The organism is Planotetraspora silvatica, assembly GCF_016863315.1.
In the GTDB taxonomy this organism is placed as follows: Bacteria; Actinomycetota; Actinomycetes; order Streptosporangiales; family Streptosporangiaceae; genus Planotetraspora; species Planotetraspora silvatica.
Map to the genome: position 1 here is coordinate 57,672 of NZ_BOOQ01000047.1, position 53,728 is coordinate 111,399.

Here is a 53,728-nt window from a genome sequence, read left to right on the forward strand (position 1 = left end):
GGCCATCCTGCTCGACGCCACTCACCAGGGCCTGTCCGCCAGGTCCGAGACCTTGCTGTACGCCGCCGACCGGGCCGAGCACGTCGAGAAGGTCATCCGGCCCGCCCTGAAGCGCGGGTCCACGGTCGTCACAGACCGGTACGTCGACTCGTCGCTGGCCTACCAGGGTGCGGGCCGGGCTCTCGAGCCTGAGGAAGTGGCCCAGATCAATTCATGGGCGACGGGCGGGCTGCTGCCCGACCTGACCGTCCTGATCGATGTGCCGCCGTCGGTCGGGCTGCGCCGGATGGCCTCCCCCGCGGACCGGATCGAGGCCGAGCCGCTGGAGTTCCACGAGCGGGTCAGGCGCGAGTTCCGGACGCTGGCCGCCGCGGCTCCGGAGCGGTATCTCGTGGTCGACGGCACACTGCAGCAGGCCGAGGTGTCCCGCCTCATCCAGGACCGGGTTCGAGAGGTCCTTCCCGACCCCGTCCCCTACGAGGCCGAAGCCGCCACCGGCACCATCCCCGCCATCCGCGACTAACCCTCCCCCGCGACACCCCTCCCGCTTTCGCCGTGATCATGCACAGGTTCATGGATGTGTCTTGTGACCTGCGCAAACGCCGGGCGTGATCATGCACAGGTTCGTGGATGGCCGCCTGACCAGCAACGATGCCCTGCGTGATCATACACACTTTCGGTGATCTGCCTGTTGACCTGGCCACACCCAAGTCGTGATCATGCACGGTTTCTTGAGTGTGCTGCTTGACGTGCGACTTCTTGCTTCGTGATCTGGCAATGAGCCGTAGCGTGTGGCGCATGATCGCGGAGGCCGTCCATGCAGGTGAGCCCACTGTTCGGCGAAGATGTGCATGATCACGAATTGTGTTCGTCCAGCTCGGAGGCGCTTTCCCCGAACCTGCGCATGATCACGTGCGGCGTTTCCGCAGGTCACAAGACACATCCACGAACCTGTGCATGATCACGCCGGGCGTGGGGGCAGGTCATGTGGCACATCAACGAGCCTGTGCATGATCACGCGGGGGAAGGGTGGGGGCTGGGCAAGATCAGGGGGGTAGGTTGATGGGGTGAGTGTCTTCGGCGATCTGGTGGGGCAGGAGCGGGCCGTCGCCGTGCTCCAGAAGGCCGCCGCAGCCGCGGCCGACGCCGTCGCCGGGGGACGTGGTACCGGCATGACCCATGCCTGGTTGTTTACCGGCCCTCCGGGATCCGGGCGTTCCAACGCCGCTCGGGCCTTCGCCGCCGCTCTTCTCTGCCCCGACCAGGGCTGTGGACACTGTGACGCCTGTCACCAGGTCGATGTCGGTTCCCATCCCGACGTGACCTGGGTCCGCCCTGAGGGGCTCTCCTACAGTGCGAAGCAGACGCGCGATCTCGTGCTCAAGGGAGCCGGGGCCCCGACGCTCGGCCGCTGGCGGATCGTGCTCTTCGAGGACGCCGACCGTGCGACGGAGGCCGCGGCCAACGCTCTGCTGAAGGCCATCGAGGAGCCGCCGCCGAGGACGGTCTGGCTGCTGTGCGCCCCGTCACCCGACGACATGATCATCACGATCCGGTCCCGCTGCCGCGTCGTGACCCTGCGTACCCCATCGACCGAGGCCGTCGTCAACGTGCTGATGACCAGGGACGACGTCCCGCCCGACACGGCGCTGTTCGCCGCACGCGCGGCGCAGGGGCACATCGGCCGGGCTCGGCGGCTGGCGCTCGACGAGGAGGTACGGCGGCGCAGGGAGGACGTCCTCTCGATTCCCAAGTCGTTGTCCGGAGTGGGTGACTGCATCACCGCCGCGGAGCGGTTGGTGAAGACGTCGACCGCGGACGCGGACGCGGCGACGACGGCTCTGAACGAGGTCGAGACGACCGAGTTGCGCCAGGTGTACGGCGAGGGCTCGTCCGGCAAGGGGCTCAACAAGGGCCTGGTCCGCGGAGGGGCCGGGGCGTTGAAAGAGCTCGAGACCATGCAGAAGTCACGGGCTACCAGGATCAAGCGCGACTCCCTGGATCTCGCCCTGCTCGACCTCGTGGCGTTCTATCGCGACGTGCTGGCCGTCCAGTTCGGTGCGCAGGTCGAACTGGCCAACGAGGACCGGCGGCACGAGGTGGAGACCCTGGCACGCAACTCGTCGCCCGTCGACACGCTTCGCCGTACGGACGCGATCATGTTGTGCCGCGAGCGACTGGCGGCCAATGTGAATCCGCAGATCGCCGTGGAGGCCATGGCCCTGGCGCTCCGCGATCCCAATCTTGTGTGATCGCAGGGGTGATCGCTGCATTCGCGATATCCGGCCTGTCCGGAATCCCGGCTGATCGCATGGCCTGAGTTCGGGGGATACGGGAGCTTTCGGCATGATGATCCCGGCGGAAGTCGACCGGAGGCCCTGACCAGTTGTGGTGTGAGCCACGTATGGTGGGGGCACGGCGGAAGCCGTACGAGATCGAGGAGGGCCGGCTCTTGGGCATGATCATGGCCGTGAGCTTCACTCGTTACGGTCGGCTCTACTATCTCGACCCCGGTGGCCACAGCCCCAAGGTGGGAGACAAGGTTCTGGTGCCCACGGACACCGGTCCCGAGGTGGCCGAGTGCGTGTGGGCGCCGCAGTACGTGAGCGAGGACATCGACGGCCTTCCGGTCTGTCAGGGTGTCGCCGGAGACGAGCATCTGAGCCGCGACGAGGGCAACCGCCGCCGCAGGGCCGAGGCCCGGAGTGTGTCCAAGCGCCTGATCAAGCGGCACGAGTTGCCGATGAAGGTCGTCGGCGTCGACTATCTGGACGCCGACAACGTCTACACGGTCTACTTCTCCGCGCCGCACCGGGTCGACTTCCGGGCGCTCGTCCGGGATCTCGCCCGGAACCTGCGTGCGCGGGTGGAGTTACGCCAGATCGGCCCCCGAGACGAGGCCAGGCTTCAGGGCGGCATCGGCCCGTGCGGCCGCGATCTGTGCTGTGCGACGTTCCTGAAGGACTTCGAGCCCGTATCGGTCCGCATGGCCAAGGATCAGGATCTCCCGGTCAATCCGCTCAGGATCGCGGGGGCGTGCGGCCGTCTGATGTGTTGTCTGAAGTACGAGCACCCGCTCTACCAGGAATTCAGGGCATCTGCCCCACGTACCGGGCTCGCTGTGGACACGCCGGAAGGCCCGGGAACCGTCGTCGGCCACAACGTTCCGTCAGACTCGGTGATCGTACGGCTGAACGACGGAGGTCGGCGCTGTGCCTGTTCCAAGGCCAGCGTCTGCGCCCCGCGCAAAGCGTATGACTCGGCCTACGGGACGGAAGAGGCGTGACCAACCGAATCATGGCCGCTTGCACAGCGGCCCTGCTGACTGCTCCGCTCATGGGCGCGTGCTCGACGAGCGAAGAACCCGCGGCGAGGGCCGGGAACGACGCCAGGACGGCGCCGACCCCGGCACTGCAGCCGTTCTACAGCCAGACGCCCGACTGGGCGGACTGCGGCGAGGGCTTCGAGTGTGCGAAGGTCAAGGTTCCGCTCGACTACGCGAAGCCGTCCGGAGAACAGATCGAGATCAGCGCGATCCGCCTGCCCGCGACGGGTAAGCGCATGGGCTCCCTGCTCATCAACCCCGGCGGGCCGGGTGCGTCGGGGATCCAGTACACGCGGGCGGCCCCGTTCCTGTTCACCGACGACCTGCGTGCCCGGTTCGACATCGTCGGCTTCGACCCGCGCGGGGTGGGGGAGTCGGCTCCGGTCAGGTGCATGTCGAGCAAGGAACTGGACGCCTACGTGGGCCTGGACGGCAGTCCGGACACGCCGACGGAGATCGCCGCCCAGGAGAAGGGCTCGAAGGCCTTCGCAGCCGCCTGCGAGGCGAAATCGGGGAACCTGCTCCCGTACGTCGGTACGGCCAACGCGGCCAGGGACATGGATGTGCTGCGCGGAGTCGTCGGTGATTCTGGGCTGACATATCTCGGCAAGTCCTACGGCACGTACCTCGGCGCGCTGTATGCGGATCTGTTTCCGAAGAGGGTGCGAGCCCTCGTCCTGGACGGCGCCGTCGACCCGGCGGTCTCCTCCTTCTCGGCCAACAAGGTGCAGGCCGAGGGGTTCGAGGTGGCGCTCAAGGCCTTCACCGAGGACTGTTTGCGTGTCAGCGCATGCCCCTTCACCAGCCGTACGGTCGACGGCGCGATGGCGGAGGTCGCGGACCTGTTGCAGAAGGCCGACGCGCACCCCTTGCGGAACGATCTCGGGGACGGACGCGTGATCAACGAGGCCTGGACGGTCCTCGGCATCGTCACCCCGCTGTACGACCACCAGCAGTGGCCGAGACTGCGGACGGCCCTCGGCCAGGCCTTCAAGGGGAACGGGACTGATCTCCTCCGCATGGCGGACGTCCTGGTGGACCGGCAGGCGGGCGGTGCCTACTCCAACCAGACCGAGTCGAACATGGCGATCAACTGCGTGGACCATCCGTACCCGAAGGGCACGGCCACCTATGAGAAGGCAGCCGCCGACGCCGCCAAGGCGGCCCCGCATTTCGGGTCCTTCGTGATGTGGGGGTCGTTCCCCTGCTCGTTCTGGCCGGTGAAGGCCGCAGGTGACGACGCGGCGGACAGTGTCAAGCCGCTGAAGGCCGAGGGGGCCCCACCCATCCTCGTCGTGGGCACGACGCGTGACCCCGCCACGCCGTACGAGTGGGCGAAGGGGCTGGCCTCGGAGCTGTCCTCGGGCGTCCTCCTGGGCTACGACGGCGATGGGCACACCGCCTACCGGACAGGCTCAGCCTGCGTCGACTCGGCGGTCGACGACTACCTCATCTCGCTGCGAGTGCCCAAGAAGGGCATGCTCTGCCCAGAGGCCGGATAGCTCGGAAACCTTCGGCCGGCGGGGGTGATCAGGATGCACGAGAACCCCCGCTGAACCTGTAGACTTTCTCCTGCCGTTCTACGGCGTGCCGCCTTAGCTCAGTCGGCCAGAGCACTTCACTCGTAATGAAGGGGTCAAGGGTTCGATTCCCTTAGGCGGCTCCAGCTCAGAGGCCCTCCCGGATCATCCGGGAGGGCCTTCTGCGTGGGTATACAGCAACTGGTACAGCAACGGTACAGACGCGTAGATCTGCTGTAGAGCGACAAGCCGACCTTCGATCAAGACGCTCTGGGTCGAAGTGCCTCAGGAGCGGACCAGCGTTGGGGATAGGCGGATCACAAGCATGCCTGCCGACAACACGACGGCAAGCCTCTCCCCGTCCCACTCAATAGCTAGCCCTTCGTGGTGGACCGGTATCACGCAAAGGCAGTCAAGCGTCGCAGGATCCCAAATGCGAACGGTCCGGTCGCTGCTGGTTGTCGCTAGGAAAGGCCGCCCGTCAAGGATCAAGGCGCATATGGCGTTCGCATCGCCTGCGTGGGCATTGAGGAGGCTCCTATGTTGACCGGTGGCAGGATCCCAGATACGCAGGGTTCGGTCGTTGCTAACGCTGGCGAGGAAGGCGCGATCACCAAGAGTGAAGGTGCAAACGTCGTTTACGTTCCCCGTGTGGCCAGTGAGAGCATTCTTGCGCCGACTGGTGGTTACATCCAAGATCCGGATGGTTCGATCGTGGCCGGTGGCGGCTAAAAGAATCTCACCGTTGAGGGCGAAAGCACACATTGCTCGCACCCTGTCATTGGCGAATCGGGCCAGCCGGCCGGTGCGGTTAGGGCGCGTGAACCGACGGTTGTTGTAGATGCGAGCAAAATGGTGATCGAGGAAGAGATCCCCGTGCGTGGGATCGTGGTAGATCCTCCAAGACGTCTCGCGTACGGTACGAGCCCACGGGAGATGGTCGGTCTCGTCAGATGGGTGACCAAACTCATGCTTGCTCACGGCAATAGGCCACGTGCGTACGGTTAGGTCGTTGGTGGCGATGGCCAGTAACAAATGACCTTCGATCATAGATGTGCAAATGGCGTTTATTTTGCCCGTATGGGAGGAGATAGTGGTCTGGCGCTGGCCCGTAGCCGCATCCCAGAGATCCACATCTCCATCCTTGCTGCCGGTAACTAGGAACGTTCGATCATAAAGGGAGAAGGCGTGTATGTCGGTGACGTTACTCGTACGGCCGGCAAGGGCGCGCTGCTCGTGGCCCGTCTCTGCGTCCAAAATGCGAATGGGCGAATAGTTGTTGGAAGTGGCAAAGAAGGCATGCCCCTCGGAATTGAATGCGCAAACCGTCCGCACGCTGTCAGCGCGACGTAGGACCTCATTGCTTTGAACCTGATTGGTGGTTGGGTCCCAGATACGGACAGTTCGATCGTCGCCTGTGGTGGCGAGGAGTGTGCGGCCCTCGATCGTGAGGGAGCATATTGCGTTGACTGGGGCGTTGTGCCCCGTGAGGGTTTGCTGGTTCTCGCCGGTAACTGGGTCCCAGATACGGACAGTTCGATCGTCGCCTGTGGTGGCGAGGAGCGTGCGGCCCTCGATCGTGAGGGAGCATATTGCGTTGACTGGGGCGTTGTGCCCCGTGAGGGTTTGCTGGTTCTCGCCGGTAGCTGGGTCCCAGATACGGATAGTGCGATCATTGCTCGTGCTCAGAAGGTAACGACCGTCGACTGTGAAGGCGCAGAAGGCTCCAACACGGCCACTACGACGTAGGAATAAAGTATTTACGCACTTGCCCGTCCCTACATTCCAAACCCGTACGGTCCAGTCGTTGCTGACGGTGGCGAGGAAGGTGTGGCCGTCGACAGTATAGGCGCCTATGGATTTGACCCATCCTGTGTGGCCAATGAGGCGGTTCACTTGTGCGCCGGTGGCCGGGTCCCAGATACGGACGGTTCTTTCGTCTCCCGCGGTGGCGAGGAGTGTGCGGCCTTCGATGGTGAGGGAGCATATTGCGTTGACGCGGCTAGCATGGCAAGGCAGGACGTTCTGGTTTTGCCCGGTGGTCGCGTCCCAGACGCGAATGGTTTTGTCGTCTCCGGCGGTGGCGAGGAGGATACGACCGTCGACGGTGAAAGTGCATATTGCGTTGACAGGGCTGGTGTGACCGTTGAGTGTGTGCTGATTTTGCCCGGTGGTCGGGTCCCAGACGCGAATGGTTTTGTCGTCTCCGGCGGTGGCGAGGAGGATACGACCGTCGACGATGAAGGTCGAAACTGCGGCGACTCGGCCGGTGTGGCCTTCCATCACCATCCGCTCAACACGCGGCCCTGCCGATGCCCACTCTGCCCGATAGGGCATAACCTGCGTGGACCTTCGGAAACTTGTGCCAAGGTCCTCCAGCGCTTCGTTTACAGTGAACATCGCCCCGCGAACGGACGCGTTGGCAGCAACACCTTGCGGGGTCAACTGAAGTAGTCGTGCACGAGCCTGCCCTTGTGTGGATCTTGCAAGATCTGCTAAGGGTAGGATGCGTTGAAGGTCGGCATACAGCAGAAAATTGTCTTCTAAAAGCACAGAGTCAAAATCTTGTGCACGCGCCGCGTGTGCTGGCAATGAGCGCAGCAGGTAGGCTGGCGCATTCTTCCAATCGGTGCGTGCTCCTTCGGCTAGATAGCTGGCGGTGAGCCGATATTCATCATCGGCACGCGGGATAATCTGCGCTCTAGTGTTCAGGAGTGAGTCATTGAGTGCCTGATGGAACAATCGAAATACCGCCGTGGGCCCATCGGAGCTGGACTCGACCAGAAAATTAGCCGCTGATGACCGTGCAAACCGAGCTAGTTCTGAGGCGGAGACGTTCTCCTCCCCAAGGGCAGCAAGAGTTACCTTCCACAGTTCGGCTGTTAGGCCAGGTGCTTCGGCGAACGCCAATGCGGTCAATGCGGACTCAGCGGTCACCCCGGCAACCGGGCTTAGGCGTGAGAGATACGACCGAAGCGCGCTGTCGACCGTTGGGGAGAACGAGATGTGATGAGGAGCAATCGCTGTTTGGTCGTGCAAACCGTGCGTACGGGCGATAAGTCCAGCAATTAGGAAGTTTCCCTGAGATAATGTGGCGATACGGTCGGCAACAGGATGAGCTGCATCTTCATCCTGATATGGGTTTCCGTACCGCTCATCCCCATTGAGTTGAAGCGTCGCTAATGCATAGGCGCGAAGGTCCGCCAGGGCGAAAAACTCTTGATGGTCTAAGTCGATGATCTTTGCGCGACGCGTGAACTCTCTTAGTAGATCTCCTTTATCGTCGCGGCGGCGAGTGCCGACCAAAACCTGGGCGCCGACATCCGAGCAGTCTTCTACTAACGGCAACACGATGTCGGTGATGATCGCCCTAGCTTCTTCCGGGCTGGTCGCCTCATCCAGGGCGTCGATGACTACGTTGAATCGTCGCCCACGTGGCTCAGCCAAGACCTGTCGTATAAGTGTGGCCAAATCTTGAGTTTGCTGGGGGAGGGGCGCGGAGGCGGCGCGCGCGATCTCAGTAGCGACCTCCAGAGCGGTCTTGCCCTTGGCGTGGACCGCGCAGGCTACTGATCCCAGGGATGCTTTGACCGCTTTGTCGTCTAAGGGCAACTCTGCCTGCACCGAAGCATCGGCGGTTGTCACGATCCTGCCGAGGACAGCCGATTTGCCAACCCCTGGAGAGCCAGTTACCACTAGCGCCTGTCGATCGATTAGTTCCCTATCCAGCCAATCGGTCACGGCCTTCAGCGCTATTGCGCGACCCTGGAAGCGATAACCGCGCTCACTCTCCCGCGTGACCCCGCGAGCGCGAGGACGCCAGTGTCGTCCGGCCTCAGGGTCGCTCTCCAGTTTCCAGCCCCAGGCGGCTAGAGCTACCTCGTCAGCCTGTTCAACTGACCAAGTAGCCAGCGCCAACAGTTTTTCCTCAGGTAGCCAATGATCCGCCTGAAAGAGCGTTATCGCCCGGGCGTCGCCGCGGTCGTTGGCCTGGCCTATCAAACCTATGACTGCGTTGTAGTCGGGCGACCACAGTCCTCCACCGCTGAACCCAACATCAACGATGTAGCTCGAGTCTGACTGCAGGTGAATCCACCCGTAGGGGAGCGCCTCACGAACGTTGCCTTGTGCGGAATACCCAAGCGGATCGCCGCCGGCGAATCCGTGCGCCCACCAGCGCAGGCCGATCACATCGGTGCCCCGAGGACTTCTCAAGGGCGCCGGCAACACCCAGGAGGGAACATCCGCCTCTAACCGCAGAACGGCGATGTCCGCAACCTTATCGGCCGCCGTGGTGGCTAGATTGACCGCCGCGACCCTCCGTCGCGTCGTGGTGTCCCCCTCCGCCATGGGGAAGGCAACCCATAGAGGACTCTTGATCGTGTCGCGATCCCGCACCACATGAGCACAGGTAAGAACACGGCGTGCATCTATCACCACGGCCGAACCGATTGGTGTGTAATCATCCTCGGTCCGGTGGATCGCGGCTACCCATGCCCGCTCTCGGGGGCCGAAACCGGACTCGTTTGTCATGTTGCTGAACTGTGGTCGGACTTCCGATCGGCCGAGTCTGGTTGCCAGGTCAAAGTGATTTCGAAGTTGCCCTCGGTCGCGGCCTTTGCCACTAGCCAGTTCGCTGTCCCGGTGACTTTGATGCCGAACTTGACCTCGATCTCCCTGGGTCCCATGTGCTGGACCTTTTCCAACACTGCCCGAGCGGCCCGCACTGCAGGATCTACCGCGGCACGGACTTGGCCAGCGATCTCATCCGTGCTCGCTGGATGAAAACCCGGCACGGGCTCGATCTCGAATTGAACCGTTGTTTCCGGATCAAGCTGATACGTCACCACTCGCGACACTGCGCGTGCTCCCCTCGTCACCGGAAGTTTAGGAGCCGAGATCCTGTTGCGGGTGGCAAATCAGGATCTGGTCTTTGTCGGTTCGGATGTGAGCATTTCCTACATCTGCAGAAAGACAACGCTGGGCGTAGATCAAGGACGTTGTGTGCCTGATCTTCCTTGCGCCCTCTCGTCACCGAGGCTCTCGTTCAAGCGATCCAGCGCCTTACGGGTCTCTGGCGTCGGGACCTGTGTGTAGACGTCCATGGTCACGGAGATCTGTGAGTGTCTCAGGATGCGCATTGCGACCCGAGGATGCACGTCGAGGGCGGCGAGGATCGAGGCGCAGGTGTGCCGGGTGTCGTGGACACGGATCCGAGGGACGCCGGCCTTCCGGCAGTGCATGTCGAAGGAGCGGTTGAAGTTCCGCGGTTCTACCGGCGTGCCGTACTTCGTCGTGAATACGAGATCGGAGTCCTTCCACCTGTCCCCGGCCGCATCCCGCGCGTTCATCTGTATCCGCAGGCGGTGTCGGAGTGCTGTGACGCACAGCCCAGGGAGGGGAAGCGACGCTGCCGAGTCTTCAGTCTTGGTCGTGTCCCGGTGGAGGAGTTGACCATGTACGCGGGTGAGCTGGCGAAAGATCCACAGCTCTCGGTCGTCCAGGTCGACAAATTCCCATGTCAGGCCGAGCACCTCGCCACGCCGCAGGCCCAGGACCAGGGTTAGAACAAAGGCGGCATAGAGCGGCTCTTCGACTGCCCGAAGGTGTTCAAGGAATCGCCGTGCTTCTTCGACGCTCCAGGTGTCGTGCTTCCGCTTCTTGCCGTTCTTGCTCGCGTTCGGCAACGTCGTGAGCGCGATCACGTTCTTGGAGATCAGTTCTTCCCGGATCGCGTGGCCGAGGGCGGACCGAAGGACACGGCGAATGCTGGCGATGGTGCCCCTTGAGGGGAAGGTCTGGCAGCACTTCCCTTCGGAACAGCAGCGCTTGCCGTCCGACCGCTTGAGATCCTTCTTCTGATCACAGCAGGTGCAGAGCTCGGGCAGTGTGTTGATCCAGTTCTGCACATCGCGGACGGTGAGTTTGTCGAGTCGCTTCTTGCCCAGTCCAGGAATCATGTAGAGCCGGACGAGCGCCTCGTAACCGGCGTAGGTCGTCGGCTCACGATTGGGCTTGATCACCTCACGAAGCCAGCGCCCGAGGAAGTCACCGAGGGTCGGATACTTCGTGGCTACCGGCCCCTTGCCTGCCAGTTCATGAAGCTTGAGCCACTTCTCGTGGGTCTCCTCGCGGCTCTTGCCGTATGCCCATTTGCGAGTCTTCTTGCCCTCCGGCGTGGTGACCCAGACGTAGCCGGCCCAGCCATCTTTGTAGGGGAAGACGGAGCCCTCACCGTTTGCGCGCTTGCCCATCAGGCGGCCTCCTCGCGTAGCCGGGTCACGTAGTTGTTCAGTGCGTCGACAGGGACGCGGCGGCAGCGGACGCCGACGATCAGCGATTCCAGTTCGCCCGAACGGATCAGGCAGTACAGAGTCCAGCGGCTGACGCGGAGACGATCCGCGGCCTCGTTTACGGTCAGGAGTCGGTCGTCATCCATATGAGGCCTCCCATTCCGAATTGCCTCTCGGCGTGCCGGTCAGGGCAGCGGCGAGGAGGGCGTCTCCGGCTGAGTAGCCCTTGCCGGCGTACTCCCAGTGAGTGATGGCGAGGACGGTGTCTTCGTCGAAGAGGGGCAGTCGTCCGGTGGTGATCGCTTCCTCGCGCCGGTGTTCGGCGCGGGCGGCGCGGAGCGTGCCGAGGGTGGTGGAGTAGCGGCGGGATTTGGTGGAAAAGTGGCCGCGGAAGCCGAGCATGTGGGCCCATTGGATGAGCCGGAGGTCGGCCAGCTTTTCGAGGGCGCCCAGGCGGAGGCATTCGGCGATGAGCCGGCGCGCGTGGACGCGGATGGGCAGCGCGGACAGGTCTTCGGTGGGGACGATCCGCCGATCGAGGGTGCCCACGCACTCGGCCGCCTTGGTCGCATACTTCGCGATGTATGCCGCGACGGCCTGTTCGGTGAGGGCGCCGGTCATGGTGATCGGGCGAACGTCGAGCTGTTTGCCCCACCGCAGGACACGAGCCCGGACGCCGGGTGCGCCAGGCGTCTTCGCAGCGACCGCTGATACCGCGTGCTGTACGGCGTCCGTCAGCAGGCCAGCAGTTGCCCAGGACGGTGGCGGAAGGTGCGGGCCGGTTGGCCCGTCGAGGCGGATCACTGCGTGGAGGTGGACGACGCCGCGGCGCTGGTATTCGGCGACCTTGGCGAAGGAGACCACGAGCTGCTCCCGCAGGTCCTTCAATGTGAGACCGGCAAGACGGGCGATGCGCCGGCGCAGGGCTTCGGTGAAGCGCCGCCACAGTTCCGGTGCCATGGCGTTGAACAGGACCGACCCGATGTAGTCGTAGCAGTCCGGGCACAGTGGCTCACCCAGGCACGCCTCATCGGAGCCGTGCCGAGCCCTACAGCTCAGGACTGTCCCGTGCGGGCAGGTCTGCGCGTCGCGTCGCGGGTGGCACGGCAGGATCTTGCCGTTCTTCTCGCGCCGGCTGTGGACGGCGCCGAAGGAGGGTGCGGTGAGGGTGACGAACAGGCACGGGTGCGCGGTCACGGTCTCGGGGACGCCTTTGCCGCCGACGAGACCTGCGCGGATGAGCTGGTAGGTGTCGCCTCGGTAGGTCTCCGCGCAGGATGGGCAGCGGGTCGCGCGGCGGGTCTTGCACGGCACGCGCAGGATGCCGTCCGGTTCGTGGCGGGTGCTGTAGCGGTGGAGCAGGGTGCCGGTGGCGGTATCCCAGTGTTCGACTTTGCCGCGCAGGTGAATCGGCTGTCGGCAACCGCCGGTCCGACGGACCTGACCGGCCCACCGGGCATAGTCGGGGTCATGGAGCCGGGAGATCATCCCGGCGATCGCGTGTGGACTTCGAGTCTTGGGCAAGATGGGTTCCGTCCTGTTCCAGTGTTCTGGGTGGGATGGCCCCCGACGTGGCGGATGTCTTGGCGGATGTGCGGTCACGCCGGGGGCGCCGAGGGAGATCAGCAGAAGCCGAGGCCCTCGCAGTGCTGGCAGGTATCGCTGTAGCTGTCGACTCCTGTCCCGCCGCAGTGGCAGCACTGCCAGCGCTTGGGGATGACGTCGGCAGGCTGAAGGTTCTCGTCGGGGTCAGTCACGTGATCCACTTCCTTGCGCCACGCTTGGGCGCGGTGTTGATGAAGACGCGCCACCGGTGAGGGCGCTTGTAGCGCGGGAGGATCGGCGAGATGGAGCCGACGGGGAGGATCGTGCGGAGCTTGTGGATCGTGTAGGCGAGTTCGGCGTAGGTGCCGTCGATGCGGATGCGCATGGTCGGTTGTCCTTGGGTGGTCAGGCGGCGTGGGGGCCGGTCGCGTCGGTGTCGGGGGTGACGCAGTCGGTGTAGGTGTTGAGCGCGTCGAATCGAGCGCGGGCGTCGGCGAGGACGGCAGTGGCCTGGTAGCGGACGGGTCCGAAGTCGAGGCCGGTCGAGTAGTGGCCGTTGCGCAGGCGATTGGTGTCGACCGGAGTACCGAGCAGCGCGGCGATGCGGTCGATTTCGGCGCACATCTCGGCGTCGGTCGACTGCCTGGGGGCGTGGATGATGCGGACGGCGTAGCCGGGGACGGGGACGGCGCGGTTGGTCTCCAGGAACGTCGCCAGGGCGCGGAGCCCGGTGATGAACGCGGCGCGGTGGTCGGTGGTGAACACGGGGTGTTGTCCTTTCAGAGGGCTTCAGGTGCGGTTCGCAGGGTGCGGAGCAGGTCGGACGCGAGTTGGTTGGATACGCCGAGGCGGGAGCGGAGCAGGTCGCGGGTGATCGGCTTTCCGTGCTTTGTGTGGTGTTCGTCGGCCACGCGCCGGGCGTAGTCGACGAGTGCTGGGGACGGTCCCCGAGCGCCGTTCTGGCCGTCCTCGCTGGCGAGGAGCGCCGGGATCGGGGACGGACGGTCGAGGACGGGGGACGGGACGGGGACGGACGGGGACGCCGATGGTTCCGCCGGTACCGATGAGGACACCGCCGCCGAGGATGGCGTCGGAGCAGTCGCAAGGGCTGGGACTGTGGAGGACGCTGTGTCGAGGCGGGGGCCGGCGGCGCGCCGTTCGAGCATCGAGACCGCCACCAGGAACGCCCCGGCGGGAGTCGCGGCGGCCAATCGTCCCCAAGCGGTCGGTTCGGCCTGATGGAGGTTGGCGGCCAAGGACAGGACGATCCCAGCGACGAGGACGAGCGTCGGCCAGGACACCAGGCCCCGTCGTGTGCGTCCGGTCTTCTTGTCCCGCTGGCGTTCACGGGCGGCCATGACGCAGGTGAGGTCGACGCAGACCGCGACCGCCCAGGCCATCCAGCCGTCCTGTCCGCTCTCAGCGGCCGTGTCGCGGATATGGGTGAAGCTGCCGGCACCGGCGATGCTCGCCAGGATGAGGACCGGCCCGGAGTCGGCCAGCAGCGCGGCCAGTCGGGACAGCGACGCAGGCATGGTTGATTCCTCCTTTGCAGTGGGGTGAGCGCGATTCAGGCGGCGATCTCGGGGCTTCCGTTGCCGGACAACTCGTGGCCGAGGCCGGAGGCGGCGACCTGAGCCCACGAAGGGGTGAGGTCGGCGTAGGTGTTGGCAGCCCGTTCTGCGGCCGTGGTGGAGACGTAGCCGGACCGGGCGCGGTACCAGCGGCCGTCGCTTCCGGTGATCACCGCGACGCCCGGCAGCTCCGGCGGGATGGAGCGCGCGGCGACCAGAGCGTCAGGGTCGAGGTCGCCGAGAGTCATGACCGCGGTTTCCGGGTCATTGACCCGGTGGCAGACTCGCCCGCCGATCTGGGCGCGGAGGGCGGTGACGCCGGGGCCGAGGTCGGAGCCGATCCGCTGGCCCGACAGGACGAGGTGGATGCCGAAGGCGCGTCCGAGTTGGGCGATCCGCAGTAGGGCGGTGGCCGTACGGGTGACCTGATCCTTTTCGGCCTTGTCGGCAGTGAGGAACAGTTCAGCCAGTTCGTCGACCACCACGACGACGGGGATGGGCCGAGCGCCGTCGGGGAGCTGCCAGATGTCGCGGACTCCGAGCCGGCGGCAGATGAGCATCCGGGCGCCCATGACGGCGATCAGATCTGCCAGGAGGTTGAGGCACTCGGAGCGGGACGTGGCGAGGGCGGTGAGCCGCGGGAGGTATGGGGAGAGTTCGACTCCGCCCTTGAGGTCAAAGCCGACCAACGCGACAGGCTGGGGAGCGAGCCCGACGATGAGTGCGTTGATCAGGTTCGACTTGCCGGATTGGGTTGCTCCCGCGTTCATCCAGTGCGGGATGAGTCGGAAGTCCATATGCCAGGCGGCGCCGGTCTCCAGTACACCGACCACCGGACGGAGCAGGTCCTCCATCCGCCACCCGTCCCGAGGTTCAGTCGGGGGGACGGCCGGCGCGACGTATGCCAAGGGATCGCGGGTGATGCCCTGGAGGGTGACGCGGCCAGGTCGGGATCCGACCACGCGGACCGCCTCGATCCGCCAGGCGTGTGCGAGCCGGTCACAGATCTTGGCGTAGTCATCGGGGATCTGGCCGTCCAGCAGGTGGAAGGTGATGCGGAAGCCGTGCCGGACGGGCCGGGGCAGGCCCATCCATGGCTTGGTGTCGACGGCAACTCGCTGGAACCGGCGCTTGACCCGGACGACGCCGGTCGAGGCGACCAGGCCGGGAACGGTGGTGAACCACCAGCGGTGGCGCTTCTTGGTCAGCCCGCAGCCGGAGGCGACGTGCCGCCAGGACCAGCGCAGCCATACGGCCTTGCGTGGGAAGACGACGAGGTACCAGTACGAGACAGGTGCCCAGCGCCGCCAGACCAGAAGCGCAAACACGGCGGCCAGGACCAGAAGCAAGGGCCGGGATAGGTCGCTCATCGGTCCGTCCCCGTTCCCTGGGTGCCGGCGGGGACGAACGACTGCGCGCGGTAGGAGATGCCCCAGCGGTCGCCCTGCTCCCAGACGTAGCCGACCAGGCCGACCGGGATCACCTCGTCTCCAGCGGAGATCTGGGGTTCGGGCGTGATGGTGACCTTGACGAGCTCCATGCGGCCGAACTCGTCTTCGACCAGGAGCGTGACCTCGTGCATGGTGTTGCCGTCCTTGTCGCGCTTGATCTCGCCGGTCTCCTTGTTGACCAGGCGCGGCCGGGCGGCCTTGGCGCAGGAGATCTGCAGCTTGGTGACATCGACGGGGATGGGGATGTTGCGCATGATCGATCCTCTACTAGTAGAGCTTCTTAGAGTACATGGAACGCTTAGAATTCTAAGCTGTCAATGAGTGCTTTGAGGACTTGGTTGGTTTCTTTGCCGGGGTGTGCTGCACTGGAGGCGAGCTGAGGAGAGCGCAGATGGTGGAGAAGACCGGCCGGCCGGCCTATTTGCAGATCGTCGACGAGTTGCGTGACCAGATCCGTGCCGGCTCACTCGCGCCCGGTGCGGCACTGCCGTCCATCGCACAGCTATGCGAGCGGTTCGAGGTCTCAGCGAGCGTGGTCAAGTCGGCGATCAGCGTTCTTCGCACCGAGGGGCTAGTGATCGGCCAGCAGGGCAAGGGCGTGTTCGTCCGTGAGGACGCCGCGGTGACCCGCGACCCCGAACCGTCATCCGGCGTGAGCGCCGAAGTCCTGGACCAGCTTGGTCAGATGCGCCACGCGGTCAAGGAATTGGGGGATCGGCTTGCCGCTCTGGAATCGGCGGTGTTCCCAGAGCGCAAGTGAACTCGGTAACCCGGCAGGCCAACTCCTCCAGTTCCGTCCGCATCGCGGCCAGTTCCTGAATGATTCGCCGTTCGCCCACATTCATGCTCGTCTCCTGCGGCTCACCCCCTGGCGTGTTTCGCCTTTCGGGATGGCTCAAGTTCACCGTGAGCTGCGGAGTTCCGGTATCACGTTGATCTAGTTAAGCTTTGTCAGTCCGTCTCAACGCCGGTTTACACAAGCGTTTTCACATGCACGACCGCACAACACGCACCTCCCCCGAAGCGTGAAGGCGAAGGTATGCAATGAAGATGACCCAGCGACCCGGCTGGACCCCTGCTCGTCTGCGTGAACACCGCGAGGCCCACGGCCTCACCCTGGAGGCTGCGGGCGAACGGCTCCGCCAGGCGGCCACTGTTCACGGGTTGAGCGTGCCGGCGGCCAACTTCCAAACCCTCTGGGCTCACGAGCAGGGAACGGTGTTTCCCGGCCCGCATTACCGCCGTGCCTACTGCCTGCTCTATCAGGCGACCGAGCCTGAACTTGGTTTTCGACCTCCCTTGCCCGGCGAATCACAGAAAGCGGAAATTGTGATTTCCGAATTGCCTGCGCCTACTGACCCGGCCGCGGACAACGCTGCCGCCCAGGTCATCGAGGAAGCGTTCACCAAGGTCTCCGTTGGCGGCATCGAGCCGGGCGACTCTCCGCAGTCTCTGCTGCGTGGCCGAGTGGTCGACGCCTGGAGGCGGCGCCACGGCGGAGGAAGCCCGAGGCCGATCCTCGTTCTCGTCGGCGGGTATGCCGGTTCGGGCAAGACCGAGTTCTCGCGGTTCCTGTCCGACGTCACCGGTTGGGCGTTCCTGGACAAGGACTCGCTGACCCGCTCCATCGTCGAGCGGCTCCTTGTCTCGCTGGGCGGTGACCCCAACGACCGGCATTCTGACCTGTATCTCAAGGAGGTCCGCCCACTGGAGTACCGGTGCCTGATGGAGACCGCGTGGGACAACCTGAACGTCGGCACTTCGACCATCCTGTCTGCGCCGTTCATCGCGGAGTTGAAGGACAAGGCGTGGTTCACCCGCCTGGAGAACCGGTGCGCCGCGAAGGGCATCGACGTGGCGGCGATCTGGGTCCGCTGCGATCCCGAGTCCATGCGCGAGTACATCGAGTTCCGCGGCGCTGCGCGTGATGCCTGGAAGCTCGGCAATTGGGACCAGTACGCCGAGGGACTCGACCTTGAGGTGAGTCCGCCTACAGCACATCTCACGGTGGACAACCGGCTTGGTGCGGCGATCAGCCTTGCCGACCAGACTCGCGAGTCGCTCAGGCGGATATTCACGTGACGGCGCCGCCGATCGGGATCGTGCTGTACGGCCCGCCCGCCAGCGGCAAGAGCACCATCACAGCCGCACTGCACCGACACGACCGCCGGTTCCGTCTCCTGCGCAAGCTCAAGGTAGGCACCGGGCGCCCCGATGACTACGAGTTCGTCAGCGCCGAGCATCTCGATGAGCTGCGCCGCGTCGGCCGCCTGCTGACAGAGACCCACCGCTACGGCAACGTCTACGCCGTCGACCGACAGAACATCGAAGACATGACAGCCGCCCGACTGGTGCCGGTCGCGCACATCGGAAACATCGCAGACCTGCGCCGGCTCATCGGCCGTACTCCGGACTCCTGGCTCCGCGTGCTGCTGTGGACACCCCGAGACGTCACCGAGCAGCGGTCGAAGAACCGCGGCGACGCAGACACCGCCAAGCGGCTCCGAGCATGGGACGAGACGCTTGCCGACCTGACCGCCAACGCCGACGAGGCGTTCTTTCATCTGCGCATCCACACCGACCGCTTGGATACCGACGCCGCTGCAGGCGAGATCACCGATGCGTTCCTTGCACTGATGAAGGCTGCTGATCGCGCGGAGCTTCATCGCGAAAATACGGCTGCACACCGAGGGAAATGAGATCCGCACGCCACCATGTGCCGCAACCGGCGCATCGCGCACTGCTGGGAATCTCAGCGTTCGCGGAGGTCCAGAGGACATCCGAGTGAGCACATCCGGCCACGGGAGTCCCTCTCCGCGCTCGGGCGCGTGAAGGCCTGTCTTGGCTCTTCTCGTCATCGCATCTGTCCCGAAAGGATCTTCATCCACAATTGCTCGGCGTCAGGAGCACGGAGCCATTCGCTCTCCTGTATGAGCACCTCGTCGGAGCGATAGAGACGCCGGACGAAGAGCAACCCGCCGGCCTGACACAACTCGTAGACGATCGGTTGGCAGTCGCAGGTGTGACGGCGAACTCGTATGCGGTCCGTACGCGGCAAGTTCTCTCGCCACTCCATGCGGGCGTATCCAACCTGTGGTGCAGCGGGGTGAAGGCCCGGACATCCCGTGATGAGCTGAAGCAGGTCGGGCGGCGTCTTCTCGCGGTGGGCCGCGGTTGTTGGCCTTGTCGCGGTCACGACGTATGACCGCGTGGTGAGGCGGAATGATCGTGGCGCAGTTCGGCGTAGCGAGCAGCGACCCTGCGCGCAGCCGTCTTCACCGCGAGCGCCCGGCACCCTGTGTACACCCACCGACCGGTGTGATCGGATACCCGGCCGGTCCACCACCGGTACCGCCAGCCGTCAGGCCCCCACTCGCACCACACGACGAGGTGGACCCATACGGACAGGAGCGCCACCCCATCGCCTACTCGCGTTTCCGTGGAGATGCCCAGCCGTTCCAGTTCGACGCGAAGTCGCCCTGCCGCCGTCGCGGCGGGGGAGCGACCATCGGCCGGCATGCTCCTCATGGCTCCCCCCTTCGCCCAGGGTGCTCGCCACGGTCATTCAGCCCGTCCTTCCCCGTAGTAGGGGCGGCGGCCAGGCGCAGGGCGATCTCAGTCTGCCTTTCCAGCTCGACCAGTAGGCCGGGGGCGTCGTCGCCACACACGGTCTGCGCCATCCCGGAGGTGAGTTGCTCCATGCTCAGCGAGACTGCGCGTCGTGTGGCGTACCAGCCTTGCGGGCCGGTCTCACTGGCACCGCGCCAGATCACCCAATCCGGGTATCGGGTCGCCAGTTCCTGAAGCGTCATTCAGTCGTCCGATCAAGAGGAGGCCATCTTTCAATCAATGTAGCTATGTACGTACATACGTGCAAGGCGATGCGCCTATGCTGCTACGTAGCTTCGGCGCTATGACGATCGATCCCAGCGCCGACCGCCCGGTCTACAAGCAACTCGCGGACCTGATTCGGGCGCGCATCGAGGCGGGGGAGTACCGCCCAGGGCAGCGACTCCCTGCCGAGAGCGATTACGTCGCCGAGTACGGCATCTCCCGCGACTCGGTACGCCGTGCCATAGCCGTGCTGAGGGGAGAGGGACTGATCGTGACCGAGCTGAGAGGCTCTCGCGTCCGAGACGCGGGGGAGGCCGTCACCGTGCCGATTGCCCCCGGCGCACAGGTGACTGCCCGCATGCCAACCGAACCCGAACGCCGGCAGCTTGGCATCGCCGAGGGCGTCCCCATTTTGGTCGTCACAGAGCCAGATGGCGAGACCCGCAAGCTTCCCGCCGACCGGACGATCATCGAGGCCAGCAAAGAGCAGCAGGAAGTTTGACGCCATGTCACCGCCGACGAGGATCGGTGCCTCGTTCGAGGTGCTCTATCTAGACGGCCTCGAACTGCTTAACCGAAACGGGACGTCATGGAGAACGTTCTCGTAGGTCACCGCTGATGACGTGGGTAGGGGCGTAGGTGGCGGCGAGGTGGTCTTGCAGTTCGGCGTGGCGGAACTGGTAAATCGGTCCTACCGCGCGTAGTAGGCCCAATCGGTGAGCATCGTCGAGAAACGGCATCAGTTTGCGGGGCAGTTGGCCTGTCCGGGCCAGCCGATGGGTCGTCACCAGATAGGCGATCCACGCACGGTGAGCGCCGGCTGCGAGCCCGAATGTGAGTCCGGCCGTGAGTCCGGCCGGGAGTCCGACCGGGAGTCCGATCTCGAGCATGGCCGTGAGCCCGGCCGCGAGTCCGATCGCGAGCATGGCCGTGAGCCCGGGCGCGAGCCCGAACGCGATGATACGCAGGAGGTTCACCGCGCGGTCGGCTCGCCAGCTCGCCAGCGGACTGTTCGCCAGCTCTCCTGGTGTTGGTGCCTCTGCCCACGATAAGACGCCGAGCGTAAGCCAGGCCGCGAGCCCGACCGGGAGCGTGATTGGGAGCACGATCGGGAGCATGTCCGTGAACTCCCCATTCGTCCAGGACGAGAGCCAACTGGCCGAGAGCCCCGCCGCGAGCCCGAGCGCGAGCCCGAGCGCGAGCCCGAGCGGGAGCCTGACCGCGAGTTTTGATATGAGCTGAGGTAGCCGGCTATGAAGGCGGAGGTTAGCGAAGCCCGGTTCCTCCCGCGCCCAGGAACGGGCCGCGAGCCCCACCACGAGCCCGACCGGGAGCCCGACCACTAACCCGGTCGGGAGAAAGGACGTGAACGTGAACGCGAAGTCGGACACAAACTGGCTCACGGGCCCGTCCTCGAGCTGCGCGGACTTGCCTAATTGCGTGAGCGCGAATGTGAGCGTGAACGTGAGCGCGGGCGTGAACGAGACTGTAAGCGCGACCGTGATGGTGGTGAGTGCTGCCAGGGCGATGCGCGTAAGGGGGGTGAAGGTGCGGGTGGTGCGGGCGAGGTGCCACCAGGCCAGGTCACGGGTGCGGGGGCTGCCATCGGTGTGGGGGTGGCTCATCTGGTAGGCAAGATAGCTCAGCCAGCGGCGCACCCGCGCGGGGTCGTGGCGGTGGCGGGGGCGAAACAACTGCGCGGGATCGTCGCTGGGTGGGCGGGTGTCGATGAGAGTGTCGACCAGTTGATCAAACAGGTGCGCGCGCAGTGTCGCCGCGTCGGGGAAAGCGTCTGCATTCAGTAGATTAACCGGATCGGTGCGGGCGTTCAGGTAGACCGTGCGCACCAGCCATACTCCCAGCGGGGTTGTGCATAGTTCGGCCAGATTGGCCACTGGTCCTTGCGCCGGGGTAGAGGCCCGCAGGCCGGTGAGGATCTGCTCCCACACTGGTCCGGGGTGCGGGGGCAGGCACCTGCGTAGGTAGGCCGCAGCGGCTACCCGGTTCAGGGGGCGCGGCTGGATCACCACGGCGGAGGTCAGCACGTTGCCGGCCCGGTCGATGGCGTGGGTGAATTCGCTCGTGCGACTGGTGAGGATCAGCTGGTCATCGCGGCCCAGGAACCGGTTGAGCGCGGTGATGACGGCGGCCTGCGCGGGCGAGGGCAGCTCATCCAGGCCGTCCAACACCGGCAGCACCTGCCCGCTGGTGGCCAGATGCCGAGGGGCATCGGGCCCGAACTCGGGTGCGCGTAGCGCCGGGTAGTCGGTGGACAGTCGGACGGCGACCCATTCGTGCAGGTGGGGAAACCGTCCGGTGTCCCAGCCGGCCACCGACAACAACACCGGAACTGGCTCATGAGGGTGCGCGCCGCGGGTGTCGAGGAGCTCGCGGACCAACTGCACCGCCAGGGTGGTCTTGCCGGCGCCGGGGCCGCCGAGGATGACCAGGCGGCGGCGTTTCATCGCACGGAACTTGTGGACCAGGGCGGGAATGTCGTCGCTGGAGGCCTTCAGCCGCAGCGAGGCGGGGGTGAGATTGACCGCGTGATCCATCGCCTGCCGGTTATCGGTCAGATGCCACTGCACCGGGATCGGATCGGGATCATCCAGCGATCGCAGGATCGCCTCGGTGCGCCACTGGCCCGCAACCAGGCCAGCCAGCACCTGCTTAGCCGCACTCGCGCCCTCTGTCCCGTCTCGCGGGGTAGCGGTTCGGTGGCGGGTGTACTCGATGCGCAGGGTGACCAGCACTAGGAACGCGACGGTGGTCCAGATCGTCAAAGGCCACCATTTCCAGGTGACCTGCACGGTATTGGTCGCCAGATTCCCGACCAGTGCCACGGTGACGGCCACGAGAACACCGGTGATCGGTGAGGGGGTGCGCACGTCTTCATCATCACGCGATCATTCGGATTGCCGCGCCCCTATAGCTCGGTTTGTCATTCTTTCGAGAATGTCCCACCCCGCGCGGGACGGCATCGGGCGTGGATCGCGATGATCAATCCGTCATGGTCCACCGGACTTGTGGACCTGTGTCAGACCTCGGTTGATGCTTGACGCTTCGGCCCCGCCTGATGCTTTACATGATCACGGCGGGACTGGCGACACTTCCTCTTCTGCCGAGTTGAGGATGCTCGGTACCGGTGTTGAGTCCTCAGTCCCACCACAGGGTCACGAGGCGTGAGCCAGGCGGAACCGCGATTGGCCGCGCCGGAGGCCCGCCGGTCCACAAGTCCGTTCCCGGATCATCGGGCTGCAGTTCCGCTGCCCACACGGCAACGTCCGTGGCCGATGCGGTGGTAACCACATAGACATGGTCGCCGAAGGGCCACTCGTCGCCTCCCGTGCCCCTCTTGGAGTACTTCGCCGGCCCCGAGTGGAGAGGGGTGTGGCACAGGCGCTATCAGCAGGTGGCGGCGGACCCCTGCCAGCGCAGCATGGGTGACCGGTGTCATCTGGGATGAGCGGCGCAAGGTGGCCATTGGCCAGGCTGGTTATCACGGACCACCCGACCAGTCGGGGATGGCCGAAGTCGGCTATGCCGTGGACCCAGCGTGCCGGCGACGCGGCTACGCGCGACCCGCACTGGAGACTCTGCTCCAGCGTGCTGCCGGGTCCGGATCGAGGCCATGCGGCACGTGCTGCACCGGTTTGCGTACGAGGACAAGGACGCCGAGCCGGTCGGTACTCGGATCCGCTCCTCATCGGCTCGGCCGAACTGGCGCTGAATCCCGACGAGGCCCACCCCAGGTGTTCGCGCGGTTGTGAGGACCGCGTGCGGCCGGCCGGGAGCGGGTCAGTCAGGGTCGTTCAGGGCGTCGTCCAGCGGGACCAGCCCCTGCTGCAACCCGAAGATCGCGGCCTGGGTGCGGTCCGCCAGCCCCAGCTTGGCCAGGATGCTGGAGACGTGCGCCTTCACGGTGTCCTCGGTGATGGCGAGCGTCCTGGCGATCTGCCGGTTGGACCGGCCGCGGGCAAGTACCCGCAGCACGTCCAGCTCCCGGGGGGACAGCGGGTCGACCGGGCGGTGCGCGCCCGCCTCGCGGACCTCGCGCACCAGCCGCGCGGCGATCCGCGGCTCCAGCAGGCTCTCGCCGCGGGCCGCGGCGCGCACCGACGCGACGACCTGGTCCACGCCGGCGGACTTCGACAGGTAGGCGAGCGCGCCTGCGCGTACCGCGGCGAGCAGGTGCTCGTCGGCCTCGGACGAGGTAAGCATGAGCACCTCCGTGCCCGGCCGGTCCCGTTTGATCTGCGCCAGCACGCTGAGGCCGTCCTGCCCGGCCATGAACAGGTCCAGCAGGACCACCGTCGGCTCCAGCGCATGCACCGCGCGCAGCGCGGCGGCGCCGTCGGCGCACTCGGCCACCACCTCGATGTCCTCCTCCTGGTCCAGGAGGAGGCGCAGCCCCTGCCGGACGACCTTGTGGTCGTCCACGATCAGCACACGGATCACGGCCGCTCCCCGGGCAGCCGGACCAGGACCGTGGTGCCATCGCCGGGGGCCGAGTCGACCTGGAGGTCGCCGCCCAGCTCGGCGACCCGCTCGCGCATCATCGGCAGGCCCATGCCGTGCCGGTCGCCGGCGCGCTCCGGGTCGAACCCGGCGCCGTCGTCGGTGACCGACAGCAGCAGCCCGCCGTCGACCACGGCGAGGCGTACCGCGATCCGGGTCGGGTGGGCGTGTCTGACCGCGTTGGCCAGCGCCTCCTGCGCGATGCGCAGCGCCGCGTGCTCGACCACCGGCGCCACCGTCACCGGTGCCAGCTCGGTGGCGATCGGCACGCCCAGCCGGTCGCCGTAGGCCGCGCACAGCCCGGCCAGCGCGTCCGCGAGATCCGCGTCGCGCAGCGCCACCGGGCGCAGCTCCAGCAGCAAAGCCCGCATCTCGATCACCGTGCCGGTGGCGGTGCTCTCCATCGCCTCGACCCGGTCGAGCAGCGGCGAGCCGGCCGGCAGTGCCCGGCGTAGGCCGCCGGCGAGCAGCCGCAGCGAGTACAGGTCCTGCGAGATGGAGTCGTGCAGCTCGCGGGCGATGCGGGCGCGCTCGCCGGCGCCGGCGAGCTGCCACTGGACGGCCATCGCCTCGGCCAGGCGGACCGCCATCCGGTTGAAGTTCGCCTCCAGCTGGCCCACCTCGTCGGTGCCGGACACGGGTACCCGGTGGTTGTAGTCGCCGTCGGCGACGGCGACCGTGCTCGCCGCCAGCCGGCGCAGCCGGCCGATCAGCGTCCTGGTCGACAGCAGGCCGAAGACCACTCCGACCGGCAGCGCGGCGAGGGTGACCAGCAGCCCGATAATGAGCAGCGGCCCGACGTCGGTGCCCGGCGAGGTGAGGTCCGCGCCGAGCGGGAGCCGGTCGTCATAGGGAACCTGGACGTAGACGTAGCCGATCGCCGGGCCGGCGTCGTCGATCCCGGCGTTCGGCTTGCCGTCTGCCGCCAGCAGGTTCACCGGCACCAGCGCCCAGAGCACTGGGCCGATTGTGGTGTCCGCCTGACCGTTCTCCCCCTTGGCCATCTTCGGCGACACCGCGAGCGCGCCAGCCGGCAGCGTCACCACGCCGGGACCGCCGAACGCCGCACCGGCCGGGTATCCCGGCGGGTACGAGCTGGCGGCGATCCGGCCGTCCAGGTTGAGCAGCACCGCCAGCGACAGCGGCTTCTGCTCGTCCTGCCGTGCCGCCGTGTACGGGATGCGGACCCCCTCGCCGCCCGCCTCCATCCGGACCTCGCGGGGCGCGAGCACCAGGCCCGACTCGCCGAGCTGGATCTCGCTGCTGGTCGGCAGCCGGCCCAGCCGGCCGGCGGCGGCCAGCACCTGCGCGGCGTAGTCGTGCGCCGTGATGCCGACGAGCAGGCTGCGGTCCCGCTGCTTGCTATCCGCCACCAGGCGGGGCACCAGGAGTACCAGCGTCACCAGCTCGACCACGGCGACCGCCGCGGCGGTGACCAGGACGTACGAGGCGGCCATCCGCAGCCGCAGTCCGTGATGCCGGGCCATCGCCTCACCCCCTTCCGGCATTATCGTGCGCCGGCCGCCGGCGTCACGCGGTGCGCAGCGCCTCGGTCGGCGCCAGCCGCGCGGCGCGCAGTGCCGGGTAGACCCCGGCCACCGCGCCGATGACCACCGCGGCGGCCAGCCCGGCCGCCACCGCCAGCGGCGGGATCAGCGGTTGCCAGCCGTGCCGGTACGCCAGCGCGTGGGTGACCGCGGTGCCGGCCAGAACACCGACCGTGCCGCCGGCGGCGCCGAGCACCAGGGACTCCACCAGGAACTGCACCGCGACGTGGCCTCGGGTGGCGCCGAGCGCCCGGCGCAGCCCGATCTCGCCGCGCCGTTCCAGCACCGAGATCACCATGACGTTGGCGATGCCGATGCCGCCGACCAGCAGCGCCACCGCGCCCAGGCCGAGGAACAGCGCGGTGCCTGCGTCGGCCGCGGCGAGGCGGGCGACCAGCGCCTCCGCCGGCTGGCTGACCGTGACCTGGGACGGGTTCTGCGGGTTGGTGGCCCGGGCCAGCATCCCGCGTACCTCGGTCGTCCGCGCCACCTCGGTCCGCACGTAGATGCGGGTCGGGTGCCCGTCGTAGCCGAGCCGGTCGGCGGCGACCGCCAGGCCGACCAGCGCCGAGCTGTCGATCTCCGGGGCCAGCTCGACCGGGCGGAGGATGCCGACGACGGCGTACCATGCGCTGCCGACCGAGACGCGCGGGTCGCCGGCCAGGTCCGCAATGCCGAGTGCCTGGGCGGCCCGGTGCCCGAGTACCATCGCCGGGTACCGCGCGGTGGCCTCGGTCAGGAACGTGCCGGCGGCCAACTGACCGTCCAGTGTGGACAGCAACGCGGTGTCGGCCGCGCGGATGCCCACGCCGCCGGTGGTGTCCAGTTCGGACCGGGCCGCGACGGGGCCGTGCAGGTCGGCGGTCGCGCTGGCGGCGAGCACCCCCTCGGTACCGGCGATCACGCCGGTCGCGGTCGCCGGCAGGGGCACCTCCGAGCCGGCCAGGCTCTGCCCGCTGACCACGGTCAGCAGGTTGGTGCCGAGCCGGTCGATGCGGGCCAGCAGGTCTGCCTGGCTGGAGCGGGTGATGCCGAGCACGGAGACCACTGCGGCGATGCCGATGGCCACCCCGAGCATCGACAGCACCGCCCGGACGCGGCGGCTGCGCAGCCCCACGGTGCCGACCGCGAGCAGGTCGGCGGCGCGCAGCCGGGACCGCGGCGTCATGCCGGGCCGCCGCTGTCGTGCACGACCAGGCCGTCGCGTAGCTCCACCCGCCGGTTGCCGGCCGCGGCCACCTCGGCGTCGTGGGTGATCATCACGATCGTGGTACCGCTGGCGTTCAGCTCGCGCAGTAGGTCGAGGATGGCGGCGCCGGTGACGGTGTCCAGGTTGCCGGTGGGTTCGTCGGCGAACAGCACCGCCGGTCGGCCGACGAGTGCCCGGGCGATCGCCACCCGCTGCTGCTCGCCGCCGGAGAGCCGGCCGGCCGGTTGCCGGGCGCGGTGCCCGAGGCCGACCCGGTCCAGCGCGGCCGCCGCCGCCTGCCGCCGCTGCTTTGCCGGCACGCCCCGGTACAGCAGCCCGGTGGCGACGTTGTCCAGCGCGGTGAGGTGTTCGAGCAGGAAGAAGCGCTGGAACACCGCTCCCAGCCGGTGCGCGCGGACCCCGGATACACCGCGGTCGGACAGCCGCTCGATCGGCTCGCCAGCGATCCGCACCGAACCGCCGGTCGGCCGGTCCAGCCCAGCGGCGAGGTTGAGCAGCGTGGTCTTGCCGGAGCCGGACGGGCCGACCACGGCCACCAGCTCTCCACTGTGGATGGTGAGGGTGATGCCGGCGACCGAGGTCACCGGCGGCGTGCCCGGGTGGATCTTCCGGACGTCGCGCAGCTCCAGGACCGGGGTCATCGCGCCGGCACCTCCACCAGCTGGCCCGGCGTCAGCGCGCCGGTCACCTCCACGGTGCCGGCGACCTCGTCGTACAGGCCCGGCCGCACCTCGACGTAGTCCCCTGTGGACAGCCGCACCCGGAAGCCGCCGCCGGGCTTCGGGGTCAACGCGGCCAGCGGAACCAATAGCACGTTCTGCTTCGTCGCCGAGCTGACCAGCAGGCCGACCGGTGCCTGGTCCAGATCGGCCGTGCCGGGCGGCAATGTCAGCTTCACGGTCACCTGCACGGTGGCGACGCCGGGTTGGCCGTTCTGGTCCTGCTGCGTGGTGGCGACCCGGCTCATCCGCACCAGCGTGCCGGGGACCGGTGCCGCGCCGGCCACGGTTACCTGCACGGCGTCACCGGGGTGCAGCGAGCCACTGCGCCCGGTCGGGATGTCGGCGGTCACCACCCGGTGGGTGGAGGTGGCGGTCAGAACCGGCATCCCGGGGCCGACCCGCGTGCCGACCGCCGCCTGCGGCTGGGCGATCCGCAGCGCGCCGGGCGCGAACACCACCGCGCCCAGCGGCAGCGCGCCGGTGCGCTGCGCGGCCGGCAGGCCCCACTTCGCCTGCCACCGGCGCACGGCCGCCGCGGTGGCCGCGGTGAACGTCTCGTCCACCGTGATGTAGCGCCCAGGGTCCAGGCCGAGCGCGACGATGTTCTTCTCCAGCTGCCGCACGTCCGGCCCGGCCGTCATCCCCGGCCGCAGGTCCCGGTACGCAGGGAGCGCCCCATACAGCAGCCGCACCGGCTGGTTCGCCACCGCGTACAGAGCGGCGCCCCGGGTGACCGTCGAACCCGCCTCGGCGAGCGCGGTGAGGATGCCGGCCGCGGCCTGGTGCGCCACCGGGTAGCTGCCGTCGAAGCCGAGCGTGCCGGCGAACCGCACCCGCTCGACGACCATCCCCCGAGTGACCGGCGCGGTGCCGGTCGACACCTGCGGTGCGGGCGGCGCCGACGGCGGCCGCCCCAGCACCGCCATCGCGGCGCCGGCCAACCCGACCCCGAGCACCACCACCACCGCGATGGTCCCCACCCGTCGACCCCAGGGCGCGCTCATGACCGTTCCATTCCGCCGTTCCAGTACTGCTCGCACGCCTGCCACGCGGCGACGATCCGGGCCGACTTGCCCTCCTTGATGGCAGCGTTGTCGAGCGGGAACGAGCCATCTGGCTTGGGATCGGGCCACTCCGACACGCCGTGCTCACGTATGCACCGGGACCACTCCCGCAACACCGGCACGTCCTCCGCGGTCGGCTTGCGCTGCTGGTCGCCGTCCTGCCCCGGCTTTTCGAAGACGGACGCCGGCAGCCGCTCCTGGATCGACTTGCACGCCTCCGCGGCCGCGGCCAAGTTTCGCTTGGTGGCCTCGTCGACGGTGGTCTCGTCGGGCAGGACCACGCGCCCGTTCTCCGCCTTCACATCGGGCAGGCCCGGCGCCCCGTTGCTGCGGATGCACTGGACCAGCTCGTTCACGACGGATTGAATCTGGGCGTCGGTCAGCGTCGACGAGGCGGACGGGGCGGCACCACCGCCGCCGCCGGAGCCGCATCCGCCGAGCGCGAGACCGGCCGACAGCATGGCTGCCACCCAGTACCGATGCATGATCTTGAATTGCAAGATGCCTCCTCGGGAGCCGTTGGCCACGGGTGTCTGCACCACCGACGCTCCCAGCTCCCGCCGGCCGCGGCATCGCCGCGCGGTGGCGCCCCGCTCCCCCTTTGGGGGTACTGCGGCCGCCACGAAGGAGGGGGTCAGCCGAGCGCCATCGGCTTCGCCTCGCGGTAGTAGCGCCTCTGTTAGGAACTCTCAAGGCATGATTCGCACCAAGATCAAACGTCCGCTTCTGCCGCGAGTCGCACCCCCGGCCCCATTCCGGATTGATCATGTCGACCATCAACCGAGGCCGCAGTGTCAAGCATCAGCCGAGGTAGGACAGGACCTGTGGACCTGCCGGATGAGAATTTTCTCTACGCCTTTAAAGCGGCCCGCCTACGGCGGCCCGCACGCGCGTCGGTCGGCCAGCCGGCCGGGCATGCGGCTCTTCGGCCGATCCCGGCCGGCGCCGCCCACGCGCTCACACCCACCAAGGTGATGCTCGCCAGTCGAGCGAAACACCACACCGAGGGTGAGGGCGACGACGGTCCAGCGCGCCGGAGTCCGGAGGGCGAGAACCCTCAAGGGGCTCTGCCCCCTGCACCCCCGGCCCTCCTCAGAGATGGGCCGAAATGGCCCGGGTAGGTGAGGTCGTCTCCTCGTCAGCCCCCTCGAAGGGATGCCAGACCAGCCGCCCAAGGTCTAGCCGTCGAATGCGGGCAGGACAACCAGCAGGCGAGGAAGGTCACCGGGAGCATGTACACGCGATCGACGGCTTGACCCCAGACGGCCGGCCCGGCATGGCTACGCCTGCCTGACGAGGAGACGACCACATCATCTGCTCTAAGTCTGAGTTGGCGTGAACTAATCCTCTGCCTATCGGCGAGGCTTGGTTGGCACATTCCATTCCGATTGATCGTGTTTCTTGATAGCCAAGGCATAGTGATAAGCAGGATGAATATAGAAGGACTTGATCTCACTAATGGATTGTAGGCTGTCTGCTAGCCCCGGTACGTCATGAGAGAACGTGACGGTTTCTCCGGGGCCTTTGGCGAGGCCGATGAATCCGATGTCGTAGAAGAGCTTAACTAGAGGCTGATATAGATCTGTCCAGCTTAAGGTCTCTGAAGCGCCCCACATTGCCTCGGAAAGGGCGGTTAGCCATCGAACGCCTTCGAAATCCCGGTCGGCGAGCAGGATCATGACCTCGTCGAGGAGTTCGGCCAGTCGTGTGTTGTCGAGAGGGAGATCGACCTGTTTAAAGACGGCCAAGGCCTTTTGTATGTCTGGATAAGTCGGCTTCCACTCATCACGCAGTGCTAGTAGTCGCTTCTCCGAATAGGCGCGCTCTGCGAGATGCACGTCATTCCATGAGAGTTTCTCTTTTCCGAAGGTTAATGCAAAGCATTCATTGAAGAATGAGATGCTGTCGCGAGGTCGCATTAATGTCCGACAGAAAATATAGTGAAGCGCGTCGCCTCGTGTTTTGTTGGGGGTCGGTAATAAGTCCCGAACGCCAGAGATCGACAAGCCGGCATTCTTTCCAGCGATTCGGGCGCGCTCGTCGAGCATCTCCTCTAGATCTTGGCTACCCCAACGCATCTGGAGAACTAGTGAGCGGAACTTCTCTTCCTGCCCGCCGGTTCTTCTCCCGAAGTCGAGTTCGCGGAAGATGTTCGTACGCAGTGCCACCAGTACTTTCAGGTGTCTAACTCGCTTAAGGTCGAGAACCGTTCTGAATAGACATCTGATAAGGTCATTGGTAATTCGTTCGTCAACCCAATCGCGGTCGAGATCATCGATTACTACCCACGTCTGATGCTGTGGAGAGTCGAGAATATCCTCGTCCAAGACGTTGAGCATCTTGTTGAGGCGAGGGAGTTGTGTATCGTTCACGATCCTTTGAAATCGATCCGCTTGCTCTCCGCGAGACTCGTTGGCTACCGTTGTCCCGGTTCCAGCATTTGCTTCTAGTGATGATTTCGATACGCTTAGATTAGCTTTCGTGGCCGCGTCGATTCGCTGCTCGAATTTTTGCGTGATCTCCCGAACTCTTTCGTCGGTCTCACACCAAAATTTTTCGCCAAATTCGTCCAGATATTCTAGAGCTGCCCGCTTGCCAGGATCTCTTTTTATTTTCTCGCGGAGATTCGACAAGAAGTTCTGCTTGGCTGCCGGAGTGTCTACTTTGTATCTGTGGCGTATCAATTCGACAAGAAGTACATGCTTCCATAGTGCAATGAAAAGTAGATCAAGATTAACGTCTAAGGAGTCAAGGTGGCGCATTACCTGGAGGTCGACAATGTATGGAAGAGAGAGATCTTCGGGAGTGATCCGAATGACCTTGCCAGGGTATGCATCCTCGAGATGTTGTAATGCGGCAGACTTACCGCTCCCGGTACGCCCAATAAGAAAGCATCGGGGATCGAGTTTCGATGTGATTGCCGAATAATCTCCTGTCTCATAGAAAGCAAGTTCCAGTAGTGGATCGGCCTCCGCTTGCTCGCCCCCTAGGTTGAAGTTACTTCTGATGCGGCGGGATTTGTTTGGCATATGGATCCTTTTCGGCTGTCCCAAATGGTTATTTCGGGCACTGGTGTCACTCGTTGCTGGATAAGTAAGTGACTCTAACCAAGGATTGGAACCATATGTACAGATTTCGAAATGCTGCTGCATGTTGCCGCGTGCCGAGTCATGTTCCGCCGGGTGATGCAGACTCGCTGGCAAGGACGTATGCGGTCGCGCCCAAGAAGTACGCCAGCCGTCCAAGCCAGGCACTCGATGACGGGGGGCTTCCCGAGGCGTAGGTCTTCGCGACTCACCCTCAGGTCACCGTCTTGCTGGCCGTGTGGGACGCCCTCATAGGCATGAGGAGCACTTTGTCGCCCACTGCAATGACGGCAGAGCGCGTCGCCCCGCCCGCCGGCGGGCTGATGGACATCTTTTAGAAGATGCGCATGTCGGGAGGGCGGGTGGCGATCATCACGAACAGGATGGCCGACAAGCGACTCGGGAAGATTCAACAGACTTGCTTGGTCGTACGGCGGTCAATCTGCGTTCGTTGACCCGGTAGTCGGGCAGGGCCTACGGGCACCCGCAGCTAAGCGATTACCGTTTTGGGGAGCCTGCGCGAGACACTCCAACAGTGTCAAAGACGACCGACTCCCTCCTCGACAAGATCGAGCATGCGGCGCTTGATCCCACTGTGGCGTTGTCCGACGCCCTGCGCCTCTGCATCACCCTGGGAGGCCGACTCGGATCCAGCGCCCTTCGTGACTGGGCGACGAATGAGCTAAACGGCTATCGAGCCGGTGCTGAGGTCCCCGACTACCGCACCGTTCCGGCTGCGTTGTACCTGGAGATTACGAACAAATACGGCGTGAACGGCCACAATCAGCAGATAAGTCCCGAGATGCTTCGGCGGGAGCTTCCTGAAGACGTCTGGGCGGGAATTCGGGAGGAAGTACGGTTCGCTGAGCCGATCAAGGAGCTTGAGGAGCACGGTGCTGGCACGGATCGACTTCGCATTAGCTATAGCAACTCCCAGGCCATCGCCGCGCATCTCACGCGACGGAAGCAGGAGCAGGACCCGCTGGCATACCGACACACTGTGGTCGCGGGCATCTTCTGGAGCGTGACACCGGCAACTCTGCGAGGTGTCGTCGACCAGATTCGTACCGCCCTGGTGGTGCTCATCGCCGAGTTGCGCGAGAAGCATGAGCATGCCTCCGCCCTTTCTGCTCGGCAGGCAGACGAGGCCCTGGAGAAGGCTGTGCCGGGAGTCCATATTCACGACAGCCCTGGGACGATCGTTAACATCACGCAAGGCGACGCGGGCGGGATAACGAACACTATGAACCCAGCCGCGGAGCCGAAGAAGGGTCGGTTCTGGCCCGTCGTGGGCTGGACTCTCGCCTTCGTTGCCACAGCGATCGGCACGTATGCCGGGTTGGGTCAGTGGCTTGGTTGGCCAGCTCCGTGGAAGTAGGGGCCGTGTCGAGGTTATTGATGAAGTCGGCCTCGACCTGATCGAGGAAGTTCCGCATCTCTGGGGTGCTTAGCGGCCAGTCAACGCTGCCGCCAACTGCCTTGAGGTGAACGCTCCGGCATGGTGCTGGGGTGGCCAAGCTGTCCTTGCGCCGCGTCTGCGAACCAGCCGGCCCACCGATTGATGAACTCGTCCACGTCGCCGACGATCAACGGCGTGAACGGCCATGCAACCTGCCATTCCGCCATACCATTCCCGAGTGCCTTAGCCGACTCCTCGCCTGGATCCATCATGAACGGATCTTGCCGCCCACGCTTTGCGATGAACGGTGAGACCATGAATGCCGTCTCATGCCACTGGTACTGGCCTTTGCTCTGGGCGTCGCAGTACCATAGGGAGTGACTGCGGCCTTCGTAGCCGTAGCGGTCGACTGGGAACCGAATCCCAATTGTTGTATTGGCAACGACATCGAACGACGGTGGCGTCCAGGACCCCCATGGATTCGGTGACGTTATGACTGCAGAGGCGAACTCCAGCTCCGCCTGGTTCAGCCGAATACCCCACCCTCCGCCGCGCTTCGCCCGCACCTTCGCAGACGGAGCCGCCTCGCTGATCGCTTCTTTGAGCGCATCTGCGATTCTCGCCAAGCTCTTCATCGCAGCATCGGCGAGCGCGGTTCGTCGCTCGGCCTCGGAGCGAAACTCTGACTCGCGGCGCCCTAATTCGGCGCGGCGTATAGCCTCGGCACGGTTCGCTTCTTCGAGCTTGGCGAGCCCGGTTGACGGCGCCTTCTCGGTAATTCGTGCTAGGCGGGCCACGACGTTGCTTGGGCTCGGACGCGCTTCAGCGGCCTTGTACAGGCACTCTTCAATGAGCGCGCCCAGAGGTGCGGGTACTGACGAGAGATGTGCTGGGTCGTCGTGGAGATGCTGTTCGCGGAAGTCATACATGTCAGAACCGGTGAAGGGCAGCATGCCAGACAGCAATTCATAGGCAATCACACCGAGCGAGTAGATGTCAGTAGTGATCGTCGCACGTTCGTTTCGCCAGCGTTCAGGGCCGGCGTACGGTGGCGACAAAGCGTACTTGCGCGTGTCAGGCGCTGTAGTAGCTTCGGCATAACGGGAGATGCCGAAGTCGGCCAGACACCACCGCCCATTCAGGAGAAGGACGTTCTCCGGCTTGAGATCACGGTGGACGACCTTGCCGTCCAGATCCGCAAGCGTCACAGCTATATCTGACAGGATTGCGACGGTGTCGGCGATGCCGAGTGGGCCGTTGGTTTCATTGAGATGCTGGCGTAGAGACTTCTGCGCCCTGGGCATGATGATCACCCAGGCGTTGTCGGTCTGGCCACTGTCAATTACCGGAACAACGTTCCGGACGCCGGTGAGTTCAACGAACAGGAGCTCACGCTCGGCACCCGGCGCCATCGGCACAAGCTTTGCGACCGCAGTTTCACCCGTGGCTGACATCGCGGCGTAGACCTGGCCGAAACCGCCCCCGCCGATACGCTCACCAAGGATCCATTCTTGCTTGAGTTTCAGGTGCACCGGCCTGGCTCCTTGATCATCATCTTGTCACTCCGCGGATGCAGGCAGCATCGGGGTATCTTGCTGCCGTCTCCTTCGCTCTTGAGGGGGTTCCCGCGAGTCAGCGGCTCCCGCTCTCGTTATGTGGGGCGGTGAATCAGCCTAGCGGTCTCGACATGCACTGAGGCGGCCATCGGAACCGAGCTCCTCCTGTAGTAGGAGGACATGGTCGGAGATCCGGGGTATGTGCTGGCTGACAATCCCTCAAAGTGTTCAAAGTTCAGCGGGCTACGATGCTCCGACAAATCGCTACGTCCGCCACTCCGACTCTGGAAGTCACCTTGGGAACCACCAGGGCAGATAACAACGAACCGAGCCGGACTCATCTGAGTGATCGGTCGTTCGCCGACCTGCGTTGCGAACAGATTCGTACTGTGCTGGAGATCATTCGGGAACCTTGTAAGCAGGAGGCTTCGCGGAGGGCCGCGCGGAATAGGTGCGGAATGATCTCAAGTGGGCGTCATATGGAGACGATTGTTTCCGCAGGTCATGTGCTATCAGCCTGAGAGAACGCTCACGCCCTGTAAAACCATCGGCGGCCTACCCAGGTGCAACTCTGGGGGCCGCGACGGTGAGGGCTGGGTCAGCGCCTAATGCACGGGAACGTACCCATGGGCCGGAAGCGAGGGCATGGTGGCCGGCCCTTCGCAGGAGTTCGGTAACTGGGATCATGAACGTATGCCCGATGAATCGAACCCGCTGTCAGGCCTGTGGCCGCTCGCGCCGACCGGTACGACCGATTGGTTGCTGGAGCTGTGCGGCGATGGTCTGACCGGGTTCATGCCACCTGCGATGCCTGATGCGGCCTGGGTGCTCAACGCCATGTATGAGCACGACCAGGGGCCGGCCGAGGTGTCGTACCACGAGTATCGCCAGGCGCGTCTGACGGATGGGAGCATCCAGCCCCACATCGTCGCGGGCGTCGGCTTCGAAGCTGTGAGCATCACTATGGGAGGCGGCCTGGGCCGCGCCGAGCCCCCCGGCCTCGGTTGGCGGCGGCTGCGCTGGGCGGAACTTGCCCGGCGGACCGGCGACCCGGTCGTGCCCGACGGGCTGCTGCCCTCCTACCGTTGTTTTCCCTCGGCTAAGAAGGAGGGCAGCTGGCCGCTCAGCATCGATCCACCCACCGAGGGGAGCCTGGATCGTGTGACCTGGAACCGGCTGATCGGCATCCTCACCGAGTACAGTTTCGCGGGTCCGGACACTCCATGCCTGGCCTACTACAACCCGCTGTTGCTCGGGGCCACCGACTTTGACAACCTCCATGTGCGTGCGGGTCGTCTCGGTGATGCCGAGATCTTGTACGACAATCCCGAGGCCGACTTCAGCCCGTCCAACCTCTGGGCCGAGGACCGCTCATGGGTCCTGTGCACCGACTACGACCTGTGGGCCACCAAGGTCGCCGGACCCCCGGCTCTCATCGAAGCGCTGCTGAACGACACCGAGATCGAGGCGGTACGACTACCCTGGGCGCCTTGACGACGAGCCGCCCCGGACCCGACCTCAAGTCGTGGTTCGGTTCGAGGTGGCTGTGAAATCCGTGCGGGATATGCGCGGGATGATCTGCTACGAGAAAGATCATCAAAGATGCTCCCTGCATGGTCAGAGACACTTTTCTCATCAGGAACGCAGCCCTCTTGAAAACCGCTATGAGAGTGTCGGATGCGGTCGCTATTGCCTCCCTACTTCCAGGCGGCCATCGCCTCAACCGGCGGCTGGAAGGATGATCGATACCCGTAACTCGCGGTGAGCTACACCCACTGCGGTGTCTGTAGCCAGCCTCTGGCATACACGGGCAATCGGCCACCGACCAGGTCTCGGACAAGACGAGTTGCCCCTCGTCGGCGTTCTTGGGGAGGTCGGTCAGCCTGCTCCCGCCTCGGTACGGGAGATGCAGCCGATGAGCGTGATCATTACGCCTCGCCGTGCGACGGTGAGCTTTAGGCGATGTCGCGGATACGTTGGCGTGGTCGGTCGTTCCCTCACCGCAGCCCCCATGTGGGGGGAAGGCGCTGTTGACGTTACATCTCGACCTGACTGTCATCCAAGATCGAGCTGTTCGATGTGATTCGCCCGGTTTGCTGGCGCGCTTGTATGTCAGTGGCGAGACGGGCTAGTTCGACGCGGGAGCCGATGTCCAACTTGCTGAAGATGTGACCGAGGTGGTACTTGACGGTGTGGCGGGAGATGAACAGGCGGGTGGCCACTTGGGGATTGGTCAGTCCTTGTGCGACGAGTGTGACGATATTTCGTTCGGTGTCGGTGAGGCTCGCCCACCCAGAGGTCGGGCGTTCGATGGTGGTCCAGTGGCGGCGTCGCACGCCGAGTTTGCGTAGTGTGGCGCGGACGCGGGCCGCGTCCCGGAGGGCACCGGTCTGCTGGTAACCGTCGAATGCCTGGTCCAGGCTGAGGATGGCGGCATCGTGGTCGGAGCCGCCGGCCGTACGGGCGAGCAGGACGCCGAGGTCTTCTGCCGCCGAAGCACGATCCCACGGCCCCACGTGGGTGGAGACGGCATGGGTCAGTGCCTTGGGGTCGTTGTGGAGGATGCCGTGGGCGTGGGCGGCGGAGGCGGCCAAGGTTGAGAAGCTGGGGTTGTCCTCGGCGAGGCGTTCGGCCATGGCGGCAACGACCTCGGCACCGGGGCGTTCTGCGACTGCGAGCGCGAGACGGGTCAGCCACGCGGCGGCTGCGGGTTCGGTCATTAGCACCATGGGCAACGAGGATTGTTGCGGGGGATCGGTGTAGAGGGCGTTGAGTACCTCGATCGTCTTATGGGGGCCGTCTTGGGCCTCGGTGATCAGCGCCATGCCCCAGTCGCACCATTCGATTCCGTACGCCGGGCCTTGACCTGCCTGATGGCGAGATTTGTAGTGTCTGGCAGCAGTGTCGATGTCGCCGCGGCGCGCTGTGACGATGGCGAGCACGGCGATTCCAAAAGGGTCGAATATGTGCATGCCCAGATCGGCGGCCATGGCCAGCCCGGCCTGGGCCTCGGCGGCGGCATCGTCGAGGCGGCCTTGGGCGAGCCGAAGCTTGGCGCGGAAGAGCGCGGGGCTGGCGGCGTGCGCGGTGTGGCCAAGCGCCGTAATCTCTTCGGTGGCGGCTTGGAGTAGGGTCTCCGCCTCCTCAAGCTGCCGCATGTCGGTCAATATGCTGGCCAGGTACAGGCGTGGGCACTGGGCCTGGAAAGGCCCGCTGGCCGCGTAGCGTGCGGCTTTGCGGATGTGCCCGATCCCGTCAGCAGCGCGTCCCTCCGCCCGGGCGATGCTAGTGAGCAGAACGTGAGCGCTCATTAGTGCGGGTTGATTGCGGCACTCCTCGGCAGCCACGGTGGCTTCCGCCCGCTTCCGCCCTCGCCTGTATTCGCCGCCAATGTTCATCCCTGTCAACAGCACGTGTTCGGCGAGGCCGCGCAATTCATCGGAGAGGTCCTGCTGGCTGAGCATCTCCTCGGCCTCGACCACCGCCTCCAGCGGTCGGCCGGCCAGTATCAGGACGTAGGCCAGTTGGTACCGCAGGTGGGCGGCATGGCCGGGCGGCATGGTGTGGCACAGCGCGGCGCGGGCGAGCTCGGCGGCCTCGCGTAGCCGCCCCGCGGACGTCAGAGTGTGAACCGCGGTCTTCGTACGGTCGAAGCGGCCTGGGTCGGAAGGGCTGGAAAGTTCCACCGCTCGGGCGGCGATGTCGGCTGCGGTCTGCGGGGAGGACGGCAGCACCTCACGTACTGCCCGGTCAAGGCCGGCGAGGGCATAGATGTCTCCCGGGCGGGCGTATTGCATCAGGTGGGTGGCGGCCGGGATGGCCGAGCCGCCTCGTTTAAGCAGCATTTCCGCTGCCTGCCAGTGCAGAGCTTGGCGCACTGGCTCGGTGAGGGTCTCGGTTATGGCCCGCCACAATAGATCGTGCCGGAACGACAATCTATCGGCGGCTGGTATCACGACCCCCGCCGCCTCCGCCTCTTCCAGCGCCGGCAGCAGTCGGGTGGTGGGTTCGCCGAACATGTCCGCGAGATCGTTCACATAGAAGGAACGGCCCAGGACAGCGGCCACCTGCAGCAGATGGCGGGTAGGAGGGTGCAACCGACCTAGCCGGTTACGCGCGATCTCCTGCACCCTCTGGGGGAGTCGCTGCGAGACCAGCCGTGCGTGATCAGCGGCCACCTCGACCGCGCCTTCACTGTGTAGTCCCGCGAGCAACTCGATCAGCATGAAAGGGTTGCCTCCCGCCCCGGCTGCCAGCGCGAGCAGCTCCGGCCCCGGCGCCGCGCCTAGCACGTCGGTGATGACCCCGGCCACCGCTTGCTCGCTCAGCGCCTCCAACAAGATCCGCGTGGCGCCGTCGCGTTCTAGGACCTCGTACAACTTGTCCACATCTGAGTCGCCGATGCCGGTCGTACGGGACAAAATCCACACCAGCGGATAGGAGGCCAGCTCAGGTATCAAAGACCGCAACGCCAGTAGCGTCGTCGTATCAGCCCACTGGAGATCATCAAGCGTAATCAGCAGCGGGCCGTGTGCGACCCGCTCTTCCAGCCGGGCCTGTATCTCGTCTGCCAGCCACAAGCGCAGGTCAACGGCGTCCGAGGGCACTATCTCGCGGGCCGTTAGCAGTGTCTGGATCGACTCCCCGAGCGCTGCCATCAGCGGTGCCAGCGGTTTCAGCTGGCGTGGATCGTCTGTCGCGCCGTGGCCGTGCGTGAATCCCCGCTCCGCTGCGGCATCGATCGCCTCTGCGAGTAGCCGACTCTTGCCTATCCCCGGCTGGCCCTCGACCAGCAATACCCCACCGCGGCCTTTCTCGGCCGCCCGTAGCAGACCCGCCAGAATCCCCCATTCGCGACTCCTGCCACGCCAGCCACACCGTGATGATCGACTGAGGTCCACGCCAGTCGAAATATCTGACCTGGGCTCCGACGCACCGTCCATGGGGCCATAACAGAACACGCTCAAAGAGTACGTTGGCGTCCACTAGGGGAGGATTTTGGGCCTGACGTGAATTCATTCCTCCTCGCGCCTGATCGAGTGTCGGCGTGAAGTAGGACGGCCACCTCACGCTCCGAGGGATTCAAGGCGACGAGGGAAAATGGAGTGGCCGTAGTGACATTCCGCGCGCTACCGGCGAGTGGTTCGAGGAGACGCTGTAGGCGGGCGGTCCTCATCTGCCAGACGATGATCCGTGAGATGGCGCAGCCAATCATGGACGCCGAGATCGAGCGGTAGTGTCAGGCCACTGCGGGAGATCCCGGCTGGACGCTACTCAACGCGTCGCCAGAAGACCTGGCACCGCCGCGTGCGCCGCGCCTCTGAACCGCTCACAGAGTGGCTCTTCCCTGGCAGGGTTACACGACTCTGGCCGGTGCTCCTCGCTGCTTCGAATGAACCGAGACGTGGGCTGATCTCCATTGCCACCCATTCCAGAAGCACATCTGCGCGACCTGGTTGCACCGACGACCCCGAACCCACCAGTCCGGTACCGACGTCGCTTGTATGCAACTAGCCAGGTGGCCGATGTGGGGAGCGCTGATCTCCGCCAGCCTTATGTGGGGATATTCGAAGGCTCAATCTGGATGGAAGTTATCTGGGATATGCGGTTGAACGAGGGTGTTGAGTGGGCGATGCACTGCTGCCTGACACTGGCATGGCTCGGCGACGAGGAGCCAATCTCGACCGCGAGGCTTGCGGCCGGATATGAACTGCCGCCTCCATATCTCAACAAGCAACTCCAGGCACTGGTCAAGGCCGGGATTATGACCTCTACTCCGGGAGTACGGGGCGGCTTCCGGCTGGCCCAACCCCTTGCAAAGATCACGCTCTTGGACGTCGTCATGGCGATCGAGGGGCCCGCCGAGGCGTTCCATTGCACGGACATCCGGGAGCGCGGCGTCGGGGCGGAGAAAGCAGCCTGGCAGTTCCGCACCCCATGCGCGATCTCGACGGCGATGCGCACGGCCGAGGTGGCGTGGCGGCGCGCCCTGGCCGCGCAGACCCTGGCCGACGTACAGGCGGTAGTGGACCGTCGAATACCCCACCAGGGCGACGTGATCCGACGCTGGTATGCGCAGGGCTGATGCACTGCGGGTGACGCGAACGACTTGTCCCGGCGCTGAGACAGGGCCGCGAAGGGCCTTGTGGCCCCCGTCGGAGGTCGGTCCCATGACTAACCACGGTTCAAGCCCATGCTTTGCTGCGCACGGCGTCAGGCCCGAATGTTAGCAACATGGTTTGAGGAAGGAGGTAAAGATGTTGCGCCCGTTGTTACCACGCTCGATCCGGGCACGCTTCACACTGATGGCGGGGGTCGTGTCCCTGATCGTCATTTCGTTGATCGGGGCTGGCCTCGACTTCGCGATCCGGCACTCGATAGAGACCCACATCTTCAATGAGTCCCAGCGCGTTGCCACGAACTTGATCGGATGGCGGCCCGGCAACCCACTGCTGACGCCCGAGACCAAGATCAACCTGCTCCAGATCGTCGACTCCCATCGCCGGGTGCTGGCAGGCAGTCCGGGAGCGGGGGTCCAGCACACCCTGAGCACCATGCGGCCTCCGCTCAGTGACCGGGTATCACATGACACCGAGTGCTTTCCTCACCACGGGTGCGACCTGGTCACCGCCTTCCGGATCCCTCCGCTGGAGACCAGCCTCATCTGGCAGGGTGACCCCCATTTTGTCTACGCAGGAATGGCTCAGCCAGGCATTTTGGTCAGGGACCACCTGGAGATCGACACCACCGTCGCACTCGTGCTCCTCATCGCCCTCGCAGTTTGGGGGATCTGGTGGGGGGTGGGCCGGACGCTGCGCCCGGTCCACGCGATTAGCGCGAGAATGGCCGAGATCACGGTGAGCGATCTGAGCTTGCGGGTGCCAGAGCCGCCGGGGGGCGACGAGATCGCGCATCTCGCCCGCAGCGCCAATGGCACCCTTGCCCGACTGGAAGAGTGCCTCGTATCTCAACGCCACTTCGCCTCCGTTGTCTCCCACGAGCTCAGAAACCCGGTCGCCGGACTGCACACGCAGTTGGAGGAGGCGCTGCTGTACCGCGACACCGTGGATCCGTGGGTAACCATCGAAACGTCGTTGTGCACCACCGAACGGTTCCGGATGATCATCGACGACGTGTTGCTGCTCGCCCGCGTCCGGACCACAAACCCGGCCGCGCCCGAGCCGATCGACCTTGGCGCGCTGGTGAGGGAGGAGGCGGCCGACCGGACGTACGGCGTGCCCGTGCGCGCCCACACTCAGGGGGAGGTGATGGTTCTCGGTAACCGGATCCAGTTGTGCGGAGTCCTGAACAACCTCCTGTTCAACGCGAAGCGGCACGCCGAAACCATCGTCGAGGTCACAGCGACATGCTGCGACGGCCAGGCCGTGGTCACCGTGACCGATGACGGTGACGGCATCGCACCGGACGACCGCGAACGCGTCTTCGAACCTTTTGTCCGACTGGACAACGCACGACGTCGCGACCCCGGAGGCAGCGGACTCGGCCTTTCCATCGCCCGGGCGATTTCCAACGTTCACCACGGAAGCCTGCAGATCGAAGACTCGCTCCGAGGGGCGCGGTTCGTCCTTCGGCTGCCGCTCATGGACGCGGCTCAGGCGCCGCCAGCCTCCATGATCCCAAACTTGTGGGGCGACGTGCCCCTCATCAGGGACATTACGAAGGCCCGAGCCAGTGAGCAACAACCAGCAACGAAACCAGACGACACCTCAAACTGACAGCCGGCACGCGGCCCCGTGATCACGAACCTCCCGATGGGCGAGGACATCGCATGTTCGTGACCGTCCGGTTTCGTCAGACAGGATGGGCAAGTACATACGGTATGCATTCGGCCTGTATGTGGTATTCCATTGTTGGAAGGAATTTCGTTAGATGAGCGTGCACCGTTCGTCGATCACCACGCGCATCACTCTGTTCACCGGTGTGGTGGCGGCTCTGCTCTCTGCGTTGCTCGCCACGGTGCTCATGATCGCCATCTACCGTATCGCCACGGAATTCGTCACCGACGAGGTCGCTGCGAACGCCGGCCGCGTGGCCGCGGCGGTCGAGCAGGGACGGATCTACTATCCTCTCGCGTTCCACCAGTCCCGCAACATGCAAATCGTCGACTCACACGGCCAGGTCCTCGCTTCTACCAAGGGAGTACGGGGCAAGCCGCCCATGGCGAAGTTCACCCCAGACGGCAAGATGAGCGCGACCTCCGTCGTCTGCGGCGGGGTCTTCCAGGCGGGGAATTGCAATATCGTCGTCGCCATTTCGGCCCGCCGCGGCGGCGAGAACTGGGTCGTCTACAGCGCCTCCCCGGTCCTGCCCTTCTGGGTCGACCCGCCGCTGGCGGCATTGGTGGGAGGAAGTGCTGTGGTGCTCGCCGCCGCCATCACCTACCTCGGCCACCGGATCGCCAAGGCGTCCCTCAGGCCGGTGAGTTCCATCCAGGCGGAACTCGAGGAGATCAACGCGACCTGCCCCAATCGCCGCGTCCCCGTACCACCCAGCGATGACGAGATCCACGATCTCGCGGAAAGCGTCAACCACACCCTGAGCCGCCTGCAGGCCGCGATGGACCAACAGCGCCAGTTCGTCTCCGACGCCTCCCACGACCTGCGCAGTCCGATAACCGCGCTGAGAACCGAGGCAGAGGACGCGCTGATGGCACCCCAGGAGACCAGCGTGACCAAGCTCAGCTCGACCTTCCTAGCCAGCCTCAACCGGCTCCAGGCCATCGTGAGCGATCTGCTGATCATCGCACGACTGGACGCCGGGCTACCGGGCACACGCGACCGAATCGACCTGGGCGAGCTCGTCTCGGCGGAGTGTCGGCTGCGCCACAGTCCGCCAAAGGCGATCGCATGTTCTCCTGAGACCGGCGTGATCGTGATCGGCGACCGGTTACGGCTGGGCCGCCTGCTCACCAACCTCGTCGACAACGCCGAACGGCATGCTGACACCATGGTCACCATCACTGTGCGGCGCGAGCCGAGCGCCGAATCCGGCGATCAGCGCTTCCCGAATGGCGTCGCCGTGCTGGAGGTACTTGACGACGGGGCCGGTATCGATCCGGACAAGCGCGAGCTGGTGTTTCAGCGGTTCACCCGTTTGGACGCATCCCGTAACAGGGATGCGGGCGGGACTGGATTGGGCCTGGCGATCGCCCGGCAGGCCGCCGAGACCAGCGGGGGAACCCTCCAGATCGAGGACAGCCCCCGTGGCGCACGCTTCGTCCTCCGTCTACCGATCGCCCCATCGGCGGACGACCATGCACATGTCACCTCGTGAAAGGCGTCTGAAGACGAGGTTGGTCGCGGCCGGCGACGAACAGGGCAATGCCGATGATGAACAGCAGGATTCGGCCGTCCGATGAAGGCTCCACCGTTCGGTCCTAACGGGGGTGACGGCGAACCAACTCACGGTACGCCGCTACCGTTCCCGCGGCCATGGGTCAGTCCTCGATGCCTTCGACGAACCAGGTTCCGCCTCGGTCTACCAGCTCGACCACGGCGTCACGGCGCGCCCCGGAGGTCCGGACCATCCAGTGCTTCACCCGCAGCTCGTTCACGCTCTTCCCTGCGTTGTCCGGCTCCCACCAGGGTTCCTGCTCCTCCCAGTGGGGACCCAGCACCTCGACCACGCGATCCTCGCGCCCCCACGCGGTGAATCGGGCCGGCTGACCCCAGTCGTCCTCAGGGTCCACCTCGACCTCTGCAGGCTCCTTGTAACGGCGCGCGAGCTCAGTATCGAACACGTAGCCGATTGATCGGCGAACTGTCCGGAACTAGTACGTCGGGCAGATGTACTTCCGCACCGCCGCGAGGATCTTCGTTGCCTTGGCCTTGCCGAACCCGTCAAGGTGGCCTGGAGCTCGGAACCGCTTGTTCGTAAGGTCTACGAGCTTGGCCTGATCGTTCGGCCGATCCTTGACCACGCTGCACAAGCTGCGCGCCCAATCCACGGCCATCTCCTTCCCGGTGACGATCTCCCCATCGATGCTGTTAAGCGCCGTGATGGACCGCGCCTGGGTTTCACTGTCTGGCTTGGGCGGGAATCCGGACTCAGCCTCGATACTCGCGATCGCGTTCGGTGAGAGCGTGCCGGATGTGTCGTCTGTCGAGCCGCACCCGGCCAGAGCGGCGAGCAGTACAGCAGAGGCGATCAGAGCGGGGGGTCTCATGCCCCGCGACGGTACGCGACACCACGTTTAATCCCAGAACGGGGGTCATGGCCGACGACCGCGCCGAACTCACCACCTACGCCCACCGTAAGCTGCGAGTCCGAGACAACGGAGCTCTTGGCGAGCCGCCATGTCCGTGACCGGCACCCTGATGAGCATCCCACTAGGTGGTCTTGCTAACGCTGATGCTAACGACAGCCGTGGACGGCCCTGGACGATGCTGGACCGACAGACCCCATTGACCCCACCCGATCAGGGCGGCGAGACAACGATGGACGGGCCTGGACGGTCGTGTTCTAACTCGTAATGAAGGGTTGCTGAGGCGATCCCTGGTCTGCGTGGGCGTGGTCGTAGGGTGGGCCGCCATGGGCGTTCTTGTTGACTACTTCACGGTGGATTCCGAGCAGTCCGCGCGGCTGGCGTTGTCCGGTGGGCCGGCGGCTATGAATCTGCCGTACGTCGATTGCAAGGGGTGGCTCGACGGCCTTGATAGGTTGGCCGCCGAGCTCAGCGGACGTGACCTCAGCGAGTTCGGCGACAGTGAACTCATGGAGGAGGACGGAGAATCGGCGGCCGTCGATCGGGCGGCTCCGGAGGCCGTCGCCGCGCTCGCGGCCGTGGACGATGGGCGGCTGCGCGAGTACGCCGATGAGGAACTGCTCGACGAGTTCGAGTTCGAACGCGTGACGGCTCTGCGGGACCTGGCTCGGGAGGCGGCGCGGCTCAACCAGGGGCTGTATCGCTGGTTGTGCGCCTGACCGCATCAAACAGCTCCTCCCGGAGCGGGGGTGGAAGCTTTCTGCCCATGTCGGATGGGCTTACCAGCGCCTGGTCGTCGTTGTGCTCTCGCGCCATGTCTGCGAGGAACTCCAGGCTGAAGTGGGCCGCCTTCTGGTGTTGTGGGTCCGGCCAGCGTTGCACCAGCGGTAGCACTGCCTTCACCCGCTCGCTGATCTGGTCGAGGAGGGCGTAGCCGGGCAGTCCGGGCAGGTGTTGGGCGTGGAGGTCGATGTGCTTGAAGGCGACGTAGTCGAGCTCAGCGCTGGTGAAGTCGTTGCCGGTGAAGTCATTGCGGTCTCTGTCCAGAGCGGTCAGGTGGTCGGTCGGGCGGCCCCAGAAGTTGACGTTCTGTACGCGGCCGAGGAAGACGCAGTCGACGAACTCGGCTGAGAACGTGGACGTCTGATCCCTCAGCCGAGCCCCGTCAAAGATGCACCTCTCGAATCGGACGTTGCCGAAGAACGTGCGGGTCGCGAAGCGGGTGCGCCGGAACACGCAGTCCCGGAAGACCGACTGCGGCCAGTCGGTGCGATCCCACGGCCCTCTTACGCAGGTGGAGCCCATCGAAAGTTGTTCGAAGGCGGTGCCGGAAAAGTCGCATCCTACGAATTCGGTTGCATGGACACTGAAGTCGGTGAACCGCATATCGGAGAAGTCCACACTCACCAGTCGTGCCCGGTCGAAGGTCACACCGGACACGCCGTCGGGCAGCTCAAACCGCTGGTCGCGTAGCTCTCCGCGGGCGATCCGCTCAGGTCGCCACTCCTCTGGGCTCGTCTGAAGGCTGAACTGCTCAAAAGCGCTCATGTCGGCCGCCTGCCGCAACTGGGACCAGGACGCACACCCGAGCCGAACCTCACCACAGCGCGAGGATCGGGTGTGATGGCTCCCAGTGAGAGTGCGAGATCTCGCATGCGGGGAGTCTCGCAGCCCGATCCGACAAATCGCCGGCGTACCCCAGGGGGCGCAGCCAGTGGTGACGAATACCCTGGTCATCTTTCGAGGCCGATCGGACATCCTTGTTGGTCCGGCGGTCCAGTGCATCGAAGGCCAGGACGATCGCTGACGTCGGCACTCGCCATATGACGCTGGGGCGATCGCTGCCGCGGCCCTCCTTCGTCGGGCCTTGCCATCGGGTGACCATGGCCGAGGTGACAGCAGCGTTGACAGCAACGTCCCCACATGCGAGCACATGCCGACTACCGTTCGCACCCCTCTGACGACGGCTTTCTCTGTCTGAGCAGGGTGATTGGTCCGCCTGAAAAGCGGAGGGTCGACAATGCTCCAGAAAGACAGACAGTTACTCAGTGGAAACGTGCGAGGCGGATTGGCGAATTACTCGAGAGCGTCAAGTAGAGATAGCGTTACGGCGTGCATCTCCCGGAGAACTCCTATTGGAAGTCCGTGTAATGAAGGGGCGGCAATTTTGGTTTGTATCAGTAATGATTCTAGCGCTACGGCGCCGGCAAATTTACTATAGTCTCCATTGAATCGATGGGCGCGCTTGTCGTGCTTATTCACGGCCCGCTTTATGATTTCGCGAAATTCTTGAGTAAAAGACAGTCCCTGTCCGGGGTGGATTCTGATCATGCCCATGTTTTGCATCAAGCGCAGCGCGTGATCAAGCGCCAAGGCGTTGAGCTCGGATCTCTCATGCTCGTCCCAAGCCGCATTATTGTTAATAAATTGGTCGCCCGATGTGCGGAATCTTGCGATGGATTCGTCTGCGTGTGCTATTCGAGTTTCCCAAAGCAGGTATGCGACACTTTCGGCATCGAAATTCTGTTCCTTGTTGAATGCAAGCTTGTGTGGCCTATCATCGTCGAATTGTCCTAGGTGTTGTATGCTTACTTCATACGCTGGTATGAGATACCAGCCATGCTCTTGCGTAACGTTCCAAAGAATGACGATTACACGATCTAAGGTTGCTAACCAACGCCGTAACTGTCCCGCTTTAATCCGTACGCTTGGAGTGAGCGCTTTCGACGTGGATGTGGCGGACGTTCCCTTAACTTGAACCCAGATCCTGGCTGCGTCCATTTTCCCGTCAATGCTGGGCTGAACCAGCAAGTCTTCGCCGTAGTCCTCGCGAAGCTCATCTACTGCGGCACCGGCATCAGCCCAGAGCTTACGGACGGCTGCAACCGCCTGCGAGGCGATCTGGTGCTGGTTGGGTCGCTTAGGCATCGTGCCTCCTGACATTCACGAAAGGCCTGCGTGGCCACAATATCCGTATCTCCTTGACTGTCAGACTATCGTCGCATCCTCATGTAGTTGCCAGCCTCTCATTAGATGGTCGGGAAGCACCGTGGTCGACGCCATCATCGCGCATGGCGGAAAGGCCGTCGGAAGTAACGAATCAGGGCCGGATGTAGACACTGAATACGTGGAGTACATCAGTGCTGAGGTGTGTGAGGACTAGTGCGCAGAGACGACACCAGCGACGCCGCGCGTCCGGATGGACGGATATCCAGCCCCGAGACGCTCCGCCTCCGCAGGGCCACTCGCGCTCTGCGACTGCACCTCGACGAACTGCCGGTCGAATTCCACTTCTGGGGGCCCGGCGACCAGTTCCTTGCCGAATGTGCGTTCCCGTTCGCACGGCAACGGTACGACTGCGCGGAGTCAATGATCGGTGCCGGATTCGGCGGGACCGTGCTCGGCTCTATCGCACGGAGCCTCTTCGACGACGGGCTGCGTTGGTTCTGGATTGGCGACGATCCAGGGACCAAGAGGGTCGCCCTTCTCGGCAGCATGCTCGAAGAGCGCAACCGTGTATGCATGGCCATGGAGTCGGACCACGCTTCGTGCCCGATCCTGCCACGCTGGTTCGCGCCGCTTATTGGCGTAACAGATTTGACCGGTTCGTCCGAGATGTGGCTTCGCGCGCCCGCCGTGCCCGACCAAGCAGCGCTTCTGGCCGACTTTCTCGGCGGCGTTCGCCCAACCAACGCCACTCAGGACGAACTACTGGATGAGGCCCAGGATCTCCTCAACATCTCCGGTCTGCGCGGAGCTGTCATGATCCTCGCACACGCCGGCCACGGTAATCTCCTTGGCACGCAGAGCAGCCTCACTGAACGAGGCGGCATAGGTCACGACCTGCGCCCTGACCACGAAGCGCTTTACATGCAGGTCGCAGCCGTCGGGGTCACGCTCACGTTGCTAGGGGTCAGCCGCGCCGTCCCTGAGAGTTGGCCGAGCGAGGTGCCACAGCGACCCTTTCTGGTGGAGTCGTTAAGGTTGACCACTGAAATCGTCAAGGCAGCTACCGTCATTCATGGCCTGGGCGCCCCCAAAAGGCCTAAGACGTTGGCCCGTCGCCGAAACCCTCGCCCCACCCCTCTTCTTCGGCCCGCCGCCGTGCTGTCCCCCGACGATCTTCTGCCCGACGTCAACTCAGCCGACGAGGTCGCCGAGGCAGCGGAGCGATATTACGAAGCGGCGAAAAGTTGGATGGCCAACCCTTGGCGAGAGGACCGGACGACCAACCTGGCCAGCATCCTGACCTATGGCGGTGCCCACTCCTCTTTGCAGGCGGTGATGTCGACATACGACCAGCCGGGGAGCGCAGTAATCGCGGTCTTCGCAGCGCGTATGCTCCTCGAAGAGGCCGCACGATTCAAATGGATGATCGAAGGTAGGACGGAAGACAAAATCGCGCACCGCTTCACGCAGTTCTTCGAAGACCAGAGGGCCAGGCGTAAGAAGGTGCTCGACGAGTTCTCCGGGGACGGTGTCGCGCGCTCAAACGCCGAGACGCTTCTGGCCCTCCCGTCCAACGTCACCGTGATCACTCCGCATGACAGCATCTCCAAAAACCGCAAGCAGATGCCTCCCATCGAAAAGATGTTGGCGGTCATGGGCGAGCCCTATCCGGAGCCGGGTTGGCTGAATGTCGCATACTCGCTTTTGAGTCAGGTCACGCACAGTACGCCGATCGGCCACCTGCATATGACCCGCTACCGGGAAGGCACGCTATACGCGAATGAGATCTCTGCTGAGATGCTGGGACTGACTCTAGACGCGGCGTGCCTGGGCAGCGCCCATCTCATCGGAATCTCGGCCTCCTTCTTGACTGCCGGCAGCCAGGAGGCGCGCGATTATTCACTCTCGCTTCATCGGCTCGCCTACGACGTGCATAACCGGGCGCGCTTGGTTCATGGCCTCGACTGATCCGGGTGATCCACGCGAGATGCGTGGTATGTGGTCGTGTGTGTGGTGGGCGGGCGACGTGCCCCGAACTTCCGATCTTGTTAATGTCGGTACAACAACAACCCTGGACGACCGTGGACGGGTGTGGAATTCCCGAGGCCCGGCGTCCCCTTTGACCAGGTGCTCGTGTCGACGATGGACGTCTGTGGACATCTCCGATCTTGCTACGGATAAGAAGGCAAGGGGTTCGAGTCCTCCCGCTCAGGCTCCGCGATGCTCACGGCATCGCGGTGATGACCTGGAATTTCCATATCTGGATCAGTAATCGGTGTCTGGCTACGTCCGGGCGGGGTCGGGTGTGTCCGGTGTCGGCAGCTTGAACAACACTCCGGGCAGACCTACGACGTTGCTGCCTGTCGCGGTCTGAGGCAACCAAGCGTCGTACGGAGGCGTGGCCCCCCACGGGACAGTGACGACGGGTCCTAACAGCACCAGGGCGCAGGCGTCTTCGACTAATTACTAAGAAAGCACCCGCCAAGTCGGGATAATCATCTCCATGCCCCCCACGGCACCCTCCACCGGCACACGCCAGTCCCGGCGCCCATTCCCTCTGAGGCCCACCACAGCCTGGACAGTTGCCCTGGCAGGAGCGCTCGCCGGAGCTGTACTTGTTCGCGTCGCGGACCGATCGCGGCGTCGGCCAAGCTCCACGCCTGATCCAGACCCCCCCGTCAGCCCGCCTGCCGCACGGAAGAAGACCCACACTTCACTGCGTCGCTTGGCTGGAGTCGTCCGTCTCATCACGCGGACCCTGCTTCACCTTCTCGTCGCCACCTGGGGCTTGCTCATCGTCGTCGTGGGCGTCATAGACGCCGTCTCAGCCAGCAGCGTTCCGTCCCGGTTCCAGGGAGCCCTTCTCGCCATCGTGGGGGGCTACATCGTCGTCTCCCTGTGCCGCCTGAGCGGCATCCGCCTGCCGACCCGAGATGATCACCGCCGGGTCCTGATTGCCGCTCTAGCCGCGTTCCTTCTCGCCCTCTACCTTCTCTACGAGCTCTCGACGGATTTCGCCCCGCAGCCTCACCTGCTTCGAGCTGGCGTCGTATGCATTGTCAGCGCCCTCGCCAGCATCGTCTTGGCGGTACTCCGCGCGGTAGGTGTGGCTAGGTTTCCTCAACCGCAGGCCGGCCCTGCCTCGCCGCCACGCAACTGGCGCGAGGTATGGCTATCCTCCGGCGCCACGGTGGTTGCGGCCCTCATCGCGCTTCCCCTCACCTGGTATTCCACTCAATACGTGCCCGATGCGGCCGCCCCCACCATCACCATCACGAGTAGCCTCAAAGCTGGCCAGGCGGCAGTTAGCGCGCCCATCCCCATCACTATGACGATTACGTTCAAGAACACCGCCACCGCATCCGTGCGCGTGCTGGGCTCGATGTACCAGCTCACCGGCACCGCCACCAGTGTCAGCCCTACTCGCTCCGTGGCCATCGACACAAGCCAGCGGGACGCGGCCTTGAAGGAGAACTACGGCCCCGCAGCCCGTTATAACCGCTACGCCACCCACCAGCAGGCACAGGTCATCCAGTATGGGCAGGTCGTTGAGGACGCCGTCGAGCTGATCCCCAACGAGGAGAGCACCGCCACTATCGTGGCTTTCGTCCCGCCCAGCGTGCTTTCGGGTGACAAGGGCTTCTCACTTCTCCGGCTCACCGTGGATATCGTCTTCGTCCGTGCCGATCGGGTGTCCCTCGGTGTCCCCGACGCGGTCGACAGCACCAGCACCGCATCTGGAAGTGAGCGCGACCATGAAGGTTGTGAGGGGCGGCAAGTCCTCCAACGACGCTGGACAGTCACCTACGGAAGCTTGATCGACCGGCTGACCCAGTCCAGGCGCGAGGTCGCTATCGGCCGTACCGTCCAATCCTCCGCCACCGGCCTGCCCGAGCCGGACCTGTGGTGGGAAGCCATCCCATCGCTGGACTACTCCATTCACCATGGGCAACAGCCCTGCGGTCGTCTGGTCAACCCCGATCAGTACGGCTCCGATCGAGGGTTGGAGGAACGCAGCATGCTCAGCACGGCGGGCGCAGTCACTGAGCTCGCCGCCCCCAGGCCGATCCCGCCCTCAACCACCAAGCCCTGAAGCGGTATCCACTGTGATGAGGGCAGGGGTCACGTCCCGCGGTGTGTTGTAACTCCAAGCTGCTGACGCAAACCCCGGACATGGAAGGTCAGCGAGTTCTCGCCAAGGTTTCTCGCGAAGGAAGTCACACCACAACTCTGGATCAGGCTGCCCTGCTCGAGTTGCTGGAGTCTCTCAAGCCGCCGACGCCGACGAAATGATCCGGCGGGCGCTGCAAGCCGTCCAGTAAGAACTCATCGAGGCGGAGGCGGCGCGGTGATCGGCGCCCCCCGCATCAACGATCCGAAGCGCGCACCACCCAGCGAAACGGACACTGGGACCGCCTGCTGACCGCCGCTGCCGGGGAGCTGGAACTGGCTGGTAGATCACAAACGCCCCCGCTCGCCCTCCATCGGGGTGGGCGGGGGCGTCGTTTGTCGTTGGCCGACCCCTTCCGCGCGGCCTAAGACAGCCCATGGTCACCGGTCAGCGCCGACTGGCGCGGTAGATCAGCGGCCTGTGACGCCAGCTCTTGTAGGCTCGTCTGACGTGGCTGACTACGACATCCCGTCCGATCTCCTCGACCTACAGCGGGCCTACTTCGCCGCCGACCAGCGGGTCCAAGAGTCCGGAGAGGGCTTCCCCTCGGCGATCGACATCGCCAACCAGGAGGCGGAGATCAGCGACGAGCAAAGGTCGGCGCTCATTGAAGCCAGGGCCGCGCGTCTGGACTTGGTGAGCGAGCTGTACCGGCACCCGTGGTTCGACACGGTGGACAACACCCATGAGGCGCGGATGGCTTTGCGGAAGGCGGCTCGAGCTACCGGTTGAACTCGACTACCTCGACGAGGTCGGCCAGGTCCACGTGCCGGGCGACCTCGCAGACGGTGGTGCAGTAGGCCACGAGGTAGCCGTGCTGCTTCACCCGTAGGCGTTGCCGGCCGTCCAGGACGATCGCCTCGACCTCGAACCCGTTGACGCCTACCCACATGGTCATGCCGTGATGGTAGAAAACCGCAGGTCAAGACCACAGAACCGCCCCCTCATCCCGGAGGCCTGGGCTTGTGCTCAGCTCAGCTGGCCGCTCGGAGGATGATGCTCGGACGCTCACACCTTCGGGTTCGTTTCGGTGCATTCTGGTTCGATGCGTGTGTACAACGAGCCCTGCGAGGCGACCGAGAACGAGGACGGATCGCCTCGCACGTTCGTGTGGCGGGAGCGTGAGTACACGGTGATCGAACTGGTGGACGAGTGGCGGAGCATGCGCCCGTGGTGGATCGACCAACTGCCCGAGCCGATGGACCACGAGGTGCGGCATTACCGCGTGCGGGCGTCGTCCAGCAATGGTCAGGGCCTGGCCGAGCTTGAGCACCACTACGAAGGCTGGCGACTCGCCAGCATCTTGGACTGATATTCAAGGGGGCATTCGCATGCGGAGCCGCACGAGCCAAAAGCTTGATCGCCACACCGTGCAATATGCATGCAATGATCTTGCTGGCGGGAGCCGTAGGGCAGGGCTTTGCCGCAGGTCGGAGGTAGTGAGCGGCAGGGAAAGGTGACGTGCTGTAAAACCGTCGGCTCTCAGGAGCGTGCATCGAGTGCAGACGGGGTTGCCACTCACGCGGACCCGGGGGCCCACATGCTGCTCCCATGTTTCGGGGCTGGGATGCCCAAACCAGGCAGGGTTCCAACTGGTGGAACGAGGAAAGCGCCCGCCCTTCGGGGGCGGGCGCTTTGTGGGTTACTCGTTTACTACGGGGCTGCCGGGGAGGCAGCGGGCGGGGAGTCGGTGTCCGTCGCAGCCGTGGAGGATGCGGACGATTTGGGGGTCGTGGTCG

General features: G+C 65.0%; 46 protein-coding genes, 1 tRNA gene and 1 pseudogene (1 of these 48 running past the window's edge). 21 read left to right on the plus strand and 27 right to left on the minus strand.

Annotated features, from left to right (window positions below; all coding sequences use genetic code 11):
- The 5 genes from tmk to Psi02_RS31505 form a co-directional block, all read left to right on the plus strand.
- Positions 1–523 carry the 3' end of a dTMP kinase gene (gene tmk, locus Psi02_RS31485; RefSeq protein ID WP_203979470.1) on the plus strand. The gene continues 1,535 nt to the left of window position 1, outside the view, so only the last 523 of its 2,058 coding nucleotides appear in the window; its start codon lies beyond the left edge, outside the window; the stop codon is at positions 521–523.
- A gap of 544 nt (positions 524–1,067) precedes the next feature.
- Positions 1,068–2,252, plus strand: coding sequence for a DNA polymerase III subunit delta' (locus tag Psi02_RS31490; RefSeq protein ID WP_203979471.1), 1,185 nt, complete (start codon positions 1,068–1,070; stop codon positions 2,250–2,252).
- Between the two features lie 206 nt (positions 2,253–2,458).
- The gene (locus Psi02_RS31495) at positions 2,459–3,286 is read left to right on the plus strand and encodes a PSP1 domain-containing protein (protein WP_203979514.1); all 828 of its coding nucleotides are present in this window, start codon (positions 2,459–2,461) and stop codon (positions 3,284–3,286) included.
- On the plus strand, positions 3,283–4,827 hold the full coding sequence (locus tag Psi02_RS31500) for an alpha/beta hydrolase (protein ID WP_239095319.1): 1,545 nt from the start codon (positions 3,283–3,285) through the stop codon (positions 4,825–4,827). Before Psi02_RS31495 ends, Psi02_RS31500 begins: the two co-directional genes overlap by 4 nt.
- A gap of 87 nt (positions 4,828–4,914) precedes the next feature.
- A tRNA-Thr gene (locus Psi02_RS31505) sits at positions 4,915–4,991 on the plus strand.
- Positions 4,992–5,130: 139 nt separating this feature from the next.
- Here Psi02_RS31505 and Psi02_RS31510 read toward each other — a convergent pair.
- The 11 genes from Psi02_RS31510 to Psi02_RS31555 form a co-directional block, all read right to left on the minus strand.
- Positions 5,131–9,378: a trypsin-like peptidase domain-containing protein gene (locus tag Psi02_RS31510; RefSeq protein ID WP_203979472.1), complete on the minus strand. Its 4,248-nt coding sequence runs from the start codon at positions 9,376–9,378 to the stop codon at positions 5,131–5,133.
- The gene (locus tag Psi02_RS31515) at positions 9,375–9,692 is read right to left on the minus strand and encodes a CU044_2847 family protein (protein WP_203979473.1); all 318 of its coding nucleotides are present in this window, start codon (positions 9,690–9,692) and stop codon (positions 9,375–9,377) included. Before Psi02_RS31515 ends, Psi02_RS31510 begins: the two co-directional genes overlap by 4 nt.
- A 144-nt stretch (positions 9,693–9,836) precedes the next feature.
- On the minus strand, positions 9,837–11,099 hold the full coding sequence (locus tag Psi02_RS31520; RefSeq protein ID WP_203979474.1) for a site-specific integrase: 1,263 nt from the start codon (positions 11,097–11,099) through the stop codon (positions 9,837–9,839).
- The gene (locus tag Psi02_RS31525) at positions 11,099–11,284 is read right to left on the minus strand and encodes a helix-turn-helix domain-containing protein (RefSeq protein ID WP_203979475.1); all 186 of its coding nucleotides are present in this window, start codon (positions 11,282–11,284) and stop codon (positions 11,099–11,101) included. Before Psi02_RS31525 ends, Psi02_RS31520 begins: the two co-directional genes overlap by 1 nt.
- Complete coding sequence (locus Psi02_RS31530) at positions 11,277–12,626, minus strand: replication initiator (protein WP_203979515.1); 1,350 nt, start codon at positions 12,624–12,626, stop codon at positions 11,277–11,279. The genes Psi02_RS31525 and Psi02_RS31530 overlap by 8 nt, the downstream gene beginning before the upstream one ends.
- Positions 12,627–12,760: 134 nt before the next feature.
- Positions 12,761–12,895, minus strand: coding sequence for a hypothetical protein (locus Psi02_RS40870; protein WP_275415307.1), 135 nt, complete (start codon positions 12,893–12,895; stop codon positions 12,761–12,763).
- On the minus strand, positions 12,892–13,068 hold the full coding sequence (locus Psi02_RS31535; RefSeq protein ID WP_203979476.1) for a hypothetical protein: 177 nt from the start codon (positions 13,066–13,068) through the stop codon (positions 12,892–12,894). The genes Psi02_RS40870 and Psi02_RS31535 overlap by 4 nt, the downstream gene beginning before the upstream one ends.
- Positions 13,069–13,088: 20 nt before the next feature.
- The gene (locus Psi02_RS31540; RefSeq protein WP_203979477.1) at positions 13,089–13,448 is read right to left on the minus strand and encodes a hypothetical protein; all 360 of its coding nucleotides are present in this window, start codon (positions 13,446–13,448) and stop codon (positions 13,089–13,091) included.
- Positions 13,449–13,462: 14 nt separating this feature from the next.
- Complete coding sequence (locus Psi02_RS31545) at positions 13,463–14,218, minus strand: DUF2637 domain-containing protein (RefSeq protein ID WP_239095320.1); 756 nt, start codon at positions 14,216–14,218, stop codon at positions 13,463–13,465.
- A 35-nt stretch (positions 14,219–14,253) separates the two neighbouring features.
- Positions 14,254–15,627 (minus strand): FtsK/SpoIIIE domain-containing protein, encoded by a 1,374-nt coding sequence (locus Psi02_RS31550; protein ID WP_203979478.1) that lies wholly within the window; start codon positions 15,625–15,627, stop codon positions 14,254–14,256.
- Positions 15,624–15,962, minus strand: coding sequence for an SCO3933 family regulatory protein (locus tag Psi02_RS31555; protein WP_203979479.1), 339 nt, complete (start codon positions 15,960–15,962; stop codon positions 15,624–15,626). Before Psi02_RS31555 ends, Psi02_RS31550 begins: the two co-directional genes overlap by 4 nt.
- A gap of 137 nt (positions 15,963–16,099) precedes the next feature.
- Here Psi02_RS31555 and Psi02_RS31560 point away from each other — a divergent pair, with 137 nt between their 5' ends.
- The 4 genes from Psi02_RS31560 (at position 16,100) to Psi02_RS31575 (ending at position 20,044) form a co-directional block, all read left to right on the plus strand.
- Positions 16,100–16,468 carry a winged helix-turn-helix domain-containing protein gene (locus Psi02_RS31560; protein WP_203979480.1) on the plus strand — a complete coding sequence of 123 codons (369 nt, stop codon included), beginning with the start codon at positions 16,100–16,102 and terminating at the stop codon, positions 16,466–16,468.
- Positions 16,469–16,752: 284 nt separating this feature from the next.
- The gene (locus Psi02_RS31565; RefSeq protein ID WP_203979481.1) at positions 16,753–17,790 is read left to right on the plus strand and encodes a P-loop nucleotide/nucleoside kinase family protein; all 1,038 of its coding nucleotides are present in this window, start codon (positions 16,753–16,755) and stop codon (positions 17,788–17,790) included.
- Positions 17,787–18,407 carry a nucleoside/nucleotide kinase family protein gene (locus Psi02_RS31570; protein WP_203979482.1) on the plus strand — a complete coding sequence of 207 codons (621 nt, stop codon included), beginning with the start codon at positions 17,787–17,789 and terminating at the stop codon, positions 18,405–18,407. The genes Psi02_RS31565 and Psi02_RS31570 overlap by 4 nt, the downstream gene beginning before the upstream one ends.
- Before the next feature lie 1,214 nt (positions 18,408–19,621).
- On the plus strand, positions 19,622–20,044 hold the full coding sequence (locus Psi02_RS31575; RefSeq protein WP_203979483.1) for a GntR family transcriptional regulator: 423 nt from the start codon (positions 19,622–19,624) through the stop codon (positions 20,042–20,044).
- Between the two features lie 85 nt (positions 20,045–20,129).
- Here the strand turns inward: Psi02_RS31575 and Psi02_RS31580 are convergent, their stop codons facing one another.
- Together Psi02_RS31580 and Psi02_RS41360 are read right to left on the minus strand one after the other, a co-directional pair.
- Positions 20,130–22,430, minus strand: a complete 2,301-nt coding sequence (locus tag Psi02_RS31580; RefSeq protein WP_203979484.1) for an NACHT domain-containing protein — start codon at positions 22,428–22,430, stop codon at positions 20,130–20,132.
- A gap of 268 nt (positions 22,431–22,698) precedes the next feature.
- Positions 22,699–22,941: a YfbO family protein gene (locus Psi02_RS41360; protein WP_505859972.1), complete on the minus strand. Its 243-nt coding sequence runs from the start codon at positions 22,939–22,941 to the stop codon at positions 22,699–22,701.
- A 44-nt stretch (positions 22,942–22,985) separates the two neighbouring features.
- On the opposite strand from Psi02_RS41360, the gene Psi02_RS31585 reads away from it, so the two are divergent.
- Positions 22,986–23,312, plus strand: a complete 327-nt coding sequence (locus Psi02_RS31585; RefSeq protein WP_239095321.1) for a GNAT family N-acetyltransferase — start codon at positions 22,986–22,988, stop codon at positions 23,310–23,312.
- Positions 23,313–23,340: 28 nt separating this feature from the next.
- Here the strand turns inward: Psi02_RS31585 and Psi02_RS31590 are convergent, their stop codons facing one another.
- From Psi02_RS31590 to Psi02_RS31620, 7 genes are all read right to left on the minus strand, one after another.
- Positions 23,341–24,000, minus strand: a complete 660-nt coding sequence (locus Psi02_RS31590; RefSeq protein WP_239095322.1) for a response regulator — start codon at positions 23,998–24,000, stop codon at positions 23,341–23,343.
- Positions 23,997–25,547, minus strand: a complete 1,551-nt coding sequence (locus tag Psi02_RS31595) for a HAMP domain-containing sensor histidine kinase (protein ID WP_203979485.1) — start codon at positions 25,545–25,547, stop codon at positions 23,997–23,999. The genes Psi02_RS31590 and Psi02_RS31595 overlap by 4 nt, the downstream gene beginning before the upstream one ends.
- Positions 25,548–25,590: 43 nt before the next feature.
- Positions 25,591–26,775 carry an ABC transporter permease gene (locus Psi02_RS31600; protein WP_203979486.1) on the minus strand — a complete coding sequence of 395 codons (1,185 nt, stop codon included), beginning with the start codon at positions 26,773–26,775 and terminating at the stop codon, positions 25,591–25,593.
- A complete protein-coding gene (locus tag Psi02_RS31605; RefSeq protein WP_203979487.1) occupies positions 26,772–27,458 on the minus strand; it encodes an ABC transporter ATP-binding protein in 687 nt (228 codons plus the stop codon). The genes Psi02_RS31600 and Psi02_RS31605 overlap by 4 nt, the downstream gene beginning before the upstream one ends.
- Positions 27,455–28,543 carry a peptidoglycan-binding protein gene (locus Psi02_RS31610; protein WP_203979488.1) on the minus strand — a complete coding sequence of 363 codons (1,089 nt, stop codon included), beginning with the start codon at positions 28,541–28,543 and terminating at the stop codon, positions 27,455–27,457. The genes Psi02_RS31605 and Psi02_RS31610 overlap by 4 nt, the downstream gene beginning before the upstream one ends.
- Complete coding sequence (locus Psi02_RS31615; protein ID WP_203979489.1) at positions 28,540–29,103, minus strand: hypothetical protein; 564 nt, start codon at positions 29,101–29,103, stop codon at positions 28,540–28,542. Before Psi02_RS31615 ends, Psi02_RS31610 begins: the two co-directional genes overlap by 4 nt.
- 852 nt (positions 29,104–29,955) lie before the next feature.
- A complete protein-coding gene (locus Psi02_RS31620; RefSeq protein ID WP_203979490.1) occupies positions 29,956–31,632 on the minus strand; it encodes a P-loop ATPase, Sll1717 family in 1,677 nt (558 codons plus the stop codon).
- A gap of 592 nt (positions 31,633–32,224) precedes the next feature.
- On the opposite strand from Psi02_RS31620, the gene Psi02_RS31625 reads away from it, so the two are divergent.
- Entirely contained in the window at positions 32,225–33,067 is an 843-nt protein-coding gene (locus Psi02_RS31625) for an AbiTii domain-containing protein (protein ID WP_203979491.1), read from the plus strand.
- Positions 33,068–33,147: 80 nt separating this feature from the next.
- Here Psi02_RS31625 and Psi02_RS31630 read toward each other — a convergent pair whose 3' ends face one another.
- Positions 33,148–34,620, minus strand: a complete 1,473-nt coding sequence (locus Psi02_RS31630; protein ID WP_203979492.1) for a serine/threonine-protein kinase — start codon at positions 34,618–34,620, stop codon at positions 33,148–33,150.
- 669 nt (positions 34,621–35,289) lie between these two features.
- Between Psi02_RS31630 and Psi02_RS31635 the strand changes: the two genes are divergently transcribed.
- Positions 35,290–36,138 (plus strand): hypothetical protein, encoded by an 849-nt coding sequence (locus Psi02_RS31635; RefSeq protein WP_239095323.1) that lies wholly within the window; start codon positions 35,290–35,292, stop codon positions 36,136–36,138.
- A 542-nt stretch (positions 36,139–36,680) separates the two neighbouring features.
- On the opposite strand, the gene Psi02_RS31640 is transcribed toward Psi02_RS31635, so the two are convergent.
- A complete protein-coding gene (locus Psi02_RS31640) occupies positions 36,681–39,587 on the minus strand; it encodes a helix-turn-helix transcriptional regulator (protein ID WP_239095324.1) in 2,907 nt (968 codons plus the stop codon).
- Between the two features lie 641 nt (positions 39,588–40,228).
- Here Psi02_RS31640 and Psi02_RS31645 point away from each other — a divergent pair.
- The 3 genes from Psi02_RS31645 to Psi02_RS31655 all read left to right on the plus strand — a co-directional run bounded on the left by Psi02_RS31645 (position 40,229) and on the right by Psi02_RS31655 (position 43,938).
- Positions 40,229–40,729 (plus strand): RrF2 family transcriptional regulator, encoded by a 501-nt coding sequence (locus Psi02_RS31645; RefSeq protein WP_239095325.1) that lies wholly within the window; start codon positions 40,229–40,231, stop codon positions 40,727–40,729.
- 172 nt (positions 40,730–40,901) lie between these two features.
- Positions 40,902–42,380 (plus strand): sensor histidine kinase, encoded by a 1,479-nt coding sequence (locus Psi02_RS31650; protein WP_203979494.1) that lies wholly within the window; start codon positions 40,902–40,904, stop codon positions 42,378–42,380.
- A 154-nt stretch (positions 42,381–42,534) separates the two neighbouring features.
- Positions 42,535–43,938: a HAMP domain-containing sensor histidine kinase gene (locus Psi02_RS31655; protein ID WP_203979495.1), complete on the plus strand. Its 1,404-nt coding sequence runs from the start codon at positions 42,535–42,537 to the stop codon at positions 43,936–43,938.
- A 163-nt stretch (positions 43,939–44,101) separates the two neighbouring features.
- On the opposite strand, the gene Psi02_RS31660 is transcribed toward Psi02_RS31655, so the two are convergent.
- Both Psi02_RS31660 and Psi02_RS31665 read right to left on the minus strand, forming a co-directional pair.
- Entirely contained in the window at positions 44,102–44,404 is a 303-nt protein-coding gene (locus tag Psi02_RS31660) for a hypothetical protein (protein ID WP_203979496.1), read from the minus strand.
- Between the two features lie 30 nt (positions 44,405–44,434).
- Positions 44,435–44,830, minus strand: a complete 396-nt coding sequence (locus tag Psi02_RS31665) for a hypothetical protein (protein WP_203979497.1) — start codon at positions 44,828–44,830, stop codon at positions 44,435–44,437.
- A gap of 365 nt (positions 44,831–45,195) precedes the next feature.
- Between Psi02_RS31665 and Psi02_RS31670 the strand changes: the two genes are divergently transcribed.
- Positions 45,196–45,588, plus strand: a complete 393-nt coding sequence (locus Psi02_RS31670; RefSeq protein WP_203979498.1) for a hypothetical protein — start codon at positions 45,196–45,198, stop codon at positions 45,586–45,588.
- Here the strand turns inward: Psi02_RS31670 and Psi02_RS31675 are convergent.
- Together Psi02_RS31675 and Psi02_RS31680 are read right to left on the minus strand one after the other, a co-directional pair.
- The gene (locus Psi02_RS31675; protein WP_203979499.1) at positions 45,554–46,417 is read right to left on the minus strand and encodes a pentapeptide repeat-containing protein; all 864 of its coding nucleotides are present in this window, start codon (positions 46,415–46,417) and stop codon (positions 45,554–45,556) included. The two genes, Psi02_RS31670 and Psi02_RS31675, sit on opposite strands and share 35 nt — an antisense overlap.
- Before the next feature lie 528 nt (positions 46,418–46,945).
- Positions 46,946–47,797 carry a DUF4365 domain-containing protein gene (locus Psi02_RS31680; protein ID WP_203979500.1) on the minus strand — a complete coding sequence of 284 codons (852 nt, stop codon included), beginning with the start codon at positions 47,795–47,797 and terminating at the stop codon, positions 46,946–46,948.
- 234 nt (positions 47,798–48,031) lie between these two features.
- On the opposite strand from Psi02_RS31680, the gene Psi02_RS31685 reads away from it, so the two are divergent.
- From Psi02_RS31685 to Psi02_RS31695, 4 genes and pseudogenes are all read left to right on the plus strand, one after another.
- The gene (locus Psi02_RS31685) at positions 48,032–49,786 is read left to right on the plus strand and encodes a hypothetical protein (RefSeq protein WP_203979501.1); all 1,755 of its coding nucleotides are present in this window, start codon (positions 48,032–48,034) and stop codon (positions 49,784–49,786) included.
- Between the two features lie 757 nt (positions 49,787–50,543).
- Complete coding sequence (locus Psi02_RS31690; RefSeq protein WP_203979502.1) at positions 50,544–51,911, plus strand: hypothetical protein; 1,368 nt, start codon at positions 50,544–50,546, stop codon at positions 51,909–51,911.
- Between the two features lie 80 nt (positions 51,912–51,991).
- A pseudogene (locus Psi02_RS41320) lies at positions 51,992–52,267 on the plus strand (transposase); the annotation flags it as partial.
- Between the two features lie 172 nt (positions 52,268–52,439).
- Positions 52,440–52,721 (plus strand): DUF8825 domain-containing protein, encoded by a 282-nt coding sequence (locus tag Psi02_RS31695; protein ID WP_203979503.1) that lies wholly within the window; start codon positions 52,440–52,442, stop codon positions 52,719–52,721.
- On the opposite strand, the gene Psi02_RS31700 is transcribed toward Psi02_RS31695, so the two are convergent.
- Positions 52,711–52,887: a hypothetical protein gene (locus tag Psi02_RS31700; RefSeq protein WP_203979504.1), complete on the minus strand. Its 177-nt coding sequence runs from the start codon at positions 52,885–52,887 to the stop codon at positions 52,711–52,713. The genes Psi02_RS31695 and Psi02_RS31700 overlap by 11 nt on opposite strands.
- Before the next feature lie 147 nt (positions 52,888–53,034).
- Here Psi02_RS31700 and Psi02_RS31705 point away from each other — a divergent pair, with 147 nt between their 5' ends.
- The gene (locus tag Psi02_RS31705; RefSeq protein ID WP_203979505.1) at positions 53,035–53,301 is read left to right on the plus strand and encodes a DUF6504 family protein; all 267 of its coding nucleotides are present in this window, start codon (positions 53,035–53,037) and stop codon (positions 53,299–53,301) included.
- Positions 53,302–53,728: the final 427 nt, after the last annotated feature.

Excerpts from the sequence above, each read along its gene's own strand:
- Psi02_RS31495 (WP_203979514.1), top strand. The coding sequence starts at position 2,459 with ATGATCATGGCCGTGAGCTTCACTCGTTACGGTCGGCTCTACTATCTC.
- Psi02_RS31510 (WP_203979472.1), bottom strand. The coding sequence starts at position 9,378 with ATGACAAACGAGTCCGGTTTCGGCCCCCGAGAGCGGGCATGGGTAGCC.
- Psi02_RS31520 (WP_203979474.1), bottom strand. The coding sequence starts at position 11,099 with ATGGGCAAGCGCGCAAACGGTGAGGGCTCCGTCTTCCCCTACAAAGAT.
- Psi02_RS31525 (WP_203979475.1), bottom strand. The coding sequence starts at position 11,284 with ATGGATGACGACCGACTCCTGACCGTAAACGAGGCCGCGGATCGTCTC.
- Psi02_RS31530 (WP_203979515.1), bottom strand. The coding sequence starts at position 12,626 with ATGATCTCCCGGCTCCATGACCCCGACTATGCCCGGTGGGCCGGTCAG.
- Psi02_RS31535 (WP_203979476.1), bottom strand. The coding sequence starts at position 13,068 with ATGCGCATCCGCATCGACGGCACCTACGCCGAACTCGCCTACACGATC.
- Psi02_RS31545 (WP_239095320.1), bottom strand. The coding sequence starts at position 14,218 with ATGCCTGCGTCGCTGTCCCGACTGGCCGCGCTGCTGGCCGACTCCGGG.
- Psi02_RS31550 (WP_203979478.1), bottom strand. The coding sequence starts at position 15,627 with ATGAGCGACCTATCCCGGCCCTTGCTTCTGGTCCTGGCCGCCGTGTTT.
- Psi02_RS31555 (WP_203979479.1), bottom strand. The coding sequence starts at position 15,962 with ATGCGCAACATCCCCATCCCCGTCGATGTCACCAAGCTGCAGATCTCC.
- Psi02_RS31560 (WP_203979480.1), top strand. The coding sequence starts at position 16,100 with ATGGTGGAGAAGACCGGCCGGCCGGCCTATTTGCAGATCGTCGACGAG.
- Psi02_RS31565 (WP_203979481.1), top strand. The coding sequence starts at position 16,753 with ATGAAGATGACCCAGCGACCCGGCTGGACCCCTGCTCGTCTGCGTGAA.
- Psi02_RS31575 (WP_203979483.1), top strand. The coding sequence starts at position 19,622 with ATGACGATCGATCCCAGCGCCGACCGCCCGGTCTACAAGCAACTCGCG.
- Psi02_RS31595 (WP_203979485.1), bottom strand. The coding sequence starts at position 25,547 with ATGGCCCGGCATCACGGACTGCGGCTGCGGATGGCCGCCTCGTACGTC.
- Psi02_RS31600 (WP_203979486.1), bottom strand. The coding sequence starts at position 26,775 with ATGACGCCGCGGTCCCGGCTGCGCGCCGCCGACCTGCTCGCGGTCGGC.
- Psi02_RS31605 (WP_203979487.1), bottom strand. The coding sequence starts at position 27,458 with ATGACCCCGGTCCTGGAGCTGCGCGACGTCCGGAAGATCCACCCGGGC.
- Psi02_RS31610 (WP_203979488.1), bottom strand. The coding sequence starts at position 28,543 with ATGAGCGCGCCCTGGGGTCGACGGGTGGGGACCATCGCGGTGGTGGTG.
- Psi02_RS31620 (WP_203979490.1), bottom strand. The coding sequence starts at position 31,632 with ATGCCAAACAAATCCCGCCGCATCAGAAGTAACTTCAACCTAGGGGGC.
- Psi02_RS31635 (WP_239095323.1), top strand. The coding sequence starts at position 35,290 with ATGGTGGCCGGCCCTTCGCAGGAGTTCGGTAACTGGGATCATGAACGT.
- Psi02_RS31640 (WP_239095324.1), bottom strand. The coding sequence starts at position 39,587 with ATGGACGGTGCGTCGGAGCCCAGGTCAGATATTTCGACTGGCGTGGAC.
- Psi02_RS31645 (WP_239095325.1), top strand. The coding sequence starts at position 40,229 with ATGGAAGTTATCTGGGATATGCGGTTGAACGAGGGTGTTGAGTGGGCG.
- Psi02_RS31650 (WP_203979494.1), top strand. The coding sequence starts at position 40,902 with ATGTTGCGCCCGTTGTTACCACGCTCGATCCGGGCACGCTTCACACTG.
- Psi02_RS31655 (WP_203979495.1), top strand. The coding sequence starts at position 42,535 with ATGAGCGTGCACCGTTCGTCGATCACCACGCGCATCACTCTGTTCACC.
- Psi02_RS31665 (WP_203979497.1), bottom strand. The coding sequence starts at position 44,830 with ATGAGACCCCCCGCTCTGATCGCCTCTGCTGTACTGCTCGCCGCTCTG.
- Psi02_RS31670 (WP_203979498.1), top strand. The coding sequence starts at position 45,196 with ATGGGCGTTCTTGTTGACTACTTCACGGTGGATTCCGAGCAGTCCGCG.
- Psi02_RS31675 (WP_203979499.1), bottom strand. The coding sequence starts at position 46,417 with ATGAGCGCTTTTGAGCAGTTCAGCCTTCAGACGAGCCCAGAGGAGTGG.
- Psi02_RS31680 (WP_203979500.1), bottom strand. The coding sequence starts at position 47,797 with ATGCCTAAGCGACCCAACCAGCACCAGATCGCCTCGCAGGCGGTTGCA.
- Psi02_RS31700 (WP_203979504.1), bottom strand. The coding sequence starts at position 52,887 with ATGACCATGTGGGTAGGCGTCAACGGGTTCGAGGTCGAGGCGATCGTC.
- Psi02_RS31705 (WP_203979505.1), top strand. The coding sequence starts at position 53,035 with ATGCGTGTGTACAACGAGCCCTGCGAGGCGACCGAGAACGAGGACGGA.